This window comes from Bradyrhizobium sp. WSM4872, assembly GCF_055811715.1.
The window spans coordinates 51848-108665 of sequence record NZ_JBVVPT010000021.1; the positions used below are offsets into that span (position 1 = coordinate 51848).

Below are 56818 nucleotides of genomic sequence, written 5' to 3' on the forward strand. Positions count from 1 at the left end.
TGGGGGTGCGCCGTCCCGGGCCGCGCCGGCCGCACGCCCCGGCCGCGCCCCCCGCCCCCCCGCCCCCCCCCCCCCGGGGGGGGGGGGGGGCGGGGGAGAGGGGTAGCCGCGGGAGAGATGGTTGTTGGGTCCGTGGCGCCAGCAACAGAGCGCCCGCCTGCCGACCGCTAGAACCGAGAGAGTGCGCCGCGTGGCACCCCCCTCCCTGACCCTCCCCCACAAGGGGGGAGGGAACGGAGAGGGCGGAGCCAAGCCGCTTGGAAAACTGAGGGTCAACGGGAATCATGCCATCCCCCCGATCCGCAGCTCCCGCGAATCGATCCCGAGTGGGGCGTGGGTGGCGGCGATGATCAGGCCGCCGCGGCTGAGGTGCTCGCGCATCAATCCGGAGAACATGTCCTGTCCCGCGACATCCAGCGCCGTGGTCGGCTCATCCAATAGCCAGACCGGTCGGCGGACTGTCAGCAGGCGGGCCAGCGAGAGCCGGCGGCGCTGGCCGGCGGACAGGAAGGCGGCGGGCAGATCGGCGGCATGGTCGAGCCCGACGATGGCGAGGCTCTCGCCGGCGTCGAAACGCTCTCCGCCGAGGAAATCGGCCCAGAATGTCAGATTCTCGGCCACGCTCAGGGCCGGCTTCAGGGCGTCGCGATGGCCGAGATAGTGGCACTGCTCCGGCAATGTCAGCTCGGCGTCGCCTCCGGCCAGCGCGATCGTGCCGCCCGCCGGAATGAGCAGGCCTGCGATCAGCCGCAGCAGCGAGGTCTTGCCCGATCCGTTGCGGCCGACGACCGCCACGGCTTCGCCGGAGCCGGCCCCGAAATCGAGCCCGGAAAACACCTCGCGGCCGCCCCGCACGCATGTGACCCCATGTCCGGAAAGCTGCATCTCGCCTCGTACCAACCCGCTCAACGTCAGGCCTCAGGAAAACTTGCGGTAGCGCATGGGAATTTTTGGCTCGCGGATTGCTGCGGCACGTTTGTGGCTGTGGCGGCCCGGTTAGAAAGCTTCTATAAGCCCGGAACTACTTGATGCAGCAACTCAACCTGCCCCTGCAAGCGACTCAGCCTGCCTACGCTGACGGTGTTAAAATACCCTGCCGGGTATAACTAACAATTGGGATTTCCTACATGACCTCGCTCGACAGCTTCAAATGCAAAAAGACCCTCAAGGTCGGCGCCAAGACCTATGTCTATTACAGCCTGCCCACGGCCGAGAAGAATGGTCTGAAGGGAATTTCGAAACTCCCCTACTCGATGAAGGTTTTGCTCGAGAACCTGCTCCGCAACGAGGACGGCCGCTCGGTCAAGAAGGCAGACATCGTCGCGGTGTCGAAATGGCTGCGCAAGAAGTCGCTGGAGCATGAGATCGCCTTCCGCCCGGCGCGCGTGCTGATGCAGGACTTCACCGGCGTTCCCGCCGTGGTCGACCTCGCCGCGATGCGCAACGCGATGCAGAAGCTCGGCGGCGATGCCGAGAAGATCAATCCGCTGGTGCCGGTCGACCTCGTCATCGACCACTCCGTGATCGTGAACTTCTTCGGGGACAATAAGGCCTTCGGCAAGAACGTCACGGAGGAATACAAGCAGAACCAGGAGCGCTACGAGTTCCTGAAATGGGGCCAGAAGGCGTTCTCGAACTTCTCCGTCGTGCCGCCCGGCACCGGCATCTGCCACCAGGTCAATCTCGAATATCTCTCCCAGACGGTCTGGACCAAGAAGGAGAAGATGACGGTCGGCAAGAAGACCGGCACCTTCGAGGTCGCCTATCCCGACTCGCTGGTCGGCACCGATTCCCACACCACCATGGTCAACGGTCTCGCCGTGCTCGGCTGGGGCGTCGGCGGCATCGAGGCCGAAGCCTGCATGCTCGGCCAGCCGCTGTCGATGCTGCTGCCCAACGTCGTCGGCTTCAAGCTGAAGGGCGCGATGAAGGAAGGCGTCACAGCGACCGACCTCGTGCTGACCGTGACGCAGATGCTGCGCAAGCTCGGCGTCGTCGGCAAGTTCGTCGAGTTCTTCGGCCCCGGCCTCGACCATCTCTCGGTCGCCGACAAGGCGACCATCGCCAACATGGCGCCCGAATATGGCGCGACCTGCGGCTTCTTCCCGGTCGATGCCGCTGCACTCGATTATCTCAAGACCTCCGGCCGCGCCTCGGCGCGCGTCGCGCTGGTGCAGGCCTATGCGAAGGCGCAAGGGCTGTTCCGCACCGCCAAGTCGGCCGATCCGGTGTTCACGGAGACGCTGACGCTCGACCTCGGTGACGTCGTGCCGTCGATGGCCGGTCCGAAGCGCCCCGAGGGCCGGATTGCGCTGCCGTCCGTGGCCGAGGGCTTCTCGCTCGCGCTCGCCAGCGAATACAAGAAGGCCGAGGAGCCGGCGAAGCGCTTTGCCGTCGACGGCAAGAAGTTCGACATCGGCCATGGCGACGTCGTGATCGCCGCGATCACCTCCTGCACCAACACCTCGAACCCGAGCGTGCTGATCGGCGCCGGTCTGCTGGCGCGCAACGCCGCCGCGAAGGGCCTCAAGGCAAAGCCGTGGGTGAAGACCTCGCTGGCCCCGGGCAGCCAGGTGGTGGCGGCCTATCTCGCCGATTCCGGTCTCCAGGCCGATCTCGACAAGGTCGGCTTCAACCTGGTCGGCTTCGGCTGCACCACCTGCATCGGCAATTCCGGTCCGCTGCCCGAGGAGATCTCGAAGTCGATCAACGACAACGGCATCGTCGCGGCTGCCGTGCTCTCCGGCAACCGCAACTTCGAAGGCCGCGTCTCGCCGGACGTGCAGGCGAACTATCTGGCCTCGCCGCCGCTCGTGGTCGCCCACGCGCTCGCGGGCACCGTCACCAAGAACCTCGCCGTCGAGCCCCTCGGTGAAGGCAAGGACGGCAAGCCGGTGTACCTCAAGGACATCTGGCCGACGACCAAGGAGATCAACGCCTTCATGAAGAAGTTCGTGACCGCGTCGATCTTCAAGAAAAAGTATGCCGACGTGTTCAAGGGCGACACCAACTGGCGCAAGATCAAGACCGTCGAGAGCGAGACCTATCGCTGGAACATGAGTTCGACCTATGTGCAGAACCCGCCCTATTTCGAAGGCATGAAGAAGGAGCCGGAGCCGGTCACCGACATCGTCGAGGCCCGCATCCTCGCCATGTTCGGCGACAAGATCACCACCGACCACATCTCGCCGGCCGGTTCGATCAAGCTCACCTCGCCCGCGGGCAAATATCTCAGCGAGCACCAGGTGCGTCCGGCCGACTTCAATCAGTACGGCACGCGCCGCGGCAACCACGAAGTCATGATGCGCGGCACCTTCGCCAACATCCGCATCAAGAACTTCATGCTGAAGGGCGCCGACGGCAATATTCCGGAAGGCGGTCTCACCAAGCACTGGCCCGACGGCGAGCAGATGTCGATCTACGACGCCGCGATGAAATATCAGCAGGAGCAGGTGCCATTGGTGGTGTTCGCCGGCGCCGAATACGGCAATGGCTCCTCGCGCGACTGGGCCGCGAAGGGCACCCGTCTGCTCGGCGTCCGTGCCGTGATCTGCCAGAGCTTCGAGCGCATCCACCGCTCCAACCTGGTCGGCATGGGCGTGCTGCCGCTGACCTTCGAGGACGGCACCTCTTGGTCGTCGCTCGGCCTGAAGGGCGACGAGAAGGTCACGCTGCGCGGCCTCGTCGGAGAGCTCAAGCCGCGCCAGAAGCTGACCGCGGAGATCGTCTCCGGCGACGGTTCGCTGCAGCGCGTTTCGCTGCTCTGCCGCATCGATACGCTGGACGAGCTCGAATACTACCGCAACGGCGGCATCCTGCACTACGTGCTGCGCAAGCTCGCGGCGTAAGCGCGGACTTGTGAACGGTGGCTCACTGCGAAGTGAGTAGTAGGTTACACGAAGGCGGCCTATCACAAGGCCGCCTTCACGCGTTTGCGGCAGGCTTCAGATGGGCCCGCCCGGCGGAGAACCTCACGCTTTGGACGGTTACTTTGGCGGACGAAAGTGCGAGGCCCGTAAGACTACGGTGACCATCCGGCGGTAAGATTTCCCTCTCACGAGCAATGGTGTGCGGCGTTCGACATGACAATAATGACGGCTTCTCATCTGGTTTCACGCTGGTCCGGCGCCCTCTGGTCGGGAGCCCTTGGTCTCTGTGCTATCGTCGCCGTCATTCGTCCTGCCGAAGCTGATCCCCGCGCCGTTGTCGAATTGTTTACCTCGCAGGGCTGCTCCTCCTGCCCGCCGGCCGACAAGATCATCGGCGACCTCTCCCGCGATCCCTCGATCATCGCGCTGAGCATGCCGATCGACTATTGGGACTATCTCGGCTGGAAGGACACATTGGCCGATTCGCGCTTCTCTGCACGGCAGCGTGCCTATTCACGCATGCGCGGCGACCGCGAAGTCTACACGCCGCAGGTCGTGGTGAACGGCTCCACGCATGTCGTCGGCAGCGACCGCACCGGCATCGAAAGCGCCATCGGCAAAACCGACAAGGGCACGGGCGTGATGAGCGTGCCGGTGACGATGTCGCTCGCGGGCAAGCAGATCAACGTCTCGGTGGCCGCGAGCAACGAGCCGACGGCGTCCCACGGCGAGGTCTGGATCTGCTCGATTGCGAAGTCGGTGCCGATCGCGATCAGCCGCGGCGAAAATCGCGGACAGCAGGTGATCTATCACAACGTGGTGCGCAACCTGCTGAAGGTCGGCGACTGGACCGGCCGCCCGGAAAGCTGGACGGTGCCGATCGAGAACCTCACGCGCGACGGCGTCGACGGTGCCGTGGTCTATGTCCAGGACGGCAGCCGGGAAAAGCCGGGGCCGATGCTGGGCGCGGCGTATACGTCGCTGCACTGACGCGCAGCGCACTCAAGATCATCTCAAGACAACTTGTCTCTCGTCATTCCGGGGCGCGCGAAGCGCGAACCCGGAATCCATCGATCCACCATCCGAGCTGAGAAATGGATTCCGGGCTCGCGCCAAGAGGAGCGCCCGGAATGACAGCGAGTGAGAAACATCCCGACACAAACAAAAAAGGACCAACTCGCGTTGGCCCTCCTTGTCGTGCGAACAGACCCGATCCTGACGGCCCCGGGGGGCTGGGGGCTGAGGAATCCGGAACCGAAAGGACCGGGTCAACGCACATAGGTCTTTTCGCAATGCAGGGCGGCAGTCGCTTGGCGGAAAAGCGGCGACACTATGATTCCTGCTAACGATCCCGTGACGGTTTGCCGCGACAGAGTTCCACCGCTGCGTGTATGCGGATTGCTCCGGATTCCAGAGCCCTTTCGAGGGCCTTGCGGTGGGGAACAGTTGGCGCGATCATGCAACTGTCATGATCCGCGGTTCCGGGGACGGTCTTCGCGGACGCGGTCATGCTGATGCGACAGGAGGCGGCCTATGAGTCTGTCGGAGGATGCCGATCCGAGCGAACAGCGCGCGGCGGCGCGCCCCGCCGCTTCGAATGCGCAACTGAGCCGGGTGACGTTCAACCGGCTCGAGCTGCATCGTATTCTCAATCTGTACGGCCGGATGGTCGCGGACGGCGAGTGGCGCGACTACGCCATCGACTTCCTCAGGGATCGCGCCGTGTTCTCGGTCTTTCGCCGCGCCTCGGAAGTGCCGATCTATCGTATCGAAAAGGATCCGCGCCTTGCGCGCAAGCAGGGCATGTACAGCGTGATCTCGGCGACGGGCTTGATCCTGCGCCGCGGCCACGAGCTGGAGCGCGTGCTCCTGGTGATCGATCGCAAATTGGCGGTGGTTTGAGGAAGCTTTACTTCTCCGGCACCGTAGTCGCGCCCTCACCAAGATCGCGCTGCATCATCACCGTGTCCAGCCAGCGGCCGAATTTCAGCCCGACGCTCGGATGCGTGCCGATCATCCTGAAGCCGCCCTTGGTGTGCACGCCGATCGAGCCGGCATTGGCGGAATCGCCGATCACCGCGATCATCTGGCGGAAGCCGCGCGCTTCGCATTCGACGATCAGCCGCTCCAGCAGGAGCGCGCCGATGCCGCGGCGGTGGAAGGACGGATCGAGATAGATCGAGTTCTCGACCGTGAAGCGGTAGGCCGGCCGTGGCCGGTAGGCACCGGCATAGGCGTAGCCGGCGACGCGCCCGTCGAGGATGGCGACGAAATAGGGATAGCCGCCGTCGATCAGCGTGCGGTAGCGGCGCGTCATCTCGGTAAGGTCAGGCGGCTCCAGCTCGAACGTCGCGGTGCCCTCGCGGACGGCTTGCTGGTAGATGGCGGTGATGGCGGGGAGGTCGGCCTCAAGGGTGGGCCTGATTTCGGGTGCGGACATGGGGCAAGATTAAAGCCTTACCGGGACCGCTGGAAGAGGCGAAACGGCCTCTCCACGTGGTCATTGCGAGCGAAGCGAAGCAATCCAGGAATGCGTCCGTGGAGGGACTCTGGATTGCTTCGGCGCAAGAGCTCCTCGCAATGACGGTGGTTGAGGGAACATCACGCCCAAACAAAAACCCCGGCCTTTCGGCCGGGGCTGGTGTCGTTCGCTCTGGTCTGACGCTTAGTCGCGCTGGCCGAGCAGCTGCAGGAGCAGCGTGAACAGGTTGATGAAGTTCAGGTACAGCGACAGCGCGCCGGTGATGGCCGCACGCTCTGCGATGTCACCGCCGGCCGAGGCGTAGCCGTAGATGTAGTCGTTCTTCAGCCGCTGGGTATCCCACGCGGTGAGGCCCGCGAACACCAGCACGCCGACCACCGACACGACGAACTGCAGCACCGAGCTCGCCAGGAACAGGTTCACCAGGCTCGCGATGACGATGCCGATCAGGCCCATGAACAGGAACGAACCCATTCCGCTCATGTCACGCTTGGTGGTGTAGCCGTAGAGGCTGAGCGCGCCGAAGGTCGCCGCGGTGATGAAGAACACCCGCACGATCGAGGTGTGCGTGAACACCAGGAAGATCGAGGACAGCGAGACGCCCATCAGCGCCGCGAACACCCAGAACAGGATCTGGGCGGTCGAGGGAGCGAGACGGTTGATGCCCGCCGAGATCACGAACACCATGGCGAGCGGCGCGAGCATGAACAGCCACTTCAGGGGGCTGACGAACATCGCGTAGCCGAACGGCGTCAGGAACAGCTTGCCGACGCGGACGGCTTCCGGGGTCGGAACGTCCGTCACGGCGGCCATGTAGACGCCGAGCGCGGCAAGGCCGGTGATGGCCAGGCCGATGCTCATGTAGTTGTAGATGCGCAGCATGTAGGCGCGCAGGCCGGCATCGACCGTCGCGGCGTCAACACGCCCGGCGGCCCTGCCGAAAGGAGAAGCGTAATTGCGGTCTAGGTCCGACATGGTCGAATTCCCGTTGGTTGGTCCGGTCCGGCATGAGGGTCGCCATGCCGCCGGTTCGTCAAACTCTATCTCGGATACCGATGTCTGCCGACTAAATTTTGGCTAACAATCGGGGCTCCGAACCCACTCGATATGTGGGAAACTAACACATCCGCCGCAACCTTCCACGCGCGGCTGAATGTCGCCCTCGCCCGCAATCCTGGCGAGCAGACGTGGTTAATCGCCGGAATCGTGCGATTCCGCTCCCGCGCAGCCGCCCGCTACCATTTGTCACAAATTCCGCAACACCGTGGCGGGCTTTTTGTTCAATGCCAGCAGCGTGCCGGCGAGCCCGAGGCCGACCGTGACGACCAAGGCAGCCGCGACCACGCCGGCGGCGCTGCCGCCCTGCCAGACGAAAGTGAGGGTCATCAGCCGGGTCACGATCATCCAGGCCGCGACGCTGCCGGCTAGGACGCCGAACACCGCGGTGGCAAGCCCGATCAGAAGGTATTCGAGCGCATAGGCGCCGAGCAGCCGCAGCCGGGTCGCGCCCAGGGTCTTGAGGATCACCGCATCGTAGACCCTGTGACGATGGCCGGCGGCGAGCGCGCCGCCTAACACCAGGATCGCCGAGATCAGGGTCACCGCGCTGGCGCCGCGGATCGCCAGCGCAAGGTTGGTCACGACCGAGCCGACCGTCTCCATCACCTCGCGCACGCGCACGCTCGTCACCATCGGATAGGCGTCAGCGACCTCCCTGATGATCTTGCCGTCGCCGGCCGCATCGCCGCCGGTTTCCGTCAGCGTCGCGATATGGGTGTGCGGGGCGCCCTTGAATGCGTTCGGCGAGAACACGAGGACGAAATTGATGCCGAGGCCCTGCCAGTCGATGGTGCGCAGATTGCTGATCTTCGCGGGGATGTCGCGGCCGAGGATATTCACCACGACCTCGTCGCCGAGCTTGAGGCCCAGGCCGTCCGCGATCTTCTTCTCCATCGAAACCAGCGGCGGGCCGGCATAATCGGCGCTCCACCATTCGCCCTCGACCACCTTGGAGCCCTTCGGCAGCTCGGCGGTATAGGTCAGGCCACGGTCGCTCTGCAGCACCCACTCGGAATCGGTGCTGGGCTTGAGCTCCTCGGCGCGGACGCCACGGGCTCCGACGATGCGCCCGCGCAGCATCGGCACGTCATCGACCTTCGCGCCGGGGGCGATCTGGCGCAGATACGTGTCGAACTGCTCGGCCTGCGTGCTCGGAATGTCGATGAAGAAGAACGACGGTGCGTGCTCGGGCAGTGCCGCCAGGAACTGCCGGCGCAGATTGCCGTCGATCTGGGTGATGGTGACGAGCACGGCCAGTCCGAGCCCCAGCGACAGCACGACCGAGGGCGTCAGCGCGCCCGGCCGGTGGATGTTGGCGATCGCAAGTCGCAGCATCGGCCAGCGCGTGCGCGGCAGCCGCCGGGCGATCGTCATCAACAGCGCGGCAATGCCGCGCAGCAGCGCGAACACGACCACGGAGGAGGCCACGAACACCGCGGCGATGCGCTTGTCGAAGGACAGCCCGATCACGACCGCGATGAGCAGCGCGATCACGACAGCCATGAAGACGAGATAACTCCAGCGTGGCCGATGCCATTCGGAGCTGATGGTGTCGCGGAACAGGGCGGCCACCGGCACGTCGTGCACGCGGCCGAGCGGCCACAGGCCGAAGGCAAGCGCCGTGAGCAGCCCGTAGACGAACGACAGCGCGAGCTCGTCGGCATGCACCGCCGGCACCACCGGCAGCGGCAGCAGCTTGCCGAACAGGCCGACGATCGCGAACGGCATGGCGGCGCCGAGCGCGAGGCCGATCAGCGACCCGATCGCGGCGAGCAGGAGAACCTGGGCGAGATAGATGCCGAACACGTCGCGCCCCGTGGCGCCGACGGCCTTGAAGGCCGCGATCACCTCGAGCTTGTGGTCGACATGGGCCTTGACGGCATTGGCGACGCCGACGCCGCCGACCAGTAGCGCGGCGAGGCCGACCAGCGTCAGGAACTGCGTGAAGCGGTTGATGTTGCGCTCGAGCTGCGGCGAGGCATTGGAGCGGCTGCGGACCTCCCAGCCGGCCTGCGGCGCGGCGTTGCGCGCGTCCGCGATGAAGGCGTCGGTGGCGCGCTCGCTATTGGCGATCTCCGGCAGCTTCACACGGTAGACCCAGCGCACCAGGCTGCCGGGCTGGACCAGCCCTGTGGCGCGAAGCCCCGCTTCGCTGATCAGGAAGCGCGGGCCGAAGCCGATGCCGCCGGCGAGCTTGTCGGGCTCGGCTTCGACGGCGCTGCGGATCTGGAACGTGGCAGACCCCACGGTGACGCGATCGCCGGTCTTGAGCGACAGCCGCGCCAGCAGCGTCGGATCGGCGGCCGCGCCGAACGCGCCGTCGCGCTCCGCCAGCAGATCCGACATCGGCAGCGGCGGCGCCAGCGTCAGCTGGCCCAGCATCGGATAGGTGTCGTCGACCGCCTTCATCTCGACCAGCGCCAGCTTGCCCTCGGTCGAGCGCGCCATGCCGCGCAGAGTGGCGGCGCTCGAGACGGTGCCGCGCGAACGCAGGAAGGCGACTTCCTCCGGCTTCGCTTCACGCTGAAACAGGACGAACGACACGTCGCCGCCGAGCAGCGTACGGCCCTCGCGGGCGAGGCCGTCGCTCAGGCTGGCGGAGACCGAGCCGACGCCCGCGATGGCCATGACGCCGAGCGCGATGCAGGCAATGAAGACGTAGAAGCCGCGCAGGCCGCCGCGCAATTCGCGCAGCGCGTAGCGCAGCGACAGCGCGATGCCGTTGGGCTTCGCGAACGGTTCGGCAGCGATGCTCATGCCGGCGCCGACTGCGTGTCGATGCGGCCGGAGCGCAGGCGGATCACGCGATCACAGCGATGTGCGAGCGACGAATCGTGCGTGACCAGCACCAGCGTCATGCCGCGCTCGGCATGCTTGCTGAACAGGAGGTCGACGATCTGTTGGCCCGTGGCTTCGTCGAGATTGCCGGTCGGCTCGTCGGCCACGAGGATAGCGGGATCGGGTGCCAGCGCGCGGGCCAGCGCCACGCGCTGCTGCTCGCCGCCGGAAAGCTGCGTCGGATAATGATGCAGACGGTCGCCGAGCCCGACCGATTGCAGCTCCTGCGCCGCGCGCTTTGCGGCGTCGGGATTGCCCGCAAGCTCAAGCGGCACCGCGACGTTCTCCAGCGCGGTCATGGTCGGGATCAAATGGAAGGACTGGAAGACGATGCCGACCTGGCGGCCGCGGAAGCGGGCCAGCGCGTCCTCGTCGAGGGCATTGAAAGGCGTGCCGCTGACCACCACCTCTCCGCTATCAGGACGTTCCAGCCCCGCCATCACCATCAGCAGCGTGGATTTGCCCGAGCCTGACGGGCCGATCAGGCCGATCGTTTCGCTCCGGCCCACGCGCAGGCTGATATCCTTGAGAATGTGAACGCGTGCCGCGCCCGTGCCCAATGACAGATTGACGTTGGAGATGGCGATGGTGTCCGCCGAACTGTCGGCGAGCGAAGAGGAAGAGATGCGAGTGTCCATGGTCCGGTCATATGGCAACTCCGCACGCGCGGTCGAGAGGCGTTACGGATTGTTCATGCACATAGCCGTGTTGATGTTCGCTTTGATGACGGTCGCAAATCCGGCATGGGCTCCCGCATGGGCCGAGGCGGCGAAACCGATCAAGCTGGTGGTTCTCGGCGATTCCTTGAGCGCCGGCCTCGGCCTCCCGGCCCCGGAAGCGTTCCCCACAAAGCTTCAAAAATCTTTGCAAGACAAAGGCATAGCGGTCGACATGACCAATGCCGGGGTATCCGGCGACACCTCCTCGGGTGGCCGTGACCGGCTCGACTGGTCGGTCCCCGAGGGAACCGACGGTGTGATCATCGAGCTCGGCGCCAACGATGCGCTGCGCGGCATCGATCCCGCTTTGACCCGCGCTGCGCTCAGCGAGATCGTCCAGCGCCTCAAGGCACGCAAGATCGCGGTGATGCTGTGCGGCATGCTGGCGCCGCCGAATTACGGCGCGGATTATGCCGCGCGCTTCAATTCGATTTATCCGGATCTGGCGAAGAAATTCGGCGTGCCGCTCTATCCTTTTTTTCTCGACGGTGTCGCGGCCGATGCCAAACTCAACCAGGCCGACGGCATTCACCCGACCGCGCCCGGCGTCGATATCATCGTCAGGAATATCTTGCCCACGGTTGAGGCATTTCTTGGCACCATAGCTGAGCAACGGCGTTGAAAAGCAAGCAACGCCGACCGTAATTCCCAGGGTTTTACCGGGGTGAGGCGCGCGATGCTTCGCAGAGTCACACAACTGCGATAGGAATTGAGGTACCGGTGATTCGTCGCCGGCTCTAAAATTTGGATATGATCTTTCCCATGGGATCATGCCCAAGCATCGGGAGTGCGAAACGATGCCGCGTTTGTTCACTGGTCTGGAAATTCCGGCCGAGATTGGCCAGTCGCTTTCCAATTTGCGGGGCGGCCTTCCCGGCGCCCGCTGGATCGATCCCGAAAATTACCACGTCACACTGCGCTTCATCGGCAATATCGACGGCATGTCCGCCAACGAAATCGCCTCGATGCTGTTTCGCGTCGACCGCAAGCCGTTCGAGGTGAAGGTGCAGGGTTTGCAGAGTTTCGGCGGACGCAAGCCGCGCGCGGTGGTCGCCACCATCGTGCCGAGCAAGCCGCTGATGGAATTGCAGGCCGAGCTCGAGCGCCTGATGCAGCGGATCGGCCTCGACCCTGAGGGCCGCAAGTTCATCCCGCATGTCACGCTGGCCCGTCTGCACGACGCCACCGACCGTGACGTCGCCGATTATCTCTCGCTGCGCGGCTATTTTCCCAGCAAGGCGTTCACGGCCGAACGGTTCGTGCTGTTCTCGTCCCGCGCCTCCACCGGCGGCGGCCCCTATGTGGTCGAGGACGCCTACGAGCTGTGTGAGTGAGTCTTCGTTGCGTCGCGCTATCGCGGCGGGGCCACGCCGGGTCGGGCGACGTCGGTCTTCGCGAAGTCCGCGCCCTTGAACAGCAGCGGCTCACTGCGAGTCGTCGCTAGCGCGTAGGAAAAGCAGTCGCCATAGTTCAGCGACGCGGCGTGACGTCCCTTGCCGTAGCGACGCCAGGCGCGCCGTGCCGCATCGGCTTGTCGTGCATCGACCGGCACGATCTCGGCGCCGATCTTGACGAGCCAGAGATCGAACTCGCGCCCGCCCCCGTCACCTAGCCGTGTCTCGATCACCATCGTCGCTTCAAGCACCGTTGCCGCGGAGATCAGGCGGATCGGATCGTTCACGATCAGTCGCTCGATGTCCGCTGCATCGTCTTCGTTGAGCGCAATTGCAACGATCGCCGATGTGTCGATCACCATCAGCGCGGCAATCCATGCGCGTCGTATCCGAGAATTTCCTCAGGCGTGCGGTTATCCAAGACGCGCATTTCGCTCCAGCGCCGCCTGATCTCGGCCATGTCTTGAAGCAGCGCGTCTTTGTGAGCTTGACCGCCGAGCCGGCGTAATCGCTCTTCGATGGCGCGCTTGGTCGCCGTCGTGATGTTCTCGCCGGTCAATTGCGCCAGACTCCGCGCCAATTGCTCCGTTTCGGGGTCTTTGATGCTAAGGGCCATGCCGAGGTTCCTGGGTGCCTTAATAGGTATATTCTAGCCCGGCCGAGCGCAACAATAGATACTGGTGGCGACCTAGCGCCCATACTTCGCGCTTCGACGCATGCAGGCGACCCTGTCCGCGAAAGGCCGGGCGCATAAGCCTTTGCGCCAATACGGAGTTGCAATTTCCACTCATCTCTGGCGGTAAAGAGCATGCTCTCGACCCCCAGTTCCTCATTTCGCGAGGCCTATCAGGCCCAGATCGCGTCCGGCGCGATCGAGCCCGATGCCGCCCAGGCCGAAATTGCCGACGCCTATGCGGCGCTCGATCAGCGGCTCGCCGACTACAAGCCGGCGCGCAAGCAGGGCCTGCTCAGCCGCCTGTTCAGCAGCGACAAGGACGAGGCGCCGCACGGGCTCTACGTCCATGGCGAGGTCGGTCGCGGCAAGACCATGCTGATGGATCTGTTCTTCCAGCACTCGACCGTCGAGCACAAGCGGCGCGCGCATTTCCACGAATTCATGGCCGAGGTGCACGAGCGCATCTACGATTTTCGCCAGGGCATCGCGCGCGGCGAGATCGCCGACGGCGACGTCATCGCGCTGACCGCGCATGCGATCTTCGAGGAGAGCTGGCTGCTCTGTTTCGACGAATTCCACGTCACCGACATCGCGGACGCGATGATCCTCGGCCGCCTGTTCGCAAAGCTGCTGGAGCTCGGCACCGTGGTGGTCGCGACCTCCAACGTCGCGCCTGACGACCTCTACAAGGGTGGTCTGAACCGTTCGCTGTTCCTTCCCTTCATCAGGCAGATCACCGACCACATGGACGTGCTGCGGCTCGACGCGCGCACCGACTTCCGGCTGGAAAAGCTTCAGGGCGTGCCGATGTGGCTGACGCCGGCAGACACTGAGGCGGACGCCGCGCTCGACCGCGCCTGGTCGAAGATGTCAGGCGGCGCCAAATGCAAGTCGCGGGATATTTCGATCAAGGGCCGCATCCTGCACGTGCCGTGCTCGGCCCACGGCGTGGCGCGCTTCGCGTTCGCCGATCTCTGCGAGAAGCCGCTCGGGGCATCGGACTATCTCTGGCTGGCGCACGATTATCACACCATCCTGGTCGACCATATTCCAGTGATGGACATCTCCCAGCGCAACGCCGCCAAGCGCTTCATCACGCTGATCGACACGCTCTATGACAATGCCGTGAAGCTGATGGCCTCGGCCGATGCCAACCCGATCTCGCTCTATCTTGCCAACGAGGGCAACGAGGCCAACGAGTTCAAGCGCACCGCCTCGCGCCTGATCGAAATGAGCTCGGAATCCTATTTGGCGCTGCCCCACGGCCGCAAGGATTCCACCGCCAGCGGCTCGACCAAAGGTTTGGTTGAGACTTAAAGGGTCTGGTCGAGACTTAAGTCCTATTTGCCAGCGCTGTCATTCCGGGCTCGGCGCTTCCCAAGCCCCGGAATGACGGGGATCCGCTTGAATACGCGGCAAGCCCGACAATTGGGCAACCCGTGACTTGAACGGGGGAGGCGAAAGGGATAACCACCCGTCTCAGTTTTCCCCTCCTTACGTGTCTAAAGGACAGGCTCACATGGCGCGCGACAAAATTGCTTTGATTGGCTCCGGTCAGATCGGCGGAACGCTGGCTCATCTCATCGGCCTGAAAGAGCTGGGCGACGTGGTGATGTTCGACATCGCCGAGGGCGTGCCGCAGGGCAAGGCGCTCGACATCGCGCAGTCCTCGCCGGTCGACGGCTTTGACGCGCACTACACCGGCGCCAACTCCTACGAGGCGCTCGACAACGCAAAGGTCTGCATCGTCACCGCCGGCGTGCCGCGCAAGCCCGGCATGAGCCGCGACGACCTCCTCTCCATCAACCTCAAGGTCATGGAACAGGTCGGCGCCGGCATCAAGAAGTACGCCCCCGACGCCTTCGTCATCTGCATCACCAACCCGCTCGACGCGATGGTCTGGGCGTTGCAGAAGGCTAGCGGCCTGCCGCACAAGAAGGTCGTCGGCATGGCCGGCGTGCTGGATTCGTCGCGCTTTCGCTACTTCCTGGCCGACGAGTTCAACGTTTCGGTCGAAGACGTCACCGCCTTCGTGCTGGGCGGCCATGGCGACACCATGGTGCCGCTGGTAAAATACTCCACCGTCGCCGGCATCCCGCTGCCCGATCTCGTCAAGATGGGTTGGACCTCGCAGGCGCGCCTCGACGAGATCGTCGACCGCACCCGCAACGGCGGCGCCGAGATCGTCAACCTGCTCAAGACCGGCTCGGCCTTCTACGCGCCGGCGGCTTCCGCGATCGCGATGGCCGAGAGCTATCTGCGTGACAAGAAGCGCGTGCTGGCCTCGGCCGCCTATTTGAACGGCGAATACGGCGTGAAGGACATGTATGTCGGCGTGCCCGTCGTGATCGGCTCCAAGGGCGTCGAGCGCGTCGTCGAGATCGAGCTCGTCGGCAAGGACCGCGAAGCCTTCGACAAGTCGGTCGGCGCGGTGCAGGGTCTGGTTGACGCCTGCAAGAAGATCGCACCCGACCTTCTGGGCCGCTAAGGTCAAACATTCCGCCGAAGACCGAAACCCGGTCTTCGGCGGTTTCATTTCCGGGGTCCGCCAAACCTTGTTTAAGGTTGGGGCGGGTCCTGGTCCGCAAGTCCAGAGATCGATGTTAGAGAATCCGGGTTGCAGTTCCTGTGGTATATGGTATGCCAGCCACAAGACTGAGGTGGGCCTACGAGGTCACCGCCCGCGGGTTCAGGGAGCGACCATATGAATATCCATGAATATCAGGCCAAAGCGCTGCTGAACGAGTTCGGCGTCGCGATCTCCAAGGGCGTTCCGGTCCTGAAGGCGGCCGATGCGGACGCGGCGGCAAAGGCCCTCCCGGGCCCGGTCTGGGTGGTGAAGAGCCAGATCCACGCCGGCGGCCGCGGCAAGGGCAAGTTCAAGGAAGCATCCGCCGGCGACAAGGGCGGCGTGCGCATCGCCAAGTCGGCCGCGGAGGTTTCCGAATTCGCCAAGCAGATGCTCGGCGCCACGCTCGTCACCATCCAGACCGGCCCCGCCGGCAAGCAGGTCAACCGCCTCTACATCGAGGACGGCTCCGACATCGACAAGGAATTCTACCTCTCGATCCTGGTCGACCGCGAGACCTCCCGCGTCTCCTTCGTGGTCTCGACCGAGGGCGGCGTCAACATCGAGGACGTCGCGCACAATACGCCTGAGAAGATCGTGACCTTCTCGATCGATCCCGCGACCGGCATCATGGGCCATCACGGCCGCACCGTTGCTAACGCGCTGAAACTCTCCGGCGATCTCGCCAAGCAGGCCGAGAAGCTCACCGCGCAGCTCTATGCGGCGTTCGTCGCCAAGGACATGTCGATGCTGGAGATCAACCCGCTGGTCGTGACCAAGCAGGGCCAGCTCCGCGTGCTCGACGCCAAGGTGTCGTTCGACGACAACGCCCTGTTCCGTCACCCCGAGGTGCTCGCGCTGCGCGACGAGACCGAGGAAGACGCCAAGGAAATCGAAGCGTCGAAATACGACCTCAACTACGTCACCCTCGACGGCAATATCGGCTGCATGGTCAACGGCGCCGGCCTCGCGATGGCGACGATGGACATCATCAAGCTCTACGGCATGGCACCGGCGAACTTCCTCGACGTCGGCGGCAGCGCCAGCAAGGAAAAGGTCGCGGCCGCCTTCAAGATCATCACCGCGGATCCCAACGTGAAGGGCATCCTGGTCAATATCTTCGGCGGCATCATGAAGTGCGACGTGATCGCCGAAGGCGTGACCGCTGCGGTTCGTGAAGTCGGCCTCAGCGTGCCGCTGGTGGTTCGCCTCGAAGGCACCAATGTCGAGCTGGGCAAGAAGATCATCCGTGAATCCGGCCTGAACGTGGTGCCGGCCGACAATCTCGACGACGCCGCGCAGAAGATCGTGAAGGCGGTCAAGGGAGGCTGAGGCCATGACCCAGGACCATCTCGCTGCATCATCCCCGCTGCCGGAGCACGCGCGCCTTGCCGCGTTCGCCGGTGAATGGAATGGCGAAGAGGTGGTCTTTCCGTCGCGATGGACGGAGGGCGGGACAGCGACCTCTCACGTCGTGGCCCACATGGATCTCAATGGCTTCTATCTGATCCAGGACTCGGTCCAGACCCGCGACGGCAAGCAGAGCTTCGCCACCCACGGCATCTTCACCTTCGACCGCGAAGACCGGACCTATAAATTGTTCTGGTACGATTCGCTCGGCTACACGCCGCCCTCGCCCGCCTCCGGCGGGTGGGTCGGCAAGACCCTGACGCTGGTGCGCGGCTCGCTGCGAGGCAATGCGCGCCACGTCTATGAAATCATCGACGACGATTCCTATTCGTTGAAGATCCAGTTCTCGCCGGACGCGGAAGGCTGGGCCGACGTGCTCACCGGCGTCTACCGCCGCATCCACTGACCTCTCACTCGTTAGTTTCGCGAAAGCAGACCTCATGTCCATCCTGATCGACAAGAACACCAAGGTCATCTGCCAGGGCTTTACCGGCAAGAACGGCACCTTCCACTCGGAGGCCGCGATTGCCTATGGCACCAAGATGGTCGGCGGCACTTCGCCGGGCAAAGGCGGCGCGACGCATCTGGGCCTGCCGGTGTTCGACACCGTGCGCGAGGCGCGTGAGAAGACCGGCGCCGATGCATCGGTGATCTACGTGCCGCCGCCGGGCGCGGCCGATGCGATCTGCGAAGCCATCGATGCCGAGATCCCGCTGATCGTCTGCATCACGGAAGGTATCCCGGTCATCGACATGGTCAGGGTGAAGCGTTCGCTGGCCGGTTCCAAGTCGCGCCTGATCGGGCCGAACTGCCCGGGCGTCATGACCGCCGGCGAGTGCAAGATCGGCATCATGCCGGCCAACATCTTCAAGACCGGCAGCGTCGGCATCGTCTCGCGCTCGGGGACGCTGACCTACGAAGCCGTGTTCCAGACCACCCAGGAAGGCCTCGGCCAGACCACCGCGGTCGGCATCGGCGGCGATCCGGTCAAGGGAACCGAGTTCATTGACGTGCTGGAAATGCTGCTCGGCGACCCCAAGACCGAGTCGATCATCATGATCGGCGAGATCGGCGGCTCCGCCGAGGAGGACGCCGCCCAGTTCCTTAAGGACGAAGCCAAGCGCGGCCGCCAGAAGCCGATGGTCGGTTTCATCGCCGGTGTCACGGCCCCTCCCGGCCGCCGCATGGGCCACGCCGGCGCGATCATTTCGGGCGGAAAGGGTGACGCCGGTTCCAAGACCGACGCGATGAAATCGGCAGGAATTACAGTGTCCCCGTCTCCCGCCCGCCTTGGGCACACGCTTGCCGAAAAATTGAAAGCCTGATTCACACCTTCGTAATTTTCCGGGCGAAGTTTCGCAGCAAATAGGGTAAATGGTGCCTGTCGCGCTGGTCCTCTGCCGGGGAGCCCAGCGCCAGCGCCGTTTGTTATGCGCGAACCGAAATCGCCAGGAACTCAAGCATGTCTCGCCAAGACGCGAACGCAGCCTTTGCCCTCTCTTCCTTTTTGCAGGGCACCAACGCCACCTACATCGACGAAATCTACGCCCGCTACGAGAAGGACCCGTCCTCAGTCGACACTGAGTGGCAGGAATTCTTCAAGAGCCTCAACGACCAGCCGGGCGACATCAGCAAGAACGCCCAGGGCCCGTCCTGGGAGCGCGCCAACTGGCCGCTGATCCCGCAGGACGATCTGACCTCCGCGCTCGACGGCAATTGGGCGGAAGTCGAGAAGACGGTCGGCGCCAAGATCGCCGCCAAGGCCCAGGCCAAGGGTGGCGACAAGGCCGGCGGCCTCTCCTCCGCCGACCTGCTCCAGGCCACCCGCGACTCGGTCCGGGCGCTGATGCTGATCCGCTCCTACCGCATGCGCGGCCACTTCCACGCCAAGCTCGATCCGCTCGGCATCGAAGCCCAGCGCAATCGCGAAGAGCTCGATCCGCGGACCTACGGCTTCAGCGAAGCCGATTTCGACCGCAAGATCTTCCTCGACCATGTGCTCGGTCTCGAATACGCCAACTTGCGCGAAATCACCGCGATCTGCGAGCGCACCTACTGCCAGACGCTCGGCGTCGAGTTCATGCACATCACCAACGCGGCGCAGAAGGCCTGGATCCAGGAGCGCATCGAGGGGCCGGACAAGGAAATCTCCTTCACCCGCGAAGGCCGCCGCGCCATCCTGATGAAGCTGGTCGAAGCCGAAGGCTTCGAGAAATTCTGCGACACCAAGTTCACCGGCACCAAGCGCTTCGGCCTGGACGGTGCTGAATCGCTGATCCCCGCGCTCGAGCAGATCATCAAGCGTGGCGGCAATCTCGGCGTGAAAGAAGTCGTGCTGGGCATGCCGCATCGTGGCCGCCTCAACGTGCTGACCCAGGTGATGGGCAAGCCGCACCGCGCGCTGTTCCACGAGTTCAAGGGCGGTTCGGCCAATCCTGATGCGGTCGAAGGCTCGGGCGACGTCAAGTATCACCTCGGCGCGTCCTCGGATCGCGAGTTCGACGGCAACCGCATCCATCTGTCGCTGACCGCCAACCCCTCACATCTCGAGATCGTCGATCCCGTGGTGCTCGGAAAAGTCCGCGCCAAGCAGGATCAGCACGGCGATCCGCCGGATATGCGCATCTCGGTGATGCCGCTCCTGATGCACGGCGACGCAGCCTTTGCGGGCCAAGGCGTGGTCGCGGAATGTTTCGGCCTGTCGGACCTGAAGGGCTACCGCACCGGCGGCTCCGTGCACTTCATCGTCAACAACCAGATCGGCTTCACCACCTATCCGCGTTATTCGCGTTCGTCGCCGTATCCGTCCGACGTGGCGAAGATGATCGACGCGCCGATCTTCCACGTCAACGGCGACGATCCGGAAGCCGTCGTGTTCGCGGCCAAGGTCGCGACCGAGTTCCGGCAGAAATTCCACAAGCCCGTCGTCATCGACATGTTCTGCTACCGCAGGCATGGCCATAACGAGGGCGATGAGCCGGCTTTCACCCAGCCGGTGATGTACAAGAAGATCGCGGCCCATCCGTCGACGCTCGAGCTCTACGCCCGCCGTCTCATCAGCGAAGGCGTGCTGACCGAGGGCGAGGTCGAGAAGGCCAAGGCCGACTGGCGCGCGCGGCTCGATGCCGAGCTCGAAGCCGGCTCCGGCTACAAGCCCAACAAGGCCGACTGGCTCGACGGCAAATGGGCCGGCTTCAAGATCGCGGATCAGGAAGAAGACGCGCGGCGTGGCGTTACCGGCGTCGACATCGCCGCACTGAAGGACATCGGCCGCAAGATCACCAAGGTGCCGGATGGTTTCCGCGTCCATCGCACCATCCAGCGCTTCCTCGAAAACCGCGCCAGGGCGATCGACGGCGGCACGGGCATCGACTGGGCGACCGGCGAGGCGCTGGCGTTCTGCACGCTGCTCAACGAGAACCACCATGTCCGCCTGTCCGGGCAGGATTCGGAGCGCGGCACCTTCTCGCAGCGCCACTCGGTCCTGATCGACCAGGAAGACGAGAGCCGCTACACGCCGTTCAACCATCTCGGTCACGAGCAGGGCCATTACGAGGTCATCAACTCGCTGCTGTCGGAAGAAGCCGTGCTCGGCTTCGAGTACGGCTACTCGCTCGCCGAGCCGAACACGTTGACCCTGTGGGAAGCGCAGTTCGGCGATTTCGCCAACGGCGCGCAGGTCGTGTTCGACCAGTTCATCTCCTCGGGTGAGCGCAAATGGCTGCGCATGTCCGGCCTCGTCTGCCTCCTGCCGCACGGCTATGAGGGCCAGGGACCGGAGCACTCCTCGGCGCGTCTGGAGCGTTATCTCCAGATGTGCGCAGAAGACAACATGCAGGTGGTGTATCCGACCACGCCGGCGAACTACTTCCACGTGCTGCGTAGGCAGCTCCATCGCGAGATCCGCAAGCCGCTGATCGTGATGACGCCGAAGTCGCTGCTGCGTCACAAGCGGGCGGTCTCGCGTCTCGAGGAGCTCGCGAAGGGAACGACCTTCCATCGCATCCTCTATGACGACGCCCAGATGCTGCCGGGCGAAGCGGTCAAACTCGTTCCCGACGAGAAGATCCGCCGCATCGTGCTGTGCTCGGGCAAGGTCTATTACGACCTCTACGAGGAGCGCGAGAAGCGCGGGATGGACGACATCTACCTGATGCGCATCGAGCAGCTCTATCCGGTGCCGCTCAAGGCGCTGGTGGCCGAGCTGTCGCGCTTCAAGAAGGCCGAAGTGGTGTGGTGCCAGGAAGAGCCCCGCAACATGGGGGCCTGGCACTTCATCGAGCCCTATCTGGAATGGGTGCTGAACCAGGTGAACGGTGTGAGCCGGCGTCCGCGTTATGTCGGCCGCGCCGCCTCCGCTGCGACCGCCACGGGTCTGATGTCCAAGCATCAGGCGCAGTTGAAGGCGTTCCTGGACGAAGCATTGAGCTGAGAAGTTTTTAGGACGCTGTCATCGCCCGCCTTGTGCGCAATTGCGCACTGGGGCGGGCGATCCAGTACGCCGTGACGGCCGTGATGACCACGAACGCCGCGGAGTACTGGATGCCCCGCCTTCGCGGGGCATGACACCTGTGAAATTCACGACCGCATTGGCGATCTCCTTAAGGAAAAGACCATGACTGAAATTCGTGTGCCGACCCTCGGCGAATCCGTCACCGAGGCCACCATCGGCCGCTGGTTCAAGAAGGCCGGCGATCCCGTCGCCGTCGACGAGCCCTTGGTGGAGCTCGAGACCGACAAGGTCACCATCGAAGTCCCGGCGCCTTCCGCCGGCACGCTGAGCGAGATCATCGCCGCAGATGGCACGACCGTTGCGGTCGGTGCGCTGCTCGGGCAGATCACCGAGGGCACGGCTGGCGTCGCAAAGACGCCCGCCAAGCCGGCTGCCGCGCCCGCGCCTGCTCCCGCCGCGGCGGCCCCAGCCGCCGCCCCCGCTGCCGCGAAAGCACCGCCGGCCGACTCTCCCCTCGCTCCCTCCGTGCGAAAGCTCTCGGCCGAGACCGGCATCGACGCCTCGACCGTTCCGGGCTCCGGCAAGGACGGTCGCGTCACCAAGGGCGACATGCTCGCCGCAATCGAGCGTGCGGCCTCGGCGCCGACCCCGGTCAACCAGCCCGCCGCCGCGGTTCAGGTTCGCGCACCCTCGCCGGCCGATGACGCCGCCCGCGAAGAGCGCGTCAAGATGACCCGGCTGCGCCAGACCATCGCGCGCCGGCTCAAGGACGTGCAGAACACCGCCGCCATGCTCACGACCTTCAACGAGGTCGACATGACCAACGTCATGGCGCTGCGTGCGCACTACAAGGATGCGTTCGAGAAGAAGCACGGCTCGAAGCTCGGCTTCATGGGCTTCTTCACCAAGGCCGTCGTGCAGGGACTGAAGGACATCCCGGCCGTCAACGCCGAGATCGACGGCACCGATCTGATCTACAAGAACTACTATCACATCGGCGTCGCCGTCGGCACCGACAAGGGCCTCGTCGTGCCCGTGGTGCGCGACTGCGACAACAAGTCGATCGCCGACATCGAGAAGGGCATCGCCGATTTCGGCCGCCGCGCCCGTGACGGCCAGCTCAAGATCGACGAGATGCAGGGCGGCACCTTCACCATCACCAACGGCGGCATCTACGGCTCGCTGATGTCGACCCCGATCCTGAACGCGCCGCAGTCCGGCATTCTCGGCATGCACAAGATCCAGGAGCGGCCGATGGTCGTCGGCGGCAAGATCGAGGTCCGCCCGATGATGTATCTCGCGCTGTCCTACGATCATCGCGTCATCGACGGCAAGGAAGCCGTGACCTTCCTGGTTCGCGTCAAGGAGAGCCTGGAAGATCCGGCGCGCCTGGTGCTCGATCTCTGATCCCTGATGCTCTGCGAGCGCCGTCGCCTTTCGCGACGGCGCGTGTCGAACCATGGAGGCGCGCGTGACCGATAAAGTCGTTGTCATCACCGGCGGCAGCCGCGGCATTGGCCGCGCGACCGCGATTGCGGCGGCCGCGCGCGGCTTCCGTGTCGTGGTCGGCTATGCCAGCAATAAGACGGCCGCCGACGAGGTGGTCGCCGAGATCGCTGCCAGCAACGGCAAGGCCATCGCGGTGAAATGCGACGTCGCCGAGGAAAGCGACATCCTGGCGCTGTTCAAGGCCGCAGACGCATTCGGCACGCTCGGCGCGCTCGTCAACAATGGCGGTATCGTCGGGACCAGTGGCGTGCGCGTCGATGAGATGTCGGCCGAGCGCATCCAGCGCGTGATGGCGGTCAACGTCACCGGCTCCATCCTCTGCGCGCGCGAAGCGGTGAAGCGGATGTCGACCAGGCACGGCGGCCAGGGCGGCGTCATCGTCAATCTGTCATCGGTTGCTGCCAAGCTCGGCGCGCCGAACACCTATGTCGACTATGCAGCGTCCAAGGGCGCGATTGATTCCTTCACCATCGGCCTCGGCTATGAGGTTGCCGGCGAGGGCATTCGCGTCGCGGGCATCCGCCCCGGCCTGATCGACACCGAAATCCACGCTGCCGGCGGTGAGCCCGACCGCGCCCATCGCCTGGCCCATATGGTGCCGATGAAGCGCGTCGGTACTGCCGATGAAGTTGCCAATGCCATCGTCTGGCTGATGTCGGACGATGCCTCCTACGTCACCTCAGCCATTCTCGATGTGTCCGGCGGACGCTGACGCGCCGCGCGGACGCTGACACATCCCTCAACGCTAAACTTACGGGACTTTCTCTCATGGCATACGATCTCGTCGTCATCGGCACCGGACCGGGCGGTTATGTCTGCGCGGTCCGTGCAGCGCAGCTCGGCATGAAAGTCGCCGTGGTCGAAAAGAACGCGACGCTCGGCGGCACCTGCCTCAATGTCGGCTGCATGCCGTCGAAGGCGCTGCTGCACGCCTCCGAAATGTTCGAGGAGGCCGGGCATTCCTTCGCCAAGATGGGCGTCAGCGTTTCCGCGCCGAAGCTCGATTTGCCTGCGATGATGAATTTCAAGCAGCAGGGCATCGACGGCAACGTCAAGGGTGTCGAGTTCCTGATGAAGAAGAACAAGATCGACGTGCTCAAGGGCGCCGGCAAGATTCTCGGCACCGGCAAAGTTGAAGTCTCCGCCGACGGCAAGTCGCAAATCATCGAAACCAAGAGCATCGTGATCGCCACCGGCTCGGACATCGCGCGTCTCAAGGGCATCGAGATCGACGAGACGCGCATCGTATCGTCGACCGGCGCGCTGTCGCTGGACAAGGTCCCCGGCAAGCTCTTGATCGTCGGCGCCGGCGTGATCGGCCTCGAGCTCGGCTCGGTCTGGCACCGTCTCGGCGCCGAAGTCGTCGTCGTCGAATTCCTCGACCGCATTCTGCCCGGCATGGACGGCGAGATCGCCAAGCAATTCCAGCGCATCCTGGAGAAGCAGGGCTTTGCGTTCAAGCTCGGTGCCAAGGTCACGGGCGTGGACGCCTCCGGCAAGACGCTGAAGGCGACGGTCGAGCCCGCCGCCGGCGGCGCTGCCGAGACGCTGGAAGCCGACGTCGTTCTCGTCTGTATCGGCCGTGTGCCGTATACGGAGGGGCTCGGCCTGAAGGAAGCCGGCGTTGCGCTCGACAATCGCGGCCGCGTGCAGATCGATCCGCACTTCGCCACCAGCGTGAAGGGCGTCTATGCGATCGGCGACGTCGTCGCGGGTCCGATGCTCGCGCACAAGGCCGAGGATGAAGGCGTCGCGGTTGCCGAGATCATCGCCGGGCAGGCCGGCCACGTGAACTACGATGTTATCCCCGGCGTCGTGTATACCACGCCGGAAGTATCCTCCGTCGGTAAAACCGAGGAGGAGCTGAAGCAGGCGGGCGTGGCTTATACCGTCGGGAAGTTTCCCTTTACCGCCAACGGCCGCTCCAAGGTCAACCAGACCACCGACGGCTTTGTGAAGATTCTCGCAGATGCGAAGACCGATCGCGTGCTCGGCGTGCACATAATCGGCCGCGAAGCCGGGGAAATGATCCACGAGGCGGCTGTTCTCATGGAGTTTGGCGGCAGCGCGGAGGATCTCGCGCGCACCTGCCACGCGCACCCGACCCGCTCGGAGGCCATCAAGGAGGCCGCGCTTGCAGTCGGCAAGCGGGCCATCCATATGTAGGTGGCGCCCAGCGCCGAATCGGGCGGGAAACACATGCTACGCCGCCTGCTTCAACCGGTCTGGGTCCTGCTCGCGATCATCTTCCTGATCGAAGCCTGGCTGTGGGACCATCTCGAACCGATCGTTGCGCGGGTTGTCGCAATTGTCCCGCTCGCGCGGCTCAAGCAATGGCTGTCGGACCGCGTCGATGCGCTGTCGCCGGCGATGACGCTGATCGTGTTCGCCGTGCCCATCATTCCGCTGTTTCCGCTCAAGCTGGTCGGCCTGTGGCTGCTCACGCACGAATACTGGACCAGCGCGGTCTTCACCATCGTGTTCGCAAAGCTGCTCGGGGTCGGCGTCACCGCCTTCGTGTTCGATGTGACGCGCGACAAGCTGATGGAGATGGCGTGGTTCGAGCGGCTCTATGATCTGGTGCTGAAGCTGCGTGCCAAGGCCGCCGAGCTGGTCGATCCGATCAAGCGGCGCATCCGCGAGCTGATCGCCGGCAACGGCGAAGGCTGGTCCTCCCGCACGCTCCGCCTGATCCAGCGCTTTCGCAAGAGCGTGCACGAAGCGCGTTGAAGGTTCGCCGCACACTCGCTGTCATCGCCCGGCTTGACCGGGCGATCCAGTATTCCAGAGAGGGCAATGGATACGGAGAAGCCGCGGCGTACTGGATGCCCCGGTCAAGCCGGGGCATGACACTGCGTGTGTGGCGTCAAACCACGCGTTTTCGTTTTCGCTAATGCAAATGCAGCAGATGCGGCAGCCACAGGCCGAGCCCGGTCATGACGAGCCCAGCGATCGTCAGCAGGCCGGCGACATAAGCGAGCGCGATCATGCCGGTGATGATGGTGGCCGACGCCAGCACGATGCCGATCTGGAAGGCCGCGGATGCCAGTTCGAAGTGATGATATTTCGCAGTCGCCTCGTCGCGCTCATGCTCGGCGTGCTTGGCCTTTTCGGCCAGCTGCTCGGTGCCTTCGCCGGTCTCTGGCTCGGAACGGTAGCGCTGCGCGGTCTTCTGCCAGTCCTCGATCTGCTTCTGCACGGCCACCTTGTTGGCCTCATCGCTCGCCGCGCCGAGGATGAGCTTGCCCTGGTCCGCCATGCTCTGCACCATGGTGCGGCGGATACTCTTGGCCTGGAAGAACGCCCAGAGGTTGGAGGCCTCGACGTTCTTGCTGATCGATTCGGTCTGCGCGCCCTTGCCGAGCGTCTCGGAGATCGCCAGGAACAGCGCCAGAACGGCAATCAGGAGCGCGATCTTCTTGTTCGAGCCGGACGCGTGTTCGGCGTGCTCGGCATGCTCCATGCTTTCATGTGCGCTCATAAGTCCCTCCTGGCTCGGTTCCCCACGATTGACCGAACCGCGGGCGCCGCGCAAGAGGCATGCGCGCCGAGAGGCTTGCTATGACAGCTTCATGTCAGCATCAGCGACGGGGATGCGCGCTGGCATAAACTTCCAGCAGCCGTTCGGCATCGATGCCGGTATAGATCTGCGTGGTCGAGAGCGAGGCATGGCCGAGCAATTCCTGGATCGCGCGCAAATCGCCGCCGCGTGACAACAGGTGCGTGGCGAAGGAATGCCGGAGCGCGTGCGGCGTGGCGCTATCGGGCAGGCCGAGCGCGCCGCGCAGCCGCTCCATCGCGAGCTGGATGATGCGCGGGCTCAAGGGCCCGCCGCGTGCGCCGACGAAGATCGGCCCCTCCGCCGGCAGCGGATACGGGCACATCGCGACGTACTCCTGCACGAGCGCGAGCACGTTCTGCAGCACCGGCACCATGCGGGTCTTGTTGCCTTTGCCGGTTACGATCAGCACGTCGCCTTCACCGGGACGCGGCACCTCGCGGCGCGTCAGCCCCAGCGCTTCGGAGATGCGCAGGCCCGAGCCGTAGAGGAGCGCCATCACCGCGGCATCGCGCGCCAGAATCCAGGTCTCGCGGTCCTCGCCGGCGCGCTCGTCGGCGTCCGCAAGACGCTTGGCCGACGCCATCGGCAACGGCTTTGGCAGGCTCTTTGCGACTTTCGGCGCGCGGATCGCCGAGAGCGCGCCAACCTTGCCCTTGCCTTCGCGCTCAAGGAAGCGGCCGAACGAGCGCAGCCCCGCGAGTGCGCGCATCAGCGAGCGACCGGCAATATCGTCGGCGCGGCGCATCGCCATGAAGGCCCTGATATCGGTGGCCTCCAGCGCGGCGAAACGCTTCAGCGTCACCCGCTCGCCCCAATGGCCGCAGAGGAAATTCAAGCACTGCCGCAAATCGCGGGCATAGGCTTCCAGCGTCTTCGGCGACAGCCGTCGCTCCGCGCCGAGATGCGACAGCCAGCGCGTCATCTCCTGCGCGATATCAGGATCGGCGCTGGCGAGCTCGATCTGTGGGGCGGCCGCTTTGCTCATGCGCTCTGGACGTGGTGATTCCACTCAGTATATCGCATCACACTCGTTTATCGTTCGCTAAGGCCGCCTCAGGGCGCTAGCCTTGAAGCCCCCGGGTTCCGATTCCCCCTCATGGATCACACGTCGCGCAGCAACGCCGTTTCCGCCAACGCGACCCGCATGGTCGACGTGCTGGTGCCGGTCGCGCTCGACCAGACCTATTCCTACAAGGTGCCGCGCGGGATGGAGCTGAAGGCGGGCGATATTATCGGCGTGCCGCTCGGCCCGCGCGAGGTGCTCGCCGTGGTCTGGGCCGAAAACGCCAATCCGGATCCGCGCCTGCACAACCGCCTCAAGGAGGTCAGCGAAAAGCTCGACATCCCGCCGCTGAAGCCCGAGCTGCGTGCGGTCGTGGACTGGATCGCCAATTACACGCTGAGCCCGCGCGGCATGGTGCTGCGCATGTGCCTGCGGATGGGCGAGAACCTCGGCCCCGAGCGGGTGCGCGCTGGCGTGCGCCTGGTCGGCGATCCGCCAAAACGTCTGACGCCGGCGCGGCAGCGCCTGATCCAGGTGCTGTCGGACCGGCTGCTGCACGGCAAGTCGGAAGCCGCCAGGGAGGCCGGCGTTTCGGCTGGCGTGATCGACGGCCTCGTCGACGAAGGCACGCTCACGGTCGAGCCGATGCCGCCGGCTCCGCCGCCGCCGGCCCCAGATCCGGATTTCAGCCGGCCGGATTTTTCGCCGCTCCAGCGCGCCGGGGTCGATGCCATGCGCGCGCTCGCCGCCAACGGCAGCTTTCACGTCGCGCTGCTCGATGGTGTCACCGGCTCGGGCAAGACCGAGGTTTATTTCGAAGCCGTGGCCGAGGCGACCCGACGCGGAAAGCAGTCGCTGATCCTGATGCCGGAGATCGCGCTCACCGGCCAGTTCCTCGATCGCTTCGCGCAACGTTTTGGCGTGCGCCCTCTGGAATGGCATTCCGAGCTGACGCCGCGCACCCGCGCGCGCAATTGGGCGGCGATCTCCGAGGGCAGCGCGCCGGTCGTGGTCGGCGCGCGCTCGGCGCTGTTTCTGCCTTACGCCAATCTCGGCCTCATTGTGGTCGATGAAGAGCACGACCAGGCCTACAAGCAGGACGAGGGCGTGCATTATCACGCCCGCGACATGGCGGTGGTGCGCGCGCACATCGCAAAGGTCCCGATCGTGCTGGCGTCGGCGACGCCGTCGGTCGAATCCGAGGTCAATGCGCGCAAGAACCGCTATCAGCGCATCGCGCTGCCGTCGCGCTTCGGCGGCCAGCACATGCCGCATATCGAGGCCATCGACATGCGCCGCGAGCCGCCGGCGCGCGGCCGCTTCATCTCGCCGCGACTGGCCTCCGAGATCAGGACCGCGATCGAGCGGCGCGAGCAGGCGCTATTGTTTCTCAATCGCCGCGGCTATGCGCCGTTGACGCTGTGCCGCGCCTGCGGCCATCGCTTCGCCTGCACCATCTGCGATGCCTGGCTGGTCGATCATCGCTTCCGCCAGCGCCTCGTCTGTCACCATTGCGGCTTCTCGATGCCGCGCCCGCAGACCTGTCCGCATTGTGCGGCGGAGGAATCGCTGGTCGCGGTCGGGCCCGGTGTCGAGCGCTTGCAGGAAGAGGCGGCCGCGCTGTTCCCGGAGGCGCGCACCATGGTGCTGTCGAGCGATCTCATCACCTCGATCGAGACGATGCGCTCCGAGCTGAATGACATCGCGGAGGGTCGCGTCGACGTCATCATCGGCACGCAGCTCGTGGCCAAGGGCCACAATTTCCCGCGGCTCAATCTGGTCGGCGTGGTCGATGCGGATCTCGGCCTGTCCAATGGCGATCCGCGCGCCTCCGAGCGCACCTGGCAATTGCTCAACCAGGTGATCGGCCGCGCCGGGCGCGAGCAGGGCCGTGGCATCGGCTATCTCCAGACCCACCAGCCCGATCATCCCGTGATGAAGGCGCTGATCGCCTGCGACCGCGAAGCCTTCTACGACAGCGAGATCGATTTGCGTGAACGCACGCTCTATCCGCCGTTCGGGCGGCTCGCGAGCCTGATCATTTCCGCCGGCGACCGGCCGAGCGCCGAGGGCTTTGGCCGCCACCTCGTCGCGCTCGCGCCGCGCGACGAGCGCGTTGTGGTGCTGGGCCCGGCGGAAGCCCCGCTCGCGGTCATCAAGGGCCGCTACCGCTTCCGCATTCTGGTGAAATCCGCGCGCGGCTTCGACCTGTCGGATTATCTGCGCAACTGGCTTGCCGTATGCCCGAAGCCGAAGGGCAATCAAAAGCTCGAAGTCGACGTCGATCCGCAGAGCTTTTTGTAGGCCGGTTGTCATTCGGGGCGCGCATAGCGCGAGCCCGGAATCCATCGGGCGGCAGAGTTGGTGGGGGAATGGATTCCGGGTTCGCGACTTCGTCGCGCCCCGGAATGACAGCACGTAAAAAAGCCCGCCGTCCCCCAAGACGGCGGGCTTGTTTCAGGCGTCGCGCGCCTTAGGAGACGACTTCCGCGGTGACGCGGCCGACGCCGGCGCCGGTGAGGCCGATGGCGCGGGCAGCGCCCGTGGAGAGGTCGAGGACACGGCCGCGAATGAACGGGCCACGGTCGTTGATGGTGACGATGACGCTCGAGCCGCCATGGGTGACGCGCAGCTTGGTGCCGAACGGCAGCGAACGGTGCGCCGCGGTCATGGCGTTCTGGTTGAAGCGCTGGCCCGAGGCGGTCCTGCTGCCGGACTCATTCCCGTAAAAGGAAGCCATGCCGGAGAAGGAACGTCCGGTGCCCTGCGACGGCGTCATCGACGCATTGGCGTTACGCCAATCGGAGGTCGTGTTGGCATCGTTCTGGGCGTGGTGGCGGTGATGATGGTGGGAATACCGATGGTGATGGCGGGATTTGGCGGAAGCTTCGGTGGCAGTTCCACCGATGAGAAGAGTTGCGGCAACAAAGGCGATCGCCGTACGCGGCCGGGTCACAGAGCCCAGCGTCTTCAAACAAAGCATATATTGGTCCCTAAGCTAGTATTGCCACATATGTGGCAAGTGGAGCCCCCGTAAGTTTGCGAGCGGGACCGCGTTTCGATTCCTAATGAGGCGTGAATTGGGCAGTAAATCCGTTCTGTGTCTTCATGTAATATCTTGTTACCGGCGGGGATATTCGGCCGATATTCCGTAATCTTGGATTTTAACGATTCATTAACCTCCGTATTACTTACAAATACTGTAAAACGAAGTCATCGCTTCCCGCATTTAGAATTGGGTAAGTATTCGGCGAGTGAAGCGGATGCGCCCGGAATCACGCCTCAGCGATCCGTGTTCATGGCCGCTATGCGCTGAGGGCAGGAACAAATCGCCGGCGTCGGCTCACGGGCTGACTTAAGCGCTGTGGCAATTCCGCGGCGTGGCAGGTCATCGTCGCGTCGTCGTGGAGTGCGACGAACTGGCGACATAACGTCATGCCTTTAATTTGGCGTCATGTTGCACGTGCGCGCCTGCTATGTTAGCAAAGCCGCGATTTTAACGAGCCCGGCACTTCCGTGCGGGGTCGAAAATCGAAGTCCCGCTTGAATTCCAAGGGCTTGGATCGCTAGGCGCCGCTTTGTGGCGACGGTTTTTCCCTTGCGAGTTTGACAGCAAAAAGAGCACGTCTGTGGCTGCAGAAGATACGTCCGTTTCCGGTGTGTCGGGCCGTTATGCAACGGCCTTGTTTGAACTGGCCCGCGACCAGAAAGTGGTCGACGAGGTCAAAGCCGATCTCGAGAAATTCGAGGGCATGCTCAACGAAAGCGCCGATCTGAAGCGCCTCGTTCGCAGCCCGGTTTTCGCGGCCGACGCCCAGTCCAGGGCCCTCTCGGCCGTTTTGGACAAGGCGGGCATCGCCGGCATCTCCGCCAATTTCCTGAAAGTGCTGACCGCCAACCGCCGCCTGTTCGCGGTGGCTGACGTCATCCGCGCCTATCGCGCCCTGGTCGCCAAGTTCAAGGGCGAGGCCACGGCCGACGTCACCGTGGCGGAGGCGCTATCGGACAAGAATCTCGACGCCCTCAAGGTTGCCCTGAAGTCGGTGACCGGCAAGGACGTCGCGCTCAACGTGAAGGTCGATCCCTCGATCATCGGTGGCCTCGTGGTCAAGCTTGGCAGCCGGATGATCGATAGCTCGCTTCGCACCAAACTCAATTCGATCAAGCACGCGATGAAAGAGGCAGGCTGATGGACATCCGCGCCGCGGAAATTTCCGCGATCCTCAAGGACCAGATCAAGAATTTCGGCCAGGAAGCTGAAGTCTCCGAAGTCGGACAGGTGCTGTCCGTCGGCGACGGCATCGCCCGCGTTTACGGCCTGGATAACGTCCAGGCCGGTGAAATGGTCGAGTTCGAGAACGGCACCCGCGGCATGGCGCTGAACCTCGAAACCGACAACGTCGGTATCGTCATTTTCGGCGCCGACCGTGAGATCAAGGAAGGTCAGACCGTCAAGCGGACCCGCGCCATCGTGGACGCGCCGGTCGGCAAGGGCCTGCTCGGCCGCGTCGTCGACGCGCTCGGCAATCCCATCGACGGCAAGGGCCCGATCCAGGCCGACAAGCGCATGCGCGTCGACGTCAAGGCGCCCGGCATCATTCCGCGCAAGTCCGTGAACGAACCGATGGCGACCGGCCTCAAGGCGATCGACGCCCTGATCCCGATCGGCCGCGGCCAGCGCGAGCTGATCATCGGTGACCGTCAGACCGGCAAGACCGCGATCGCGCTCGACACCATCCTCAACCAGAAGCCGCTCAACGCGCAGCCGGACGAGAACATCAAGCTGTATTGCGTCTACGTCGCGATCGGCCAGAAGCGCTCGACCGTTGCCCAGTTCGTGAAGGTGCTGGAAGAGCAGGGCGCGCTGGAATATTCGATCATCGTCGCCGCCACCGCGTCCGATCCGGCGCCGATGCAGTACATCGCGCCGTTCACCGGCTGCACCATGGGCGAGTACTTCCGCGACAACGGCATGCACGCCGTCATCATCTATGACGATTTGTCCAAGCAGGCCGTCGCCTACCGCCAGATGTCGCTCCTGCTGCGCCGCCCGCCGGGCCGCGAAGCCTATCCGGGCGACGTGTTCTATCTGCATTCCCGCCTGCTCGAGCGCGCGGCGAAGCTGAACAAGGACCAGGGCTCGGGCTCGCTGACGGCGCTGCCGGTCATCGAAACCCAGGCCAACGACGTGTCGGCCTACATTCCGACCAACGTCATCTCGATCACCGACGGCCAGATCTTCCTCGAAACCGACCTGTTCTTCCAGGGCATCCGCCCCGCGGTGAACGTCGGTCTGTCGGTGTCGCGCGTCGGCTCCTCGGCGCAGACCAAGGCCACCAAGAAGGTCGCCGGCAAGATCAAGGGCGAGCTCGCGCAGTACCGCGAAATGGCGGCGTTCGCGCAGTTCGGCTCCGACCTCGACGCCTCGACCCAGCGCCTGCTCAACCGCGGCTCGCGTCTGACCGAGCTCCTGAAGCAGCCGCAGTTCGCGCCGCTGAAGATGGAAGAGCAGGTCTGCGTGATCTGGGCCGGCACCAACGGCTATCTCGATCCGCTTCCGGTCAACAAGGTGCGCGCGTTCGAGGACGGTCTGTTGTCGCTGCTGCGCGGCAAGAACGTCGAGATCCTCAACGCGATCCGCGACAGCCGCGATCTCTCCGACGACACCGCCGCCAAGCTGAAGTCGGTGGTCGAAGGTTTCGCCAAGAGCTTCGCATAAGAGAACGGTCGCAAAGGCCGGGCTTCTTGTCCCGGCCTTCCGTGCCTCACCGCATGGAGACGAAGACGTGGATGCCCGGGACACGCCCGGGCATGACGACTGGGATAGGCTAGCGGCTTGATCCAGGGGATCGAACCGCCGGGGTGAACGAAGAATGGCGTCACTTAAAGACATGCGCGTCCGCATCGCCTCCACAAAGGCGACGCAGAAGATCACCAAGGCCATGCAGATGGTCGCAGCGTCCCGATTGCGCCGCGCCCAGCAAGCGGCCGAGGCGGCGCGGCCCTATGCCGACAAGATGAGCGCGGTGATCTCCAACATCGCCAGCGCTGCCGCCGGTTCGCCCGGCGCGCCGGTGCTGCTGGGCGGCACCGGCAAGGATCAGGTTCACCTGCTGCTGGTCTGCACCGGCGAGCGTGGCCTGTCCGGCGCGTTCAACTCCTCGATCGTGCGCCTCGCGCGCGAGCGCGCCCAGACGCTGATGGCGCAGGGCAAGGAAGTCAAATTTTTCTGCGTCGGCCGCAAGGGCTACGAGCAGCTCCGTCGCCTCTACGACAAACAGATCGTCGAGCACCTCGACCTGCGCGGCGTTCGTCAGCTCGGCTTCCTCAACGCCGAGGACATCGCCAAGAAGGTTCTGGCCCGCTTCGACAACGGCGAATTCGACGTCTGCACGTTGTTCTACGCGCAGTTCAAGTCGGTCATCGCCCAGGTCCCGACCGCGCAGCAGATCATTCCGCTGACCGTGGAAGAAAAGGCGGCGAATGCGCCGTCGACGTCCTACGATTACGAGCCGGAGGAAGACGAGCTCCTCTCCGGCCTGTTGCCGCGGAATATCGCGGTACAGATTTTCCGCGCGCTGCTGGAAAACAACGCCTCGTTCTATGGCGCCCAGATGAGCTCGATGGACAACGCCACCCGCAACGCGGGCGAAATGATCCGCAAGCAAACCCAGATCTACAACCGAACCCGTCAAGCCCAGATCACCAAGGAGCTGATCGAGATCATCTCCGGCGCCGAGGCGGTCTGACGCACGAACCAAACGACGGTCGTTCAAGTAAAGAATTTCGAAGGAGAGCTTCATGGCTACAGCAGCTACCCAGGTCGGTCGTGTCACCCAGGTCATGGGCGCCGTCGTCGACGTTCAGTTCGAAGGCCATCTGCCGGCCATTCTGAATTCGTTGGAAACCAAGAACGGCAACATCCGCCTCGTGCTGGAAGTTGCGCAGCATCTCGGTGAGTCCACCGTGCGCACGATCGCGATGGACGTGACCGAAGGTCTGGTCCGCGGCCAGGAAGTGACCGACACCGGTCAGCCGATCTCTGTTCCCGTCGGCGCGGGCACGCTCGGCCGCATCATGAACGTGATCGGTGAGCCGATCGACGAAGCCGGTCCGATCCAGTCCGAAGGCAAGCGCGCCATCCACCAGGAAGCGCCGACCTACACCGATCAGTCGACCGAAGCGGAAATTCTCGTCACCGGCATCAAGGTCGTCGACTTGCTCGCGCCCTACGCCAAGGGCGGCAAGATCGGCCTGTTCGGCGGCGCCGGCGTCGGCAAGACCGTGCTGATTCAGGAGCTGATCAACAACGTTGCGAAGGCGCACGGTGGCTACTCCGTGTTCGCCGGCGTCGGCGAGCGTACCCGCGAGGGCAACGACCTCTATCACGAGTTCATCGAGTCCAAGGTCAACGCCGATCCGCACAATCCGGATCCGAGCGTCAAGTCGAAGTGCGCGCTGGTGTTCGGCCAGATGAACGAGCCGCCCGGCGCCCGCGCCCGTGTCGGCCTCACCGGTCTGACCGTCGCCGAGCATTTCCGTGACCAGGGCCAGGACGTGCTGTTCTTCGTCGACAACATCTTCCGCTTCACCCAGGCCGGTTCTGAAGTGTCGGCGCTGCTCGGTCGTATTCCGAGCGCCGTGGGTTACCAGCCGACGCTCGCCACCGACATGGGCGCGCTGCAGGAGCGCATCACCACCACGCAGAAGGGTTCGATCACCTCGGTGCAGGCCATTTACGTTCCGGCCGACGACTTGACCGACCCGGCGCCCGCGACCTCGTTCGCGCATTTGGACGCCACCACGGTGTTGAACCGCGCGATCTCGGAAAAGGGCATCTATCCGGCGGTGGATCCGCTCGACTCGACCTCGCGCATGCTCTCGCCGCTCGTCGTGGGCCAGGAGCACTATGACACCGCGCGTCAGGTCCAGCAGGTGCTGCAGCGCTACAAGTCGCTGCAGGACATCATCGCCATTCTCGGCATGGACGAGCTTTCGGAAGAGGACAAGCTGACGGTGGCCCGCGCCCGCAAGATCGAGCGCTTCCTGTCGCAGCCGTTCCACGTCGCCGAAATCTTCACCGGCTCGCCCGGCAAGTTCGTCGACCTCGCGGACACCATCAAGGGCTTCCGCGGCCTCTGCGAAGGCAAGTATGACCACCTGCCGGAAGCCGCCTTCTACATGGTCGGCACCATCGAAGAGGCGATCGAGAAGGGCAAGAAGCTCGCCGCTGAAGCGGCCTAAGAAGCGAATGGCGAATAAGGAGTAGCGAATAGTACGCTGCTCCTGTTCGTCACTCGCTATTCGCCACTCGCTATTCGCAGGTTTATCATGGCCACCTTCCACTTCGATCTCGTCTCGCCGGAAAAGCTCGCCTTCTCGGGCGAGGTCGACCAGGTCGATATCCCCGGCGTCGAGGGTGACTTCGGCGTGCTGGCGGGACATGCGCCGGTCGTGGCCGCGATCCGGCCCGGCATTCTCACCGTGACCATCGGCGGCAGGCACGAGAAGATTATCGTGCTCGGCGGTATCGCTGAAGTTTCCGACAAGGGCCTGACCGTGCTCGCCGACGTCGCGACCTCGCTGGCCGAGCTCGACCGCGCCCAGTTCGCCGCGACCGTCTCGGAGATGGAAGAGGGCTTGAAGGAGCACGAAGGCAGCGAGCTCGATCAAGCCATCGCGCGGCTCGACCACTTCAAGAGCATCCAGCACGAGCTCAACACCACGGCTATGCACTAAGCCCCGGTGCACCGCGCCGGGGCTCAAGCTACAAATCCCTGAATAAGTTCAGCGCTCGTCACGGAAGTGGCGGGCGCTGAAACTTTGTTGCACCGCGCCGCCGATAGCGCCATTCTGCGCCCGCGAACTTTGTTCCGGGGGCCGGCCGCAGATGAAACGCAAGATCGCAGCGATTTTCGCAGCCGATATTGCCGGTTATTCACGACTGGTCGCGGAAGACGAAGAGGAGACGCTGCGGCGTCTCGCCTCCTATCGCGAGGTCGTCGACGATTTCATTGCCAGGGCGGGCGGACGCATCTTCAACACTGCCGGCGACGCCGTGCTCGCGGAATTTCCAAGCGCCGTCGATGCGGTGCGTTGCGCCATCGACATCCAGGAATCCCTGCGAACCCGCAACATGGCCTATCCGCCAAGCCGGCAGATGTCGTTCCGCATTGGTATCACCATCGGCGACGTGGTCGAGCGAGACGGTGATCTGCTCGGTGACGGTGTCAATATCGCCGCCCGGCTCGAGGGCCTCGCCGAGATCGGCGGCATCTGCGTCTCCCGCGCGGTGCACGAGCAGGTCGCCAACAAGCTGTCGGTGCAGTTCGCCGATATCGGCGCGCAGGAGGTCAAGAACATCCCGACGCCGGTGCATGCCTACATGGTGGCGATGCGGCGCGGGGACGGCAGCTACGCAACGCCGCAGATCAAGAGGGTGGCGAAGGCTGCGCCCGCGCCGAACTGGATGTGGCCGTTGGTGGTCGGTGTCGTCTCCGTCGTCGCCATCGGCGTCGGCGGCTTCCTCTATTTCACCAAGTTGGAGACGACCAGGGCGCCGTCAATCGCAGCGATCACGCCAAGCCCTGTATCAAGTCCTGTATCAAGCCCCGCATCAACAGCGCCAGGCTCGTCATCCACAATGGCGGCGAAAGCGCCGATGCCCATGCCGGCACCATCGGCTTCGCCGATGGCGGGCAAGTTTCCCGCCGACAACGTCCCCTTCATCAACGAGCGCATCCGCAACTACCTGGCGGGCGACTATTCCGCGGCCGGCGACTACAAGGCGTTCGCGCTCAATGTCGGCGGGTTCACCGGCGCGTCGTTGAATCAGCCGAACGAGGAAGCCGCGCGCAACGCCGCACTCGATCAGTGCCAGAAGCGCGCCGATGCCGCGCAATCGCCGCGGCGCTGCGAGCTCTATGCTGTCGGCAACAACGTGGTCTACACGCACGGCAAGCCCCCGATGCCGCCGCAACCCTTCGTCCGGCATGACGCCATGACCGAGCGCGCCTTCGCCTCGAAAGATTTTCCGATGGTGCGCGAGCCCGCCAAGGTCCGGCTCGAGAACATGTTCGTGCCCGCGGCAAAATCCCGCTCGGTCGCGCTCGGCCCGGGCGGACAATATTTCATGGTGATGGGCGCAGCATCCGCCGACGATGCCGCGCGGCGTTCGCTGGAATCGTGCGGCGCGATCGCCGGCGTCGCCTGCCTGGTCGTTGCGGTCGACGAGAATTTCGTCGTGCCGATCCCGACCCTGCTCAGGATCACCGGCTTCTTCCACGCGGCGTCTAACGCCTCGATCGTCGCCGATGCGCGCGACGAGGTCGTGCGTAAGCTCGCCGACGGCATGGGCTGGAATGCCGTCGCGGTCGGCACCGCGGGCCGGCCGGGCTTCGGTCTGAGGGCCGCCGACGAGCAGACAGCCGTCAATTCCGCGCTCGCCGACTGCGCCAAGAGCGACCGCGATTGCCACGTCATCGCAATCGGCCCATTCACGGTCGGGCCGATCAATTAGGGCTGAAAACTGGCTCTCGGGTGGTTTTCGCGTTTTAGTTTGCGAACGGCGCAAACTGCTGTGCCACGGCGCTGTAGACGTGGCGGCGGAACGGCACCACGACATCGGGGACACGATCGAGCCGCTCCCAGCGCCAGGCGTCGAACTCGGCGGGCTGCCCGTTGCGCGGCGTCAGCGGATCGATCTCGTCATCCTTGCCGGTGAAGCGCAGCGCGAACCATTTCTGGCGCTGGCCGCGGAATTTCGCCAGCCGGTGCGTCTGCGGCCCGTCATAGGGCGGGAATTCGTAAGTCAGCCAGTCGGTCTCGCCGAGATAGGTTGCGCTCTTGACGCTGGTCTCTTCCCAGAGTTCGCGCAGCGCGGCATCGCGCAAATCCTCGCCGTCGTCGACGCCGCCCTGCGGCATCTGCCAGTCGAGGCCCGGCAGGATGATCTCGGGTCCGTCGCCCTTGAAGCGGTGCCCGATCAGCACGCGGCCGTCGGCATTGAACAGCGCGATTCCGACATTGGGACGGTAGGGTTTTTCAGTGCTCACGCGTGGATCTCTCGTCGTCATTTCAGGCGATGCATTAGAGCGTTTTCGAGCGAAGTGGATACCGGTTCGCGTCAAGAAAACGCGTCAAAATAAAAAACTAGAGCCCCGTTCCGATTCCATCGGAACGGAACTGGCTCTAGCATCAACCTGGAATGGCGACCTGAACTAATCCTGCGCCAGCGCGGAAAATTCCTTGACCACGCGCTCGTAGACCGGACGCTTGAACGGGATGATCAGTCCGGTCAGGTTCTTCATCGGTTCCCAGCGCCAGCTCACGAACTCAGCCTTGTGGCCGCCGCCGGGCTTTTCGACATTGATCTCGCTGTCCTTGCCGGTGAAGCGGACCGCGAACCATTTCTGGCGCTGGCCGCGGTAGCGGCCCTTCCAGGCGCGCCCGGCGACCGTGCGTGGAATGTCGTAGGTGAGCCAGTCCGGAACCTCGCCGAGCCGCTCGACCGAACGCACGCTGGTCTCCTCATAGAGCTCGCGCTTGGCAGCCTCCCAATTGTCCTCGCCGGGATCGACGCCGCCCTGCGGCATCTGCCAGACATGGGTGTCGTCGACATGCTCGATGCCGCCGGCGCGCCGGCCGATGAACACCAGTCCGTCCTTGTTGAGCAACATCACGCCGACGCAGGTCCGGTAGGGCAGATCCTCGTAACGCGCCATTCCGCCAGACCTCTCGCATGCTGTCGGTATGGCTGAAGCAGGCCCCGCGGGCCTGTGCCGTACCAATCCGTTGATTTAGCTGGATTTTGATTTCAGCATCGCGGTTGTCAATGGCACCAAAAGGATACCTCGGTCGCCCAACGTCTTGGTCCAGACGCCAATGCGCTCGATCGAGACCGGGAGGGCGGAGGCGGTGCCCACGGCCACGCCGCGCTCGCGTGCCGCGGCTTCGAGCTTGGTCAGGGCGCGGTCGATCTCGGCCGGGGTCGGCACTGCGTCGATCGCGATATCGCCCTTGCCGAACGGCATCGCCAGGCTGCCGGCGGCCTGGGGCGCGATGCTGCGGGGCGAGGAGCCGTCGTCGAAGAAGCCGAGGCCGCGCTTGGCCGCCTCGCGAATGATCGGCTGCATCGCCGGCTCCGTGGCGATGAAGCGGGCGCCCATGAAATTGGTGAGGCCGGCATAGCCCTGCATCCGGCTCAGATGCCAGTACAGGCGGTCCATGTTCTGGTCGGCACTGAGCGACGTCAGCAGCGTCTGCGGTCCCGGATCATTGTCGGGGAAGTCATAGGGCTCCATCGGGATCTGGAGGAAGATCTCGTGGCGCTGGGCGCGGGCGCGCTCGGCGAGTTTTCCTGGATCGGAGCCGTAAGGCGTGAAGGCCAGCGTCACCGCCGGCGGCAGCCGCATGATGGCATCGGTGGTCTTGGCGGCGCCGACGCCCAGGCCGCCGATCAGGATTGCGACCACCGGCATCTTGGCGGCCTTGGCGCGGTCGGCATCCGCCGCATAGACGTTGAACGGCTTCAGATCCCCGGACATCGCGGGGATCATGCCATAGCGCGATTTCTCGAGGAGTTTTGAGTCGATCCCGGCCATGACGGGCGGCGGTGCGGAGGCCGAGGCCGCCTCGCTCTTGCCGGCGGCATCGCCGCCGATCACCACGTCGTGGCGCGTGCCGGTGGAACCGTCGATCATGGTGACGGTCTTCTGCTCGCCCGCCTGCTTCGGTGCGTCCCTGGTCTCTTGCTTGCTGTCCTGCTTGCTTTCTTGGCTGTGGCTGGCGGCGGCCGGCTTGTCGTCGCCGGCCTTGTCTGCGGCATTGGGCTCGCGGATCGCGAGCCGCGTCATCGGCTCGCCGCCGAGCGGATCCTTGTTGAATATGGCGAAGCCGGCAAAGGTGACCAGGAATAGGCCGAGCAGGATTGCGAGCAGCTGCATGGGCGTGAACGGCAGCCGCAGCCGGCGTTTCCGGCGCGGCTTGTCCCGTCCGAGCGGGGCGCTCAGATCATCGGCCGTTTCAGTCATGCGCGATCCCGAATCACTCGAGATGACGATACCACGCCGAGGTCAAGCGGCGGCAGGCCGGGATAGGCCGGGGATAGCAGGAGTTCCAAACAAAAAGGGCGGCTCCGGGAGCCGCCCTTTTGGTCAGATCGCGATGCGCCGAGTTAGTTCGCCGCTTTGGGCTTGTCGGTCGTGGCCTTGTCGCCGCCCGGTGTGGGCGCCGCGGACGCGCTGTTCTTGATGCCGTGGAGCAAATCGTCGGCGAGCTTGAGCGCCTTGTCGTCCTTGGCGTCCGGCGGGACGTAGGACTGCGAGCCGGTCTTTTCGTCGCCGTCGTTCTTGAGATGGCCGCGCAGCGATGCTTCGCCCTTGGTGTCGGTGCGCGACTTCAGCTCGTCCGGCACGTCCTGCAGCACTTCGATGTCGGGCACGATGCCCTTGGCCTGGATCGACTTGCCCGACGGCGTGTAGTAGCGCGCCGTGGTCAGACGCAGCGCGCCGTTGCCGCTTCCGAGCGGAATGATGGTCTGCACCGAGCCCTTGCCGAACGAACGCGTGCCGACGATGGTCGCGCGCTTGTGGTCCTGCAGCGCGCCGGCGACGATCTCCGACGCCGAAGCCGAGCCGCCGTTGACCAGCACGATGACCGGCTTGCCCTTGGTGAGGTCGCCCGTATGCGCGGTCCGGCGCTGGGTTTCCTCGGCATTGCGGCCGCGGGTCGAGACGATCTCGCCCTTCTCCAGGAAGGAGTCGGAGACGGTGACCGCTTCCTCGAGCAGGCCGCCCGGGTTGTTGCGGAGGTCGATGACGTAGCCCTTCAGCTTGTCGCCGATCTGATTCGAGAGGTTGGCGACCTCGCGCTTCAGGCCTTCCGTGGTCTGCTCGTTGAAGGTGGTGATGCGGATATAGGCGATGTCGTCGGCCTCGACGCGGGCGCGCACCGAACGGACGCGGATGTTGTCGCGCACCAGCGTGACGTCGATCGGATTGTCCTGGCCCTTGCGGATGATCTTGAGCTTGATCTTGGTGTTGACGGGGCCGCGCATCTTCTCGACCGCCTGGTTCAGGGTCAGGCCCTGCACCGCTTCGTCGTCGAGATTGGTGATGATGTCGTTGGCCATGACGCCGGCGCGCGAGGCCGGGGTGTCGTCGATCGGCGAGACCACCTTGATCAGGCCGTCTTCCATCGTGACTTCGATGCCGAGGCCGCCGAACTCACCGCGGGTCTGCACCTGCATGTCGCGGAAGCTCTTGGCGTCCATGTAGCTCGAATGCGGATCGAGACCAGTGAGCATGCCGCTGATCGCGGACTCGATCAGCTTGGTGTCGTCGGGCTTCTCGACATAGTCCGAGCGCACGCGCTCGAAGACGTCGCCGAACAAATTGAGCTGGCGATAGGTGTCCGCGGTGGCGGCTCGCGCGCTGGAGCCCATGAAGACTGCGCGCGGTTGCGTCACGAACAGCGTCAGCGCCGCACCGGTGGCCGCGCTGAGGAGGATAACTGAAGTCTTGCGCATCATCCGCGAACCTTCTCGCCTTCATTTGCGGCCCACCATGGGCCTGGATCGATTGGAGTGCCGTCTTTGCGGAACTCGACATAGAGCACAGGTTGACTCGCGTTCGTGGCGAGAATGGAGGCGACTTGAGAAGTCGATCCCATGGTCGCGACAGGCTCCCCCGTGAGCACAAACTGACCGATGTTGACCGAAATGCGCTCCATCCCGGCGATCAGCACATGATACCCGCCCCCGGCATTGAGGATCAAGAGTTGTCCATAGCTGCGGAACGGGCCGGCATAGACAACCCAGCCATCACACGGCGTCGTGACCTGGGAGCCGGGCCTGGTCGCCAGCGAAATGCCCTTCTGGACCCCGCCGAGCCCGTCCGAACCGCCGAAATCCCTGATCTTGTTACCGTTAACCGGAAGAGGCAGGAGGCCCTTGGCCGCGGCGAAGGCCATCGCAGGGGTGGTCCGGGAACGATCCCTGAAAGCGCCGGGGCCGGTCTTGGCGCTGGCGGCCGCGTTTGCAGCCGCCTTGGCCTCGGCCTGCCTGGCGGCCTCAGCCGCCTTCTCGGCCGCCTTGGCGGCGCTTTGCAGATCCTGCTCCATCTTGGCGATCAGCCCCTGGAGATCGCCGACCTGTCTCGAAAGCGCGACGGCGCGCGCGTTCTCGGCGTCGAGGTCCTTTTCGCGCGACGCCTGCTGGCGCTGCCGCTCATCGACCAGAGCCGCGAGCCGGGTCTGGTCGTTGCGCACCTTGTCGCGGTCGGAGGCAAGCTGGTCCCGCTCGGTCGCGATGGTCTTGCGCAAGGCCACGAGTTCGCCGAGCTCGCCTGCGATCTTTTCGGCGCGGCCGCGCAATTCCGGCACCACGGCACCGAGCAGCATCGCCGTGCGCAGCGATTGCAGGGCATCCTCGGGCCGTACCAGAAGTGCCGGCGGCGTCCGCCTTCCGGCGCGCTGCAAGGCCGCCAGCACCTCGACGATGTCGGCGCGGCGTAAATCGAGCGAGCTGCGCATCGCCTGCTCGCGGCCGTTCAGCGATCGCAGCCGCGCTTCGGCCTCGTCGATCTTGGTCTCGACGGTGCGCACGTTGGCGGCGGTGTCGATCAATTGTTGATTGAGCTGGGTGCGGTCCTGGCCGAGCGAGGTGATCTCGGCCTTGAGCTTGGCCTGCGCTTCCTCGGCGCTCTTCTTGCTGGCGCGCGCGGCTTCGAGCTCCTGCTCGCGCTGCTTAATCGCATCGGGCGCGACGGCCGCAGTCTGCGGTGCAGGCGTCTGAGCTTGTGCGAGGCTTGCGCCCAAGATACTTGCGCCCAAAATACTTGCGCCGGCAACGCCGGCGATCAGCAGCAGGTTGAGGACAGGCGCTCGCATCGCTTTGGGCAAAGGTGCTCGTTGTGGCGCGGATCACGCGCGGTGATAGGGATGGCCGGCCAGAATGGTGGCGGCCCGATAAAGCTGTTCCAGAAGCATGACGCGGGCCATTTGATGCGGCCAGGTCGCAGAGCCGAACGCGATCGCGAGCTTGGCCTTACGGCGCAATTCGGGCGAAAGTCCGTCCGCCCCTCCGATCATGAAGATAGTATGACCGGCACCCTCGTCGCGCCAGCGCCCGAGATGCCGTGCGAATACGGTCGAATCCAGATTCTGGCCGCGCTCGTCCAGCGCCACCAGCACCGATTTTTCGGGAATATGCGCGGAGATCGCCGCGGCCTCCTCGGCCATCCGCGTCGCCGTATCGCGCGCGCGGCTTTCGGGCAGTTCGTGGATGACGAGCTCGCGGAATCCGAGCTTCCGGCCGGCCTCATCGAACCGCTCGAAATAGCGGTCGGCAAGCTCCCGTTCGGGGCCCTGCTTCAGCCGGCCCACCGCAATGACAGCTATGCGCATGACATGTTCAGGGTCGCGTTTTCTGGACCGCGCGCGATATGCGCGCGCACGACGCTAGCATGCGCGTCAGCCGATTCGAAATCGGCCAGCAGCCTTTAGATCGCCTTCGCCGCCCCTGGGCCCTGCGTGTACAATCTCTCGAGACTGTAGAATTCGCGGACCTCGGGTCTGAACACGTGCACGATCACATCGCCGGAATCGATCAGCACCCAGTCGCAATTGGGCAAGCCCTCGACGTGGATGTTCTTGATGCCGTTTTCCTTGAGGCCTTTGGCGACGTTCTCCGCGATCGCGCCGACGTGCCGGTTGGCCCGGCCGGTCGTGACGATCATGTAGTCGGAGTAGGCCGATTTGCCGCGAAGGTCGATGGTGACCGTCTCTTCCGCCTTCATGTCGTCGAGGCGGGAGAGGATCAGGCTCAGCGTCTTGTCGGCGTCGGGTTGCGCCTTCAAGGCCGCAGCTTTGGTCGATGTTTTACGCGTAGGCTTGGCAACCTTGGGTAAAACAGACTTCGGTGAAGCCGTCTTGGATGAGGCTGTCTTGGACAATACAGATGTGGTCAGGGACCATTCCTTTCACTGTATCGCGAACGCCGAATCCGGCGCCCACTGGTTACACTACATCATGTGGGGTTAAGGGTTTCAATATGCCAGAGAGCCCGAAGGCCGGATGGCGTTCGCACAATCTGACTCACTTCGTACCTTTCCAGCTTCCGTCCGGGTTCCGTAAGCCGGTCGACGAGAGATTCAGCTTCATACCGGTCAGGAACACCCAGGCCGGGGCGGCCCGATCCGCAAGCAATGGCGCCTCATTCTCCGGCAAGCGGTAGCGTCTGAGCGCCTGGGCGGCGGGAGAGGCGAGGGCACGGAAACTCTGTGGCGGGCGATCGATGACCGCAATCGGCACCTGATCGGCGATGCGCCGCCAGTGCTGCCAACGATGGAATTGAGCGAGGTTGTCGGCGCCCATGATCCAGACAAAGCGCAAGCCCGAGAGGCGGCGGCGCAAGGTGTTGATCGTGTCGATGGTATAGCGCGTGCGAATGACGGATTCGAGACAGCTCACCTCGATCCTGGGATCGTCGGCCACGTCGCGCGCGGCCTGCATGCGCGCGCCAAGCTCGTGCAGCGCGCCGTTCTCCTTCAGTGGATTGCCTGGCGTCACCAGCCACCACACGCGATCGAGCTGGAGCCGTTTCAGCGCGAACTGGCTGATCGCGCGATGGGCCTGGTGCGGCGGATTGAACGAGCCGCCGAGCAGGCCGATGCGCATACCCGAGGTATGGGTAGGTATGGCCTGCGCGAAGAAACGTGGCGCGATGAAATTGTTGCTCAATGCCCCGCGCCCTGCGTGGTCTACGGCCGCGTCTGCCCGGTGCCGTGAACGCGATATTTGAAGCTCGTCAGCTGCTCGGCGCCAACCGGGCCGCGGGCATGGAATCTGCCGGTGGCGATGCCGATCTCGGCGCCGAAGCCGAACTCGCCGCCGTCGGCGAACTGTGTCGAGGCGTTGTGCAGCACGATCGCGGAATCGACTTCGCTGAGGAATCTCTTCGCAGCGGTCTCATCGGCGCTCACGATCGCATCGGTATGGTGCGAGCCGTGGTTCTGGATATGCGCAATCGCGCCGTCGACGCCGTCGACCACCTTCGCTGCGATGATCGCATCGAGATATTCGGTGTCCCAATCGTCCGCGCTCGCGGGTTTGACGCGCGCATCGGTCTTTTGCACAGCGTCGTCGCCACGCACTTCGCAGCCGGCCTCGATCAGCATCTCGATCAGCGGCTTCAGGTTTTTACCGGCAGCGGCGCGATCGACCAGCAGTGTCTCGGCGGCGCCACAGACGCCGGTACGGCGCATCTTGGCGTTGAGCACGATCGATTTCGCCATGGCGAGGTCGGCGCTGCCGTCGATATAGACGTGATTGACGCCTTCGAGATGCGCGAACACCGGCACGCGCGCTTCCTGCTCGACACGTGCGACGAGGCTCTTGCCTCCGCGCGGCACGATCACGTCGACGGCACCGTTCAATCCCGACAGCATCTGGCCTACCGCCGCGCGGTCGCGCGTCGGTACCAGCGTGATTGCAGCCTCGGGGAGGCCCGCTTCGCGCAGGCCCTGCACCAGGCATTCATGGATCGCGCGGCAGGAGCGGAAACTGTCGGAGCCGCCGCGCAGGATCACGGCATTGCCCGACTTCAGGCACAGCACGCCGGCGTCCGCCGCAACGTTCGGGCGGCTCTCGAAGATCACGCCGACGACGCCGAGCGGCACGCGCACGCGCTCGATGGTCATGCCGTTCGGCCGTTGCCAGCTCTCGGTGACGATGCCGACCGGATCGGCAATGCCGCGCACGATGCCGATGCCCTCGGCCATGCCCTCGACCCGCGCCGGCGTCAGCGTCAGGCGATCGATGAAGGACGAGGTGGCGTTGCCGGAGGCGCGGGCCTCGGTGACGTCCTCGGCATTGGCGGCAAGGATCGCAGCGGCATTGTTGCGGATCGCCCGTTCCATGGCCTCGAGCGCCCGGTTCTTCTGCTCCGGCGGCGCCAGCGCCAGCACGCGCGCGGCAGCGCGGGCACGGGTACCGAGATCGGTCATCAGCGCCTGAAGATCGGCATTGCCGTCGACGGCTTTGAGGGGGGCGGCCATGGGAGTTTCAACCTTCTGCTAAGGCGGTGTCCTAGCACGGAAATCCCGCTTTTGCGAAGGGCGGGGCGGGTATGGCTGGTCTCCCGGTGTTGTGCCACCTCGGCCACTGGCCCAGCTCCGACGTCATGGCCGGGCTTGTCCCGGCCATCCACGCCTTGCCGCCAGCAAGAAAGAACGTGGATGCCCGGGCCTTCGCCTCGCCGAAGCGGCTTCGGCCGCGCAGGCGGGACAAGCCCGGGCATGACGGTTTGGGCGTCTGCCGGCCCTTACCCGCCCATCACCAGATCATCGCGGTGGATCATCTCGGACCTCCCGCTGATGCCGAGGATGGCCATCACATCGGGGGAGGAGCGGCCCTTGATCCGCTCGGCATCGTCGGCGTCATAGGCGATCAGGCCGCGGCCGACCTCGCTGGTGTCGGGGCCGCGCACGATCACGGCGTCGCCGCGGGCGAACTGGCCCTCGACCTTGATCACGCCGGCTGGCAGCAGGCTGGCGCCCGCGCGCAGCGCTGCGACCGCGCCGGCGTCGATGGTCAGCGTGCCCTTCGGCTCCAGCGAGCCTGCGATCCAGCGCTTTCGCGAGGTGATGGGATTGGCAGGCGTCAGGAACCAGGTGCAGCGGCCGCCATCGGCGATCGCCTGCAACGGATGCTCGATCTTGCCCGAGGCAATCAGCATATGCGTGCCGCCGGTGGTCGCGATTTTTGCGGCTTCGACCTTGGTGCGCATGCCGCCGCGCGATAGCTCGGACTCGGCCTCCCCTGCCACAGCCTCGATCTCGGAGGAGATGCTGTCGACGACGGGAATGAGCTTGGCGTTCGGGTTGTTCTTCGGCGGGGCGTCGTAAAGCCCGTCGATGTCGGACAGCAGCACCAGCAGATCCGCGCTCGCCATGGTGGCGACGCGCGCGGCCAAGCGGTCATTGTCGCCGTAGCGGATCTCGTTGGTGGCGACCGTGTCGTTCTCGTTGATCACGGGGATTGCGCGCCATTCCAGCAACTTGCCGATGGTGGAGCGCGCGTTGAGGTAGCGGCGGCGCTCCTCGGTGTCCTGCAGCGTCACCAGGATCTGGCCGGCGCCGATGCCGTGGGCGCCAAGGACCTCCGACCAGATCCGCGCCAGCGCGATCTGACCGACGGCGGCGGCTGCCTGGCTCTCCTCCAGCTTCAGCGGGCCGCGCGGCAATTTCAGGCGGCTGCGGCCGAGCGCGATCGAGCCGGAGGAGACGACGAGAACGTCACGCCCCTCGCGATGCAGCTTGGCCATGTCGTCGGCGAGCGCGGCAAGCCAGGACGCCCGCACCTCGCCCTTGTCGGAATCGACCAGCAGCGCGGAGCCGACCTTGACGACGATGCGGCGGAATTGACTGAGTTCGGGGCTGGCCATGTGTGTATGTGGTGTGTGTACGTGCTGGAGAGCGGCGCCGGTAAGGCCTGCTTTTGCAGCAGGACGATGGCTGGCGCAAGGCGGCAGGCCCCGTAAACGGCGCTTGTCCGGAGCGCCCGTCTGGCTCTAACTGTCGCCAACCATCATGGGCTCAAAGAGGAAACCAATGGATCGCCGCAACTTCATTGCCGGATGCCTCGGGTTGCCGTTGTTGGCGCAGGCGGGCGAAGCGCAAGCTCAGGCCGGGCTGACAAAGATGATCTTCCCGTTCGCGGCGGGAGCGGGCGGCGACACGCTGTGCCGGCTGATCGCGCAGGAGATGGCGCCGGCGCTGCAGCGCACCGTCGTGGTCGAGAACCGCACCGGCGGGGACGGCCTGATCGGCATCAAGGCGGTGAAAGGGGCCAGCCCCGACGGCAGCATGGTGCTGGTGACCACCGGGCCCACGATGTACCTGCTGCCGATGGTGGAGACGACCCCGAGCTTCAATACCGCAAGGGATTTCGTCCCGGTCTCGCTGCTGGCGCGGTTCGAGTTCGCCGTCGTGATCAGCCCGACGATCGATACCGCGGATTTTAAGGGATTTGTCGCCTGGCTGAAGGCGCATCCGGACAAGGCGTCGTTCGGCGTGCCGAGCAACGGCACCATCCCGCATTTCATGGGCTCCAAGCTCGAGAAGGACCTCGGCATTGCCCTGACGCGCGTGCCCTATCGCGGCAGCGCGCCCATCCTCAACGACATCATCGGCGGTCACATCTCTTTCGGCATCGTCACCTTGGCGGATGCGCTGCCGCAGCATCGTGCCAAGGGCGTGAAGATCATTGCGGTCGCGAGCGCCGAACGTTCGCCGTTTGCTTTGGAGGTGCCGACCTTGAAGGAGAGCGGCATCGATCTCGTCGCCGACGCCTGGTACGGCATGTGGCTTCCCGCCGGCAGCTCGCCGGAATTCGCGAGCAAGCTCGGCGCGGCCGCAAGCGCCGCGCTCGCCAAGCCCGAGGTGAAGGAAAAGCTCACCGCGATCGGGCTGATCCCGGTCGGCAGCAGCGCGGATGGTCTGACGAAGGAGCTCGCCGCCAACACCGCGTTCTGGCAACCGATCGTGAAGGCGACAGGGTACAAGATCGAGAATTAGTTTCTGTTTCCGCTCTCCGCCGTCATGGCCGGGCTTGTCCCGGCCATCCACGTGCACCGCCACTTGACGCAAGACGTGGATGCCCGGGTCAAGCCCGGGCATGACGAGCTGAGAGAGCCTCGTTCCGCTCACCTACAGCTTCGCGCGTTGCGCGATGCCGTCCTTGATCGACGCCAGCTCGGCTTCGTCCCAGATGCCGATCAGGATGCCGCCCTTCACCTGGAGCTGGTTGTCGGCATAGGCCGCGATCTTCTCGCGGGACGTTGTGATGTGGTCGTTGGGATGCAGCGCCCAGTCGAACAGCTCCGCCTGCAACCGCGCGATGATGCCGGCGCAATCGGGATCGTCCCCGCGATCCAGAAACTCCTCCGGATCGGTTTCGAGGTCATACAGCATCGGGCGGAAGCCCGAGGCGTGGATGTATTTCCAGCGGCCGTCGAACACCATGAACAGGCGGCAGCGCTCGATCGGCTGGTTCAGCTTCAGCCGCACGTCCTGCATGACATAGTCGTATTCGGAGAAAGCCACCTTGCGCCAATCCGGCGGCCTCTCGCCGCGCAGCAGCGGCAGCAGCGAGCGTCCTTCGAGGATGTGGCCCGGCACCTTGCCGCCGAAATAATCCACGAAGGTCGGCGCGAGATCGATGGCTTCGACCAGCGCATCGTTGCGCGTGCCGCGCGTCGCATCCGCCTCCTTCGAGGGATCGATGATAACAAGCGGGATCTTCGCCGACTGCTCGTGGAACAGATCCTTCTCGCCCATCCAGTGATCGCCGAGATAGTCGCCGTGATCGGAGGTGAACACGATCATGGTGCTGTCCGAGAGGCCGCGCTCCTCCAGAAACTTCATCAGCACACCCATCTGGTCGTCGATCTGGGTGATCAGGCCCATATAGGTCGGGATCACCTTCTCGCGGGCATCGTCGCGCGCCATGTTGCGGGAGTAGCGCATGTCCATATAGGCGCCGAATACCGGATGCGGATTCTGGCGCTCGCGCTCGGAGCGGATCACCGGAATCATGTCGTCCTTGGAATACATGCTGGCGTAGGGTTCGGGCGCGATGTAGGGCCAGTGCGGCTTGATGTAGGACAGATGCAGGCACCATGGCCTGCCGTCGGTCTCCGCTTCGCCGATGAAGTCCATCGCGCGGCGCGTCATGTAGGGCGTCTCGGAATGCTCGTCCGGCACGCGCGCGGCCTTGTCGGCGTGCACGAGCAGCCAGCCGTTTTGCAGGGAGCCGTCCTCGGCCGCACCTGAATTGGCCCAATGCTCCCAGGGATTGGGCGCATCGAAACCCTGCTGGCGCAGATATTCGTCGTATTTCGGACGCGGCCGCCCCGTGGGATGCAGGCCATCGTCGCGCTCATAGGGCTCGAACCCGCATTCGGCGACGTGCACGCCGATCATCGATTCCGGCGGGATGCCGAGTGCCTTCATCCCTTCGAGGTCGGGCGCCATGTGGGTCTTGCCGACCAGCACGTTGCGCACGCCGAGCTTCTTGAGGTGATCGCCGAGCGTGGGCTCGCCGACGCGCAGCGGCCAGCCGTTCCAGTGCGAGCCGTGCGAGCGCATGTAGCGCCCGGTGTAGAACGACATCCGCGAGGGGCCGCAGATCGGCGACTGCACATAGGCCTTGCTGAACAGCACGCCGCGCTTCGCCATGGCGTCGATGTTCGGCGTCTTCAGCGTGGGATGGCCGGTGCAGCCGAGATAGTCGTAGCGAAGCTGGTCGCACATGATCCAGAGAACGTTCTTCGCGCGCGCCATGCGTGATCCCTGCCGTGTCTTGATTGTGGGATGCTGCGCTATCGAGGGCGCGAAGACAAGAAGTTGGTGATGCGCCTTCTCGCAACTTCACATTCCAACGTCGTCCCGGCGAAGGCCGGGACCCATAACCACCGAATTAGGTTTGGCGAAGACAGGCAATGACCTTCTCGCGCTGCCACCGCTGCCTCGGCGTATGGGTCCCGGCCTTCGCCGGGACGACGGCGTGAGTTTAGGCCGACCACGGCTCCGCTTCGGCCGCGCTCTTCGCTTTCGCGGAGACCGGGCTCTCGCCGATCACATCCGCCAGGGCGCGCAGCGCTTCCTGCACGCCGTCGCCGGTGACGGCGGAGAGCAGCAGCGGCGTCTTCTTGGCGGCGCGCTTCAGCCGGTCCCTCTGCTTCTTCAGCTCGTCCGGCTCGACTGCGTCGATCTTGTTCAGCGCGACGATCTCGATCTTGTCGGTGAGCTGCCCGGCATAGGCGTCCAGCTCCGTTCGCACCGTCTTGTAAGCCTTGCCGGCATGCTCGCAGGTCGCATCGATGAGATGCAGCAGCACGCGGCAGCGCTCGACATGGGCGAGGAAGCGGTCGCCGAGACCGACGCCTTCATGCGCGCCTTCGATCAGGCCGGGGATATCAGCCAGCACGAACTCGCGGCCGTCGGCATTCACGACGCCGAGCTGCGGATGCAGCGTGGTGAAGGGATAGTCGGCGATCTTCGGCTTGGCCGCGCTGACTTTGGCGAGGAAGGTGGACTTGCCGGCATTGGGCAGGCCGACGAGGCCGGCATCCGCGATCAGCTTCAGCCGCAGCCAGATCCAGCGCTCCTCGCCGGTCTGGCCGGGATTGGCATTGCGCGGCGCGCGGTTGGTCGATGTCTTGAAATGGGCGTTGCCGAAGCCGCCATTGCCGCCTTCGGCCAGCACGAATTTTTCGCCCACCGTGGTGAAATCGTGGATCATGGTCTCGCGATCTTCGTCGAAGATCTGCGTGCCCAGCGGGACCTTCAGCACGATCGACTTGCCGTTGGCGCCATGGCGGTCCGAGCCTGAGCCGTTCTCGCCCTTCTGAGCCTTGAAGTGCTGCTGGTAGCGGTAGTCGATCAGCGTGTTCAGCCCGTCGGCGACCTCGATGATGACATTGCCGCCGCGGCCGCCGTTGCCGCCGGAGGGGCCGCCGAATTCGATGAATTTTTCGCGGCGGAACGCCACGCAGCCGTTTCCGCCGTCGCCGGAGCGGATATAGACCTTTGCTTCGTCAAGGAATTTCATGGGCCATAGGTAGGCCAGCCGGTCCCGCGCGGCAACCCGGATAGACCCGCAAATCGGCCGAATTTCCGCGATTTTGGGGCGTGCTTAACCCCAAGATGAGGTTCGGGACGACGTTAGTTGGGCCGGCGCCGGATCAGGAATTTCTGCGTGCCCTCCAGCACCAGCTCCTTGCGCTGGTTGAACACGGTGCTTTTGAGCGTCACCGCGCCGGTCGAGCGTCCCGGCACCAGCTCGGTGACCTCGAGCGCGGGATAGATTGTGTCCTCGGCGAATACCGGCTTGAGGAACCGGCTCGATTGCTCGAGGAAGCCGACCAGGGAGTCCTCGACCATGAACGGAAACAGGCCCGCGCCGGGTGCGGTGTGGATCAGCGTCTGGAAACCGTGGGCGAGCAGATGCGGCATGCCGCGGCTGCGGCAATACTCCACATCGTAATGCACCGGATGGGTATCGCCGCTCGCGGTCTGGAATGCCGCGAACACCGCCGTTGTCTGCGTGCGGCTCGGCAGCACGAAGCGCTCGCCGACCACGAAATCCTCAAACCAGCGTTGCGCCGGGATCATGCGATGCCGGGCCGGGTCGAAGTCGATCATGGCTAAGCTCTTTCCTGGCTCTTTTGTGAGACACCTGTCGCTACCGCGACGCGGAGACTGCGACAATCCGTTCAATTCGTCCAACGCGGGCTTGTCGCGACGGCCTGCGTCATTACAACGGCGCTCGATGCCTCTGTTCAAGAATCTCTCGGCCTATGACGAACGCTCGGCGCGGCTCGCCGGGATTGCGCTCATGGTGCTGTCGATCTTCATGTTCTCGTTCGGCGATGCCATGGGCAAGTTCCTGGTCGGGACTTATTCGGTGGGGCAGCTGCTGTTCCTGCGCGCCTGCGCGGCGCTGCTGCTGCTGTCGCCGCTGGTCTGGCGGCAGCGTCACCAGTTCCTGCATCTGGAGCGGCCGGGCCTCCAGCTTTTTCGCGTCGTGTTGTCGACGCTGGAAGTGGCGGCCTTCTTCCTTGCGACGGTTTATCTGCCGCTCGCCGACGTCATCACCTATTATCTCGCCGGGCCCATTTTCGTCACGGCGATGTCGGCGATTTTCCTGGGCGAGAAGGTCGGCTGGCGGCGCTGGACGGCGATCCTGATCGGCTTCTGTGGCGTGCTGATCGCGCTGCGGCCCTCGGCGCAGACGGCGAGCCTGCCGGCGCTGATCGCGCTTGGCGGCAGTCTTTCCTTTGCAACGCTGATGCTGATCACCCGCAGCCTGCGCAAGACGCCCGACATCGTGATGGCGTCGTCGCAATTCGTCGGCACGTTTGTGCTGGGCGCGGTGCTGTCGGCGTTCCACTGGGTGCCGCCGACATCGGGCAGCCTCGTGATCTTCGCGCTGGCGGGATGCGTCTCGGTCACGGCGCTGTTCTGCGTCAACCGCTCGCTCAAGCTCGCGCCGGCCAGCGTCGTCGTGCCCTATCAATATTCGATGATCGTCTGGGCGGTGATCTTCGGCTTCGTCGTGTTCGGCGACGTGCCCGAAATCGCCACCATCGTCGGCGCCGCGATCATCATCGGCGCCGGGTTCTATATTTACTTGCGTGAGCGCGATCTCGGGCGGGACGAGCAGGTGAATCCGCCGGCGTAATCACAGCCCAATAAATTCGAGCGTCGTCCTGGACAAGCGGAGCGCAGATCCAGGACCCATTACCCCAGGGAGGAGTTAGGCGAAGACTCGTGGTTGGCACTTCGCGCCACGACTTCTCCCTGGGGTAATGGGTCCTGGCTTTCGCCAGGACGACAGTTGAGGCGCCTCCGGCCTACCTCACCCTTCGCGCACTGCTCCAGCTCTTCAGCGACGCCCACACGCCCCGTGAAAGGCGGAAGCAGTCGACCGGCGTGGACGAGCCGAGCGCCAGGAAGCGATGCAGCTGGACGCCGCTCCACTGGAAGCCGCACTTCTCCAGCACGTTGCGCGAGGCCGGGTTGGTGACGCGCGCACCTGAATAGAGATGATCGTCCTCGAACTCCTCGAAGAAGAAGTCGATCGCGCCGCGCGCGGCTTCGGTGGCAAAGCCCCGGCCCCAATGCTCGACGCCGAGCCAATAGCCGAGCTCGGCATTGTCGGGCGTCGAGCAGTCGATGCCGACCATGCCGATGGGTCCGCTGTCATGCTCGATCAGGAACACGGTCTCGTTGCCGGGCGCGGCGGTGGCGCGGACGAAGGCGATAGCGTCGTCCTGCGAATAGGGATGCGGGAGGCGCCTTGTGTTGTCGGCGACGCGGCGGTCGTTGGCGAGAAGGGCGATGGTCCTGACGTCGGCGAGGGTCGGCCGCCGCAAGGTCAGCCGCTCGGTGGCGACGACGCTGGGTCTCGCCTCCCGCAAGGTCACGCTCGAAAAATCCTGCAACATGTCCGGCTCCGTCGAAGTCACTAAGTGAAAAGTGAGCACGCAAACGAAAGGGGAGGCCGGTTTCCCGCCTCCCCCTGGAGCCTTCGATCTCTTTTGATCTCAAGGACTCCGCCGGTTCGGTCTGGGACCCGGCGGACTCCAAATTTGATCCACCGTCTATTCAGCCGCCTCTGCGAGCGGGAGTACCGAGATGAAGGTGCGGCCGTTGGCTTTGGCCTGGAACGTTACGCGGCCCTCGACCTTGGCGAACAAGGTGTGGTCCGTGCCCATGCCGACATTAAGGCCGGGATGCCAGGTGGTGCCGCGCTGACGCGCAATGATGTTGCCGGGAATGACGACTTCCCCGCCGAACGCCTTGATACCGAGGCGCTTGCCCTTGGAATCGCGACCGTTGCGCGATGAACCGCCTGCTTTTTTGTGAGCCATGGCTCGTCTCCGAAATTCTACGTATGTCTAGATCAATTCCTTGACGGAATCATTTCACAATTTCTCACGCATCACTTCGTGATGGCGCGTGATCAAATTATGCGGCGGCCTCTTCGGTCGTGGTCTCTGGCTTGGCGACCTTTTCCCGCTTCGGACGCGGCCCCTTGGTGGGCTTGGCGCCGTCCGTCAGGATCTCCGAGATGCGCAGCACGGTGATCTCGTCGCGATAGCCGCGCTTGCGGCGCGAGTTCTTGCGGCGGCGCTTCTTGAAAGCGATGACCTTGGGACCGCGCTTGTGGTCGAGCACTTCGACCGCGACGGAGGCGCCTGCGACCGTGGGCAGACCCAGGATCGGCGTGTCGCCGCCGACCAGGAGAACTTCATTGAGCTGCACGATCGAGCCGACTTCGCCTTCGATCTTGCCTACTTCCAGGACATCATCCGGAACGACGCGGTACTGCCGGCCGCCGGTTTTGATGACTGCGAACATCGTTGTTTTCCTTCGTGTTCATTCCCGGCCTCGCGACATATTGTCGGGGCCGGCTTTTTGTCAGTCGTTATGGGTTTATGCGAGTTTTGTGCGGGCGGGAGTTATCCCTTTGAAAACCCACGCAAAAACAAGCGGCGCGAGAAACGCCCCGCGCCGGTTGCGAGATTTATAGCCGCTGATCGTCGAGAGTCAAGGAAAAGCCGGCGAAAACGGCCCGGATTTGAAGCATTTGGGCCCGATCCGGCCCGCGGGCGAATTTCGGACCGCGCCGCAACCAACAGGTTCCCCCGCCGTTGTCCCGGCGAATTCAGTCACACGGGCAAGGGGCTACCATGGCAACAGACGAGCTGGTCAAGACGACGACGGGCATCGCCCATCACGGCGCGGAGCGGCTGCCCTCGGTGGACATCGACAGCTTCAACATCGAGATGAAGGACGAGGACGGCTTCATCGGCGACCGCGCCAGCAAGGGCGCGTTCAGGGAGATCCTCGAGCGCTGGCGCAAGCCGCTGCGCAAGTCCGGCGAGGACCCGTTCGGCAAGGAGCCGTCGGAGGAGATCAGCAAGAAGACGCTGGACGCCATCCTGGTCGGCGACGACACCGAGGCTTGGGCGGTGGTGCATAGCGCCATCGAGGACTTCGCCCAGGAGCTCGCTTACGTCACCCGCCGCTTCCTCAAGTCCAAGGCCTGGGCCAAGACCGAGCGCATCGTGGTCGGCGGCGGTTTTCGCGATTCCCGGCTCGGCGAGCTCGCGATCGCGCGCACCGAGATCATCCTCATGGCCGAGGGCTTCAAGATCGACATGCTGCCGATCCGTCATCATCCCGACGAAGCCGGCCTGATCGGCGCGCTGCATCTGGCGCCGTCGTGGATCTTCGAGGCCCATGACAGCATCCTCGCCGTCGATATCGGCGGCACCAATATCCGCTGCGGCCTTGTGGAGACCAGCTGGAAAAAGGCAAAAGACCTGTCGAAAGCCAAGGTCGTGAAGTCCGAGCTGTGGCGTCATGCCGACGACGAGCCGACGCGCGAAGGCGCGGTGAAGCGTCTCACGAAGATGCTGAAGGGGCTGATCACCGAGGCCGAAAAGGAAGGCTACAAGCTGGCGCCGTTCATCGGCATTGCCTGTCCCGGCGTGATCAACGCGGACGGCTCCATCGAGAAGGGCGCGCAGAACCTGCCGGGCAATTGGGAGAGCAGCAAGTTCAACCTGCCGGCGAGCCTGCTCGACGGCATCCCTTCCATCGGCGAGCACGACACCGCGATCCTGATGCACAATGACGGCGTGGTTCAGGGCCTCTCCGAGGTGCCGTTCATGCAGGACGTCGATCGCTGGGGCGTGCTCACC

At 64.6% G+C, this 56818-nt stretch carries 51 protein-coding genes (1 of these 51 only partly in view); 25 read left to right on the top strand and 26 right to left on the bottom strand.

Going from position 1 to position 56818, the window contains the following annotated elements; translation table 11 throughout:
* Positions 1-282: 282 nt before the first annotated feature.
* A complete protein-coding gene (ccmA, locus tag AC0L3C_RS24915) occupies positions 283-885 on the bottom strand; it encodes a heme ABC exporter ATP-binding protein CcmA (RefSeq protein ID WP_473264756.1) in 603 nt (200 codons plus the stop codon).
* Positions 886-1127: 242 nt separating this feature from the next.
* On the opposite strand from ccmA, the gene acnA reads away from it, so the two are divergent.
* The 3 genes from acnA to AC0L3C_RS24930 all read left to right on the top strand — a co-directional run bounded on the left by acnA (position 1128) and on the right by AC0L3C_RS24930 (position 5771).
* Positions 1128-3848 carry an aconitate hydratase AcnA gene (gene acnA, locus AC0L3C_RS24920; protein WP_473264757.1) on the top strand — a complete coding sequence of 907 codons (2721 nt, stop codon included), beginning with the start codon at positions 1128-1130 and terminating at the stop codon, positions 3846-3848.
* 234 nt (positions 3849-4082) lie between these two features.
* The gene (locus tag AC0L3C_RS24925; protein ID WP_473264758.1) at positions 4083-4859 is read left to right on the top strand and encodes a DUF1223 domain-containing protein; all 777 of its coding nucleotides are present in this window, start codon (positions 4083-4085) and stop codon (positions 4857-4859) included.
* A 543-nt stretch (positions 4860-5402) separates the two neighbouring features.
* The gene (locus tag AC0L3C_RS24930) at positions 5403-5771 is read left to right on the top strand and encodes a DUF2794 domain-containing protein (protein ID WP_007598853.1); all 369 of its coding nucleotides are present in this window, start codon (positions 5403-5405) and stop codon (positions 5769-5771) included.
* Between the two features lie 7 nt (positions 5772-5778).
* Here AC0L3C_RS24930 and AC0L3C_RS24935 read toward each other — a convergent pair whose 3' ends face one another.
* From AC0L3C_RS24935 to AC0L3C_RS24950, 4 genes are all read right to left on the bottom strand, one after another.
* Positions 5779-6309, bottom strand: coding sequence for a GNAT family N-acetyltransferase (locus AC0L3C_RS24935; protein ID WP_247461358.1), 531 nt, complete (start codon positions 6307-6309; stop codon positions 5779-5781).
* A 225-nt stretch (positions 6310-6534) separates the two neighbouring features.
* A complete protein-coding gene (locus AC0L3C_RS24940; protein ID WP_007598855.1) occupies positions 6535-7326 on the bottom strand; it encodes a Bax inhibitor-1/YccA family protein in 792 nt (263 codons plus the stop codon).
* A 270-nt stretch (positions 7327-7596) separates the two neighbouring features.
* The gene (locus AC0L3C_RS24945) at positions 7597-10167 is read right to left on the bottom strand and encodes an ABC transporter permease (RefSeq protein ID WP_473409196.1); all 2571 of its coding nucleotides are present in this window, start codon (positions 10165-10167) and stop codon (positions 7597-7599) included.
* On the bottom strand, positions 10164-10886 hold the full coding sequence (locus AC0L3C_RS24950) for an ABC transporter ATP-binding protein (protein WP_007604314.1): 723 nt from the start codon (positions 10884-10886) through the stop codon (positions 10164-10166). The genes AC0L3C_RS24945 and AC0L3C_RS24950 overlap by 4 nt, the downstream gene beginning before the upstream one ends.
* A gap of 55 nt (positions 10887-10941) precedes the next feature.
* Between AC0L3C_RS24950 and AC0L3C_RS24955 the strand changes: the two genes are divergently transcribed.
* Positions 10942-11589 (top strand): arylesterase, encoded by a 648-nt coding sequence (locus AC0L3C_RS24955; protein ID WP_473409216.1) that lies wholly within the window; start codon positions 10942-10944, stop codon positions 11587-11589.
* A 175-nt stretch (positions 11590-11764) separates the two neighbouring features.
* Entirely contained in the window at positions 11765-12301 is a 537-nt protein-coding gene (gene thpR / locus AC0L3C_RS24960; RefSeq protein ID WP_007598862.1) for an RNA 2',3'-cyclic phosphodiesterase, read from the top strand.
* Between the two features lie 17 nt (positions 12302-12318).
* On the opposite strand, the gene AC0L3C_RS24965 is transcribed toward thpR, so the two are convergent.
* On the bottom strand, positions 12319-12723 hold the full coding sequence (locus AC0L3C_RS24965; RefSeq protein WP_473264763.1) for a type II toxin-antitoxin system VapC family toxin: 405 nt from the start codon (positions 12721-12723) through the stop codon (positions 12319-12321).
* A complete protein-coding gene (locus AC0L3C_RS24970; RefSeq protein WP_106945563.1) occupies positions 12723-12977 on the bottom strand; it encodes a type II toxin-antitoxin system VapB family antitoxin in 255 nt (84 codons plus the stop codon). The genes AC0L3C_RS24965 and AC0L3C_RS24970 overlap by 1 nt, the downstream gene beginning before the upstream one ends.
* Before the next feature lie 192 nt (positions 12978-13169).
* Here AC0L3C_RS24970 and zapE point away from each other — a divergent pair, with 192 nt between their 5' ends.
* The 10 genes from zapE to AC0L3C_RS25020 all read left to right on the top strand — a co-directional run bounded on the left by zapE (position 13170) and on the right by AC0L3C_RS25020 (position 25708).
* The gene (zapE, locus tag AC0L3C_RS24975) at positions 13170-14354 is read left to right on the top strand and encodes a cell division protein ZapE (protein WP_473264764.1); all 1185 of its coding nucleotides are present in this window, start codon (positions 13170-13172) and stop codon (positions 14352-14354) included.
* Positions 14355-14556: 202 nt separating this feature from the next.
* The gene (mdh, locus tag AC0L3C_RS24980) at positions 14557-15525 is read left to right on the top strand and encodes a malate dehydrogenase (protein WP_007598869.1); all 969 of its coding nucleotides are present in this window, start codon (positions 14557-14559) and stop codon (positions 15523-15525) included.
* 216 nt (positions 15526-15741) lie between these two features.
* The gene (gene sucC / locus AC0L3C_RS24985; RefSeq protein WP_027566399.1) at positions 15742-16938 is read left to right on the top strand and encodes an ADP-forming succinate--CoA ligase subunit beta; all 1197 of its coding nucleotides are present in this window, start codon (positions 15742-15744) and stop codon (positions 16936-16938) included.
* Between the two features lie 4 nt (positions 16939-16942).
* Positions 16943-17422 carry a DUF1579 family protein gene (locus AC0L3C_RS24990; protein WP_007598873.1) on the top strand — a complete coding sequence of 160 codons (480 nt, stop codon included), beginning with the start codon at positions 16943-16945 and terminating at the stop codon, positions 17420-17422.
* Positions 17423-17456: 34 nt separating this feature from the next.
* Positions 17457-18341 (top strand): succinate--CoA ligase subunit alpha, encoded by an 885-nt coding sequence (sucD, locus tag AC0L3C_RS24995; RefSeq protein ID WP_007598874.1) that lies wholly within the window; start codon positions 17457-17459, stop codon positions 18339-18341.
* Positions 18342-18478: 137 nt separating this feature from the next.
* Positions 18479-21448 carry a 2-oxoglutarate dehydrogenase E1 component gene (locus tag AC0L3C_RS25000; protein WP_473409197.1) on the top strand — a complete coding sequence of 990 codons (2970 nt, stop codon included), beginning with the start codon at positions 18479-18481 and terminating at the stop codon, positions 21446-21448.
* A 183-nt stretch (positions 21449-21631) separates the two neighbouring features.
* Positions 21632-22876, top strand: a complete 1245-nt coding sequence (odhB, locus tag AC0L3C_RS25005; RefSeq protein ID WP_473264766.1) for a 2-oxoglutarate dehydrogenase complex dihydrolipoyllysine-residue succinyltransferase — start codon at positions 21632-21634, stop codon at positions 22874-22876.
* Between the two features lie 52 nt (positions 22877-22928).
* Complete coding sequence (locus AC0L3C_RS25010) at positions 22929-23690, top strand: SDR family oxidoreductase (protein WP_473409198.1); 762 nt, start codon at positions 22929-22931, stop codon at positions 23688-23690.
* A gap of 56 nt (positions 23691-23746) precedes the next feature.
* The gene (lpdA, locus tag AC0L3C_RS25015) at positions 23747-25144 is read left to right on the top strand and encodes a dihydrolipoyl dehydrogenase (RefSeq protein WP_473281568.1); all 1398 of its coding nucleotides are present in this window, start codon (positions 23747-23749) and stop codon (positions 25142-25144) included.
* Between the two features lie 33 nt (positions 25145-25177).
* Positions 25178-25708 (top strand): hypothetical protein, encoded by a 531-nt coding sequence (locus AC0L3C_RS25020; RefSeq protein ID WP_473264769.1) that lies wholly within the window; start codon positions 25178-25180, stop codon positions 25706-25708.
* Between the two features lie 160 nt (positions 25709-25868).
* Here the strand turns inward: AC0L3C_RS25020 and AC0L3C_RS25025 are convergent, their stop codons facing one another.
* Positions 25869-26459 carry a DUF4337 domain-containing protein gene (locus tag AC0L3C_RS25025; protein WP_473264770.1) on the bottom strand — a complete coding sequence of 197 codons (591 nt, stop codon included), beginning with the start codon at positions 26457-26459 and terminating at the stop codon, positions 25869-25871.
* 100 nt (positions 26460-26559) lie between these two features.
* Positions 26560-27525 carry a tyrosine recombinase XerC gene (locus tag AC0L3C_RS25030; RefSeq protein ID WP_473264771.1) on the bottom strand — a complete coding sequence of 322 codons (966 nt, stop codon included), beginning with the start codon at positions 27523-27525 and terminating at the stop codon, positions 26560-26562.
* 111 nt (positions 27526-27636) lie between these two features.
* Here AC0L3C_RS25030 and AC0L3C_RS25035 point away from each other — a divergent pair, with 111 nt between their 5' ends.
* On the top strand, positions 27637-29847 hold the full coding sequence (locus AC0L3C_RS25035; RefSeq protein ID WP_473409199.1) for a primosomal protein N': 2211 nt from the start codon (positions 27637-27639) through the stop codon (positions 29845-29847).
* Between the two features lie 169 nt (positions 29848-30016).
* On the opposite strand, the gene AC0L3C_RS25040 is transcribed toward AC0L3C_RS25035, so the two are convergent.
* Positions 30017-30526, bottom strand: coding sequence for a septal ring lytic transglycosylase RlpA family protein (locus AC0L3C_RS25040; RefSeq protein WP_027566411.1), 510 nt, complete (start codon positions 30524-30526; stop codon positions 30017-30019).
* Positions 30527-31172: 646 nt separating this feature from the next.
* On the opposite strand from AC0L3C_RS25040, the gene AC0L3C_RS25045 reads away from it, so the two are divergent.
* The 6 genes from AC0L3C_RS25045 (at position 31173) to AC0L3C_RS25070 (ending at position 38062) form a co-directional block, all read left to right on the top strand.
* Positions 31173-31733, top strand: coding sequence for a F0F1 ATP synthase subunit delta (locus AC0L3C_RS25045; protein ID WP_027566412.1), 561 nt, complete (start codon positions 31173-31175; stop codon positions 31731-31733).
* Complete coding sequence (gene atpA / locus AC0L3C_RS25050; protein ID WP_007604342.1) at positions 31733-33262, top strand: F0F1 ATP synthase subunit alpha; 1530 nt, start codon at positions 31733-31735, stop codon at positions 33260-33262. The genes AC0L3C_RS25045 and atpA overlap by 1 nt, the downstream gene beginning before the upstream one ends.
* Before the next feature lie 154 nt (positions 33263-33416).
* A complete protein-coding gene (locus AC0L3C_RS25055) occupies positions 33417-34292 on the top strand; it encodes a F0F1 ATP synthase subunit gamma (protein WP_473264773.1) in 876 nt (291 codons plus the stop codon).
* A gap of 52 nt (positions 34293-34344) precedes the next feature.
* Positions 34345-35787 carry a F0F1 ATP synthase subunit beta gene (atpD, locus tag AC0L3C_RS25060; protein WP_473264774.1) on the top strand — a complete coding sequence of 481 codons (1443 nt, stop codon included), beginning with the start codon at positions 34345-34347 and terminating at the stop codon, positions 35785-35787.
* 87 nt (positions 35788-35874) lie between these two features.
* Positions 35875-36282, top strand: coding sequence for a F0F1 ATP synthase subunit epsilon (locus tag AC0L3C_RS25065; RefSeq protein ID WP_473281564.1), 408 nt, complete (start codon positions 35875-35877; stop codon positions 36280-36282).
* Positions 36283-36433: 151 nt separating this feature from the next.
* The gene (locus AC0L3C_RS25070; RefSeq protein WP_473409200.1) at positions 36434-38062 is read left to right on the top strand and encodes an adenylate/guanylate cyclase domain-containing protein; all 1629 of its coding nucleotides are present in this window, start codon (positions 36434-36436) and stop codon (positions 38060-38062) included.
* Between the two features lie 34 nt (positions 38063-38096).
* Here AC0L3C_RS25070 and AC0L3C_RS25075 read toward each other — a convergent pair whose 3' ends face one another.
* The 10 genes from AC0L3C_RS25075 to proB all read right to left on the bottom strand — a co-directional run bounded on the left by AC0L3C_RS25075 (position 38097) and on the right by proB (position 47986).
* A complete protein-coding gene (locus AC0L3C_RS25075) occupies positions 38097-38597 on the bottom strand; it encodes an RNA pyrophosphohydrolase (protein ID WP_473264777.1) in 501 nt (166 codons plus the stop codon).
* A gap of 165 nt (positions 38598-38762) precedes the next feature.
* Complete coding sequence (locus AC0L3C_RS25080) at positions 38763-39266, bottom strand: RNA pyrophosphohydrolase (protein ID WP_007604352.1); 504 nt, start codon at positions 39264-39266, stop codon at positions 38763-38765.
* A gap of 75 nt (positions 39267-39341) precedes the next feature.
* Complete coding sequence (locus AC0L3C_RS25085) at positions 39342-40574, bottom strand: divergent polysaccharide deacetylase family protein (RefSeq protein ID WP_473409201.1); 1233 nt, start codon at positions 40572-40574, stop codon at positions 39342-39344.
* 143 nt (positions 40575-40717) lie between these two features.
* Complete coding sequence (locus AC0L3C_RS25090) at positions 40718-42073, bottom strand: S41 family peptidase (protein WP_018459850.1); 1356 nt, start codon at positions 42071-42073, stop codon at positions 40718-40720.
* Positions 42070-43431, bottom strand: a complete 1362-nt coding sequence (locus AC0L3C_RS25095) for a murein hydrolase activator EnvC family protein (protein WP_473409202.1) — start codon at positions 43429-43431, stop codon at positions 42070-42072. The genes AC0L3C_RS25090 and AC0L3C_RS25095 overlap by 4 nt, the downstream gene beginning before the upstream one ends.
* Positions 43432-43464: 33 nt before the next feature.
* Entirely contained in the window at positions 43465-43947 is a 483-nt protein-coding gene (rlmH, locus tag AC0L3C_RS25100) for a 23S rRNA (pseudouridine(1915)-N(3))-methyltransferase RlmH (protein WP_473409203.1), read from the bottom strand.
* A gap of 95 nt (positions 43948-44042) precedes the next feature.
* Complete coding sequence (rsfS, locus tag AC0L3C_RS25105; RefSeq protein ID WP_007604366.1) at positions 44043-44399, bottom strand: ribosome silencing factor; 357 nt, start codon at positions 44397-44399, stop codon at positions 44043-44045.
* A 238-nt stretch (positions 44400-44637) separates the two neighbouring features.
* Positions 44638-45282 (bottom strand): nicotinate-nucleotide adenylyltransferase, encoded by a 645-nt coding sequence (locus tag AC0L3C_RS25110; protein ID WP_473264781.1) that lies wholly within the window; start codon positions 45280-45282, stop codon positions 44638-44640.
* Positions 45283-45302: 20 nt separating this feature from the next.
* A complete protein-coding gene (locus AC0L3C_RS25115; RefSeq protein ID WP_473264782.1) occupies positions 45303-46598 on the bottom strand; it encodes a glutamate-5-semialdehyde dehydrogenase in 1296 nt (431 codons plus the stop codon).
* A 266-nt stretch (positions 46599-46864) separates the two neighbouring features.
* On the bottom strand, positions 46865-47986 hold the full coding sequence (gene proB, locus AC0L3C_RS25120) for a glutamate 5-kinase (RefSeq protein ID WP_279668884.1): 1122 nt from the start codon (positions 47984-47986) through the stop codon (positions 46865-46867).
* Positions 47987-48152: 166 nt separating this feature from the next.
* Here proB and AC0L3C_RS25125 point away from each other — a divergent pair, with 166 nt between their 5' ends.
* Complete coding sequence (locus tag AC0L3C_RS25125; protein ID WP_473409204.1) at positions 48153-49118, top strand: Bug family tripartite tricarboxylate transporter substrate binding protein; 966 nt, start codon at positions 48153-48155, stop codon at positions 49116-49118.
* Positions 49119-49250: 132 nt separating this feature from the next.
* On the opposite strand, the gene AC0L3C_RS25130 is transcribed toward AC0L3C_RS25125, so the two are convergent.
* From AC0L3C_RS25130 to AC0L3C_RS25140, 3 genes are all read right to left on the bottom strand, one after another.
* Positions 49251-50885: an alkaline phosphatase family protein gene (locus AC0L3C_RS25130; protein ID WP_473409205.1), complete on the bottom strand. Its 1635-nt coding sequence runs from the start codon at positions 50883-50885 to the stop codon at positions 49251-49253.
* Between the two features lie 229 nt (positions 50886-51114).
* Positions 51115-52155 carry a GTPase ObgE gene (gene obgE / locus AC0L3C_RS25135; protein WP_473281550.1) on the bottom strand — a complete coding sequence of 347 codons (1041 nt, stop codon included), beginning with the start codon at positions 52153-52155 and terminating at the stop codon, positions 51115-51117.
* Between the two features lie 113 nt (positions 52156-52268).
* Entirely contained in the window at positions 52269-52748 is a 480-nt protein-coding gene (locus tag AC0L3C_RS25140) for a MaoC family dehydratase (protein ID WP_473409206.1), read from the bottom strand.
* A gap of 127 nt (positions 52749-52875) precedes the next feature.
* Here AC0L3C_RS25140 and AC0L3C_RS25145 point away from each other — a divergent pair, with 127 nt between their 5' ends.
* A complete protein-coding gene (locus AC0L3C_RS25145; protein WP_473409207.1) occupies positions 52876-53787 on the top strand; it encodes a DMT family transporter in 912 nt (303 codons plus the stop codon).
* A 172-nt stretch (positions 53788-53959) separates the two neighbouring features.
* On the opposite strand, the gene AC0L3C_RS25150 is transcribed toward AC0L3C_RS25145, so the two are convergent.
* From AC0L3C_RS25150 to rplU, 3 genes are all read right to left on the bottom strand, one after another.
* Positions 53960-54553: a GNAT family N-acetyltransferase gene (locus AC0L3C_RS25150; RefSeq protein ID WP_473409208.1), complete on the bottom strand. Its 594-nt coding sequence runs from the start codon at positions 54551-54553 to the stop codon at positions 53960-53962.
* Positions 54554-54709: 156 nt separating this feature from the next.
* A complete protein-coding gene (gene rpmA / locus AC0L3C_RS25155; RefSeq protein WP_007598923.1) occupies positions 54710-54979 on the bottom strand; it encodes a 50S ribosomal protein L27 in 270 nt (89 codons plus the stop codon).
* A gap of 97 nt (positions 54980-55076) precedes the next feature.
* Entirely contained in the window at positions 55077-55469 is a 393-nt protein-coding gene (gene rplU, locus AC0L3C_RS25160; protein WP_007604396.1) for a 50S ribosomal protein L21, read from the bottom strand.
* Positions 55470-55801: 332 nt separating this feature from the next.
* On the opposite strand from rplU, the gene AC0L3C_RS25165 reads away from it, so the two are divergent.
* On the top strand, positions 55802-56818 hold the 5' portion of the coding sequence (locus AC0L3C_RS25165; RefSeq protein ID WP_473409209.1) for an ROK family protein. Its footprint extends 123 nt past the window's final position; only the first 1017 of its 1140 coding nucleotides appear in the window; the start codon lies at positions 55802-55804; its stop codon lies beyond the right edge, outside the window.

Coding starts and splice junctions, on each gene's coding strand:
- AC0L3C_RS25095 (WP_473409202.1), bottom strand. CDS start 43,431: ATGCGAGCGCCTGTCCTCAACCTGCTGCTGATCGCCGGCGTTGCCGGC.
- AC0L3C_RS24955 (WP_473409216.1), top strand. CDS start 10,942: ATGCACATAGCCGTGTTGATGTTCGCTTTGATGACGGTCGCAAATCCG.
- AC0L3C_RS24965 (WP_473264763.1), bottom strand. CDS start 12,723: ATGGTGATCGACACATCGGCGATCGTTGCAATTGCGCTCAACGAAGAC.
- acnA (WP_473264757.1), top strand. CDS start 1,128: ATGACCTCGCTCGACAGCTTCAAATGCAAAAAGACCCTCAAGGTCGGC.
- AC0L3C_RS25040 (WP_027566411.1), bottom strand. CDS start 30,526: ATGCTTTGTTTGAAGACGCTGGGCTCTGTGACCCGGCCGCGTACGGCG.
- obgE (WP_473281550.1), bottom strand. CDS start 52,155: ATGAAATTCCTTGACGAAGCAAAGGTCTATATCCGCTCCGGCGACGGC.
- AC0L3C_RS25035 (WP_473409199.1), top strand. CDS start 27,637: ATGGATCACACGTCGCGCAGCAACGCCGTTTCCGCCAACGCGACCCGC.
- AC0L3C_RS25130 (WP_473409205.1), bottom strand. CDS start 50,885: ATGGCGCGCGCGAAGAACGTTCTCTGGATCATGTGCGACCAGCTTCGC.
- AC0L3C_RS24940 (WP_007598855.1), bottom strand. CDS start 7,326: ATGTCGGACCTAGACCGCAATTACGCTTCTCCTTTCGGCAGGGCCGCC.
- AC0L3C_RS25125 (WP_473409204.1), top strand. CDS start 48,153: ATGGATCGCCGCAACTTCATTGCCGGATGCCTCGGGTTGCCGTTGTTG.
- AC0L3C_RS25055 (WP_473264773.1), top strand. CDS start 33,417: ATGGCGTCACTTAAAGACATGCGCGTCCGCATCGCCTCCACAAAGGCG.
- AC0L3C_RS25145 (WP_473409207.1), top strand. CDS start 52,876: ATGCCTCTGTTCAAGAATCTCTCGGCCTATGACGAACGCTCGGCGCGG.
- AC0L3C_RS25080 (WP_007604352.1), bottom strand. CDS start 39,266: ATGGCGCGTTACGAGGATCTGCCCTACCGGACCTGCGTCGGCGTGATG.
- AC0L3C_RS25140 (WP_473409206.1), bottom strand. CDS start 52,748: ATGATCGACTTCGACCCGGCCCGGCATCGCATGATCCCGGCGCAACGC.
- AC0L3C_RS24925 (WP_473264758.1), top strand. CDS start 4,083: ATGACAATAATGACGGCTTCTCATCTGGTTTCACGCTGGTCCGGCGCC.
- odhB (WP_473264766.1), top strand. CDS start 21,632: ATGACTGAAATTCGTGTGCCGACCCTCGGCGAATCCGTCACCGAGGCC.
- AC0L3C_RS25030 (WP_473264771.1), bottom strand. CDS start 27,525: ATGAGCAAAGCGGCCGCCCCACAGATCGAGCTCGCCAGCGCCGATCCT.
- AC0L3C_RS24950 (WP_007604314.1), bottom strand. CDS start 10,886: ATGGACACTCGCATCTCTTCCTCTTCGCTCGCCGACAGTTCGGCGGAC.
- mdh (WP_007598869.1), top strand. CDS start 14,557: ATGGCGCGCGACAAAATTGCTTTGATTGGCTCCGGTCAGATCGGCGGA.
- AC0L3C_RS25010 (WP_473409198.1), top strand. CDS start 22,929: ATGGAGGCGCGCGTGACCGATAAAGTCGTTGTCATCACCGGCGGCAGC.
- atpD (WP_473264774.1), top strand. CDS start 34,345: ATGGCTACAGCAGCTACCCAGGTCGGTCGTGTCACCCAGGTCATGGGC.
- AC0L3C_RS25115 (WP_473264782.1), bottom strand. CDS start 46,598: ATGGCCGCCCCCCTCAAAGCCGTCGACGGCAATGCCGATCTTCAGGCG.
- AC0L3C_RS25090 (WP_018459850.1), bottom strand. CDS start 42,073: ATGATGCGCAAGACTTCAGTTATCCTCCTCAGCGCGGCCACCGGTGCG.
- AC0L3C_RS24970 (WP_106945563.1), bottom strand. CDS start 12,977: ATGGCCCTTAGCATCAAAGACCCCGAAACGGAGCAATTGGCGCGGAGT.
- AC0L3C_RS25085 (WP_473409201.1), bottom strand. CDS start 40,574: ATGACTGAAACGGCCGATGATCTGAGCGCCCCGCTCGGACGGGACAAG.
- rpmA (WP_007598923.1), bottom strand. CDS start 54,979: ATGGCTCACAAAAAAGCAGGCGGTTCATCGCGCAACGGTCGCGATTCC.
- atpA (WP_007604342.1), top strand. CDS start 31,733: ATGGACATCCGCGCCGCGGAAATTTCCGCGATCCTCAAGGACCAGATC.
- AC0L3C_RS25070 (WP_473409200.1), top strand. CDS start 36,434: ATGAAACGCAAGATCGCAGCGATTTTCGCAGCCGATATTGCCGGTTAT.
- lpdA (WP_473281568.1), top strand. CDS start 23,747: ATGGCATACGATCTCGTCGTCATCGGCACCGGACCGGGCGGTTATGTC.
- AC0L3C_RS25020 (WP_473264769.1), top strand. CDS start 25,178: ATGCTACGCCGCCTGCTTCAACCGGTCTGGGTCCTGCTCGCGATCATC.
- AC0L3C_RS24990 (WP_007598873.1), top strand. CDS start 16,943: ATGACCCAGGACCATCTCGCTGCATCATCCCCGCTGCCGGAGCACGCG.
- zapE (WP_473264764.1), top strand. CDS start 13,170: ATGCTCTCGACCCCCAGTTCCTCATTTCGCGAGGCCTATCAGGCCCAG.
- AC0L3C_RS25065 (WP_473281564.1), top strand. CDS start 35,875: ATGGCCACCTTCCACTTCGATCTCGTCTCGCCGGAAAAGCTCGCCTTC.
- AC0L3C_RS24945 (WP_473409196.1), bottom strand. CDS start 10,167: ATGAGCATCGCTGCCGAACCGTTCGCGAAGCCCAACGGCATCGCGCTG.
- AC0L3C_RS25000 (WP_473409197.1), top strand. CDS start 18,479: ATGTCTCGCCAAGACGCGAACGCAGCCTTTGCCCTCTCTTCCTTTTTG.
- AC0L3C_RS25025 (WP_473264770.1), bottom strand. CDS start 26,459: ATGAGCGCACATGAAAGCATGGAGCATGCCGAGCACGCCGAACACGCG.
- proB (WP_279668884.1), bottom strand. CDS start 47,986: ATGGCCAGCCCCGAACTCAGTCAATTCCGCCGCATCGTCGTCAAGGTC.
- AC0L3C_RS25150 (WP_473409208.1), bottom strand. CDS start 54,553: ATGTTGCAGGATTTTTCGAGCGTGACCTTGCGGGAGGCGAGACCCAGC.
- sucC (WP_027566399.1), top strand. CDS start 15,742: ATGAATATCCATGAATATCAGGCCAAAGCGCTGCTGAACGAGTTCGGC.
- thpR (WP_007598862.1), top strand. CDS start 11,765: ATGCCGCGTTTGTTCACTGGTCTGGAAATTCCGGCCGAGATTGGCCAG.
- rplU (WP_007604396.1), bottom strand. CDS start 55,469: ATGTTCGCAGTCATCAAAACCGGCGGCCGGCAGTACCGCGTCGTTCCG.
- rlmH (WP_473409203.1), bottom strand. CDS start 43,947: ATGCGCATAGCTGTCATTGCGGTGGGCCGGCTGAAGCAGGGCCCCGAA.
- ccmA (WP_473264756.1), bottom strand. CDS start 885: ATGCAGCTTTCCGGACATGGGGTCACATGCGTGCGGGGCGGCCGCGAG.
- AC0L3C_RS24935 (WP_247461358.1), bottom strand. CDS start 6,309: ATGTCCGCACCCGAAATCAGGCCCACCCTTGAGGCCGACCTCCCCGCC.
- AC0L3C_RS24930 (WP_007598853.1), top strand. CDS start 5,403: ATGAGTCTGTCGGAGGATGCCGATCCGAGCGAACAGCGCGCGGCGGCG.
- sucD (WP_007598874.1), top strand. CDS start 17,457: ATGTCCATCCTGATCGACAAGAACACCAAGGTCATCTGCCAGGGCTTT.